The sequence below is a fragment of the Xanthobacter sp. AM11 genome (assembly GCF_047444035.1).
Taxonomy (GTDB): domain Bacteria; phylum Pseudomonadota; class Alphaproteobacteria; order Rhizobiales; family Xanthobacteraceae; genus Xanthobacter.
In genome coordinates, this window is the sequence record NZ_JBLAOA010000001.1 from 1,105,001 (window position 1) to 1,158,943 (window position 53,943).

Annotated in this window: 57 protein-coding genes (2 of these 57 only partly in view); 28 read left to right on the forward strand and 29 right to left on the reverse strand. The window is 69.8% G+C overall.

The window, feature by feature from the left end; genetic code table 11:
* From ACI7BZ_RS05205 to ACI7BZ_RS05215, 3 genes are all read right to left on the reverse strand, one after another.
* Positions 1-545: the 5' portion of a DMT family transporter gene (locus ACI7BZ_RS05205; protein ID WP_414116124.1), read on the reverse strand. It extends 367 nt beyond the left edge of the window; only the first 545 of its 912 coding nucleotides appear in the window; it begins with the start codon at positions 543-545; its stop codon lies beyond the left edge, outside the window.
* 8 nt (positions 546-553) lie between these two features.
* Positions 554-1,306 carry an SDR family NAD(P)-dependent oxidoreductase gene (locus tag ACI7BZ_RS05210; RefSeq protein ID WP_414116125.1) on the reverse strand — a complete coding sequence of 251 codons (753 nt, stop codon included), beginning with the start codon at positions 1,304-1,306 and terminating at the stop codon, positions 554-556.
* 213 nt (positions 1,307-1,519) lie between these two features.
* Complete coding sequence (locus ACI7BZ_RS05215; protein WP_414116126.1) at positions 1,520-2,011, reverse strand: MarR family winged helix-turn-helix transcriptional regulator; 492 nt, start codon at positions 2,009-2,011, stop codon at positions 1,520-1,522.
* A gap of 186 nt (positions 2,012-2,197) precedes the next feature.
* Here ACI7BZ_RS05215 and metX point away from each other — a divergent pair, with 186 nt between their 5' ends.
* Both metX and metW read left to right on the forward strand, forming a co-directional pair.
* On the forward strand, positions 2,198-3,418 hold the full coding sequence (metX, locus tag ACI7BZ_RS05220; RefSeq protein WP_414116127.1) for a homoserine O-acetyltransferase MetX: 1,221 nt from the start codon (positions 2,198-2,200) through the stop codon (positions 3,416-3,418).
* Between the two features lie 4 nt (positions 3,419-3,422).
* Positions 3,423-4,076: a methionine biosynthesis protein MetW gene (metW, locus tag ACI7BZ_RS05225; RefSeq protein WP_414116128.1), complete on the forward strand. Its 654-nt coding sequence runs from the start codon at positions 3,423-3,425 to the stop codon at positions 4,074-4,076.
* A 3-nt stretch (positions 4,077-4,079) separates the two neighbouring features.
* Here the strand turns inward: metW and ACI7BZ_RS05230 are convergent, their stop codons facing one another.
* Positions 4,080-4,817 carry a class I SAM-dependent methyltransferase gene (locus tag ACI7BZ_RS05230; RefSeq protein WP_414116129.1) on the reverse strand — a complete coding sequence of 246 codons (738 nt, stop codon included), beginning with the start codon at positions 4,815-4,817 and terminating at the stop codon, positions 4,080-4,082.
* 295 nt (positions 4,818-5,112) lie between these two features.
* Here ACI7BZ_RS05230 and gloB point away from each other — a divergent pair, with 295 nt between their 5' ends.
* Both gloB and ACI7BZ_RS05240 read left to right on the forward strand, forming a co-directional pair.
* Positions 5,113-5,886 (forward strand): hydroxyacylglutathione hydrolase, encoded by a 774-nt coding sequence (gene gloB, locus ACI7BZ_RS05235; protein WP_414116130.1) that lies wholly within the window; start codon positions 5,113-5,115, stop codon positions 5,884-5,886.
* On the forward strand, positions 5,883-6,308 hold the full coding sequence (locus tag ACI7BZ_RS05240; RefSeq protein ID WP_414116131.1) for a cupin domain-containing protein: 426 nt from the start codon (positions 5,883-5,885) through the stop codon (positions 6,306-6,308). The genes gloB and ACI7BZ_RS05240 overlap by 4 nt, the downstream gene beginning before the upstream one ends.
* Before the next feature lie 18 nt (positions 6,309-6,326).
* Here ACI7BZ_RS05240 and ACI7BZ_RS05245 read toward each other — a convergent pair whose 3' ends face one another.
* The 3 genes from ACI7BZ_RS05245 to ACI7BZ_RS05255 form a co-directional block, all read right to left on the reverse strand.
* Positions 6,327-6,854: a sigma-70 family RNA polymerase sigma factor gene (locus ACI7BZ_RS05245; protein ID WP_414116132.1), complete on the reverse strand. Its 528-nt coding sequence runs from the start codon at positions 6,852-6,854 to the stop codon at positions 6,327-6,329.
* Positions 6,855-7,106: 252 nt separating this feature from the next.
* Positions 7,107-7,394, reverse strand: a complete 288-nt coding sequence (locus ACI7BZ_RS05250; protein WP_414116133.1) for a con-10 family general stress protein — start codon at positions 7,392-7,394, stop codon at positions 7,107-7,109.
* A gap of 228 nt (positions 7,395-7,622) precedes the next feature.
* Entirely contained in the window at positions 7,623-9,371 is a 1,749-nt protein-coding gene (locus ACI7BZ_RS05255) for a sensor histidine kinase (protein WP_414116134.1), read from the reverse strand.
* Between the two features lie 395 nt (positions 9,372-9,766).
* On the opposite strand from ACI7BZ_RS05255, the gene ACI7BZ_RS05260 reads away from it, so the two are divergent.
* Together ACI7BZ_RS05260 and ACI7BZ_RS05265 are read left to right on the forward strand one after the other, a co-directional pair.
* Entirely contained in the window at positions 9,767-10,558 is a 792-nt protein-coding gene (locus ACI7BZ_RS05260) for a response regulator (protein ID WP_414116135.1), read from the forward strand.
* Between the two features lie 55 nt (positions 10,559-10,613).
* Positions 10,614-10,916 (forward strand): hypothetical protein, encoded by a 303-nt coding sequence (locus ACI7BZ_RS05265; RefSeq protein ID WP_414116136.1) that lies wholly within the window; start codon positions 10,614-10,616, stop codon positions 10,914-10,916.
* Positions 10,917-11,047: 131 nt separating this feature from the next.
* On the opposite strand, the gene ACI7BZ_RS05270 is transcribed toward ACI7BZ_RS05265, so the two are convergent.
* Complete coding sequence (locus ACI7BZ_RS05270; RefSeq protein WP_414116137.1) at positions 11,048-13,852, reverse strand: PAS domain-containing protein; 2,805 nt, start codon at positions 13,850-13,852, stop codon at positions 11,048-11,050.
* Between the two features lie 192 nt (positions 13,853-14,044).
* Positions 14,045-14,530 carry a PRC-barrel domain-containing protein gene (locus ACI7BZ_RS05275; protein ID WP_414116138.1) on the reverse strand — a complete coding sequence of 162 codons (486 nt, stop codon included), beginning with the start codon at positions 14,528-14,530 and terminating at the stop codon, positions 14,045-14,047.
* A gap of 268 nt (positions 14,531-14,798) precedes the next feature.
* On the opposite strand from ACI7BZ_RS05275, the gene ACI7BZ_RS05280 reads away from it, so the two are divergent.
* The 5 genes from ACI7BZ_RS05280 (at position 14,799) to ACI7BZ_RS05300 (ending at position 19,318) form a co-directional block, all read left to right on the forward strand.
* A complete protein-coding gene (locus ACI7BZ_RS05280; protein WP_414116139.1) occupies positions 14,799-15,320 on the forward strand; it encodes a tellurite resistance TerB family protein in 522 nt (173 codons plus the stop codon).
* Positions 15,321-15,671: 351 nt separating this feature from the next.
* Positions 15,672-16,592, forward strand: a complete 921-nt coding sequence (locus ACI7BZ_RS05285) for a sugar phosphate isomerase/epimerase family protein (protein ID WP_414116140.1) — start codon at positions 15,672-15,674, stop codon at positions 16,590-16,592.
* Positions 16,593-16,775: 183 nt separating this feature from the next.
* Complete coding sequence (locus ACI7BZ_RS05290) at positions 16,776-18,416, forward strand: FMN-binding glutamate synthase family protein (protein WP_414116141.1); 1,641 nt, start codon at positions 16,776-16,778, stop codon at positions 18,414-18,416.
* Between the two features lie 177 nt (positions 18,417-18,593).
* Positions 18,594-19,019 carry an Hsp20 family protein gene (locus tag ACI7BZ_RS05295; RefSeq protein ID WP_414116142.1) on the forward strand — a complete coding sequence of 142 codons (426 nt, stop codon included), beginning with the start codon at positions 18,594-18,596 and terminating at the stop codon, positions 19,017-19,019.
* 44 nt (positions 19,020-19,063) lie between these two features.
* Positions 19,064-19,318 (forward strand): BQ00720 family protein, encoded by a 255-nt coding sequence (locus tag ACI7BZ_RS05300; RefSeq protein ID WP_414116143.1) that lies wholly within the window; start codon positions 19,064-19,066, stop codon positions 19,316-19,318.
* Positions 19,319-19,408: 90 nt separating this feature from the next.
* On the opposite strand, the gene ptsN is transcribed toward ACI7BZ_RS05300, so the two are convergent.
* From ptsN to ACI7BZ_RS05320, 4 genes are all read right to left on the reverse strand, one after another.
* Positions 19,409-19,873: a PTS IIA-like nitrogen regulatory protein PtsN gene (gene ptsN / locus ACI7BZ_RS05305; protein ID WP_414116144.1), complete on the reverse strand. Its 465-nt coding sequence runs from the start codon at positions 19,871-19,873 to the stop codon at positions 19,409-19,411.
* Positions 19,874-20,092: 219 nt separating this feature from the next.
* Positions 20,093-20,671 carry a ribosome hibernation-promoting factor, HPF/YfiA family gene (gene hpf, locus ACI7BZ_RS05310; protein ID WP_414116145.1) on the reverse strand — a complete coding sequence of 193 codons (579 nt, stop codon included), beginning with the start codon at positions 20,669-20,671 and terminating at the stop codon, positions 20,093-20,095.
* 201 nt (positions 20,672-20,872) lie between these two features.
* Positions 20,873-21,373: a cytochrome b gene (locus ACI7BZ_RS05315; protein WP_414116146.1), complete on the reverse strand. Its 501-nt coding sequence runs from the start codon at positions 21,371-21,373 to the stop codon at positions 20,873-20,875.
* Between the two features lie 16 nt (positions 21,374-21,389).
* On the reverse strand, positions 21,390-22,112 hold the full coding sequence (locus tag ACI7BZ_RS05320; RefSeq protein ID WP_414116147.1) for a RibD family protein: 723 nt from the start codon (positions 22,110-22,112) through the stop codon (positions 21,390-21,392).
* A 254-nt stretch (positions 22,113-22,366) separates the two neighbouring features.
* On the opposite strand from ACI7BZ_RS05320, the gene ribA reads away from it, so the two are divergent.
* Both ribA and ACI7BZ_RS05330 read left to right on the forward strand, forming a co-directional pair.
* Complete coding sequence (gene ribA / locus ACI7BZ_RS05325; RefSeq protein WP_414116148.1) at positions 22,367-23,479, forward strand: GTP cyclohydrolase II RibA; 1,113 nt, start codon at positions 22,367-22,369, stop codon at positions 23,477-23,479.
* Between the two features lie 93 nt (positions 23,480-23,572).
* A complete protein-coding gene (locus ACI7BZ_RS05330; protein ID WP_414119094.1) occupies positions 23,573-24,325 on the forward strand; it encodes an SDR family oxidoreductase in 753 nt (250 codons plus the stop codon).
* Positions 24,326-24,364: 39 nt separating this feature from the next.
* Here the strand turns inward: ACI7BZ_RS05330 and ACI7BZ_RS05335 are convergent, their stop codons facing one another.
* The 3 genes from ACI7BZ_RS05335 to ACI7BZ_RS05345 all read right to left on the reverse strand — a co-directional run bounded on the left by ACI7BZ_RS05335 (position 24,365) and on the right by ACI7BZ_RS05345 (position 26,869).
* Complete coding sequence (locus ACI7BZ_RS05335; protein ID WP_414116149.1) at positions 24,365-24,907, reverse strand: 2,4'-dihydroxyacetophenone dioxygenase family protein; 543 nt, start codon at positions 24,905-24,907, stop codon at positions 24,365-24,367.
* 69 nt (positions 24,908-24,976) lie between these two features.
* Complete coding sequence (locus ACI7BZ_RS05340) at positions 24,977-25,969, reverse strand: transketolase family protein (protein WP_414116150.1); 993 nt, start codon at positions 25,967-25,969, stop codon at positions 24,977-24,979.
* 3 nt (positions 25,970-25,972) lie between these two features.
* A complete protein-coding gene (locus ACI7BZ_RS05345; protein WP_414116151.1) occupies positions 25,973-26,869 on the reverse strand; it encodes a transketolase in 897 nt (298 codons plus the stop codon).
* 321 nt (positions 26,870-27,190) lie between these two features.
* Between ACI7BZ_RS05345 and ACI7BZ_RS05350 the strand changes: the two genes are divergently transcribed.
* Entirely contained in the window at positions 27,191-28,309 is a 1,119-nt protein-coding gene (locus tag ACI7BZ_RS05350; protein ID WP_414116152.1) for a glycerol dehydrogenase, read from the forward strand.
* 42 nt (positions 28,310-28,351) lie between these two features.
* A complete protein-coding gene (locus tag ACI7BZ_RS05355; RefSeq protein WP_414116153.1) occupies positions 28,352-29,062 on the forward strand; it encodes a GntR family transcriptional regulator in 711 nt (236 codons plus the stop codon).
* A gap of 17 nt (positions 29,063-29,079) precedes the next feature.
* Here ACI7BZ_RS05355 and ACI7BZ_RS05360 read toward each other — a convergent pair whose 3' ends face one another.
* The 11 genes from ACI7BZ_RS05360 to rpsT form a co-directional block, all read right to left on the reverse strand.
* Positions 29,080-29,784 carry an SDR family NAD(P)-dependent oxidoreductase gene (locus ACI7BZ_RS05360; protein ID WP_414116154.1) on the reverse strand — a complete coding sequence of 235 codons (705 nt, stop codon included), beginning with the start codon at positions 29,782-29,784 and terminating at the stop codon, positions 29,080-29,082.
* A gap of 76 nt (positions 29,785-29,860) precedes the next feature.
* Positions 29,861-30,640, reverse strand: a complete 780-nt coding sequence (locus tag ACI7BZ_RS05365) for an ABC transporter ATP-binding protein (RefSeq protein ID WP_414116155.1) — start codon at positions 30,638-30,640, stop codon at positions 29,861-29,863.
* Positions 30,621-31,361: an ABC transporter ATP-binding protein gene (locus ACI7BZ_RS05370; RefSeq protein WP_414116156.1), complete on the reverse strand. Its 741-nt coding sequence runs from the start codon at positions 31,359-31,361 to the stop codon at positions 30,621-30,623. Before ACI7BZ_RS05370 ends, ACI7BZ_RS05365 begins: the two co-directional genes overlap by 20 nt.
* Complete coding sequence (locus tag ACI7BZ_RS05375) at positions 31,358-32,371, reverse strand: branched-chain amino acid ABC transporter permease (RefSeq protein WP_414116157.1); 1,014 nt, start codon at positions 32,369-32,371, stop codon at positions 31,358-31,360. The genes ACI7BZ_RS05370 and ACI7BZ_RS05375 overlap by 4 nt, the downstream gene beginning before the upstream one ends.
* 23 nt (positions 32,372-32,394) lie before the next feature.
* Positions 32,395-33,279 (reverse strand): branched-chain amino acid ABC transporter permease, encoded by an 885-nt coding sequence (locus tag ACI7BZ_RS05380; protein ID WP_414116158.1) that lies wholly within the window; start codon positions 33,277-33,279, stop codon positions 32,395-32,397.
* Positions 33,280-33,514: 235 nt separating this feature from the next.
* A complete protein-coding gene (locus ACI7BZ_RS05385) occupies positions 33,515-34,768 on the reverse strand; it encodes an ABC transporter substrate-binding protein (RefSeq protein WP_414116159.1) in 1,254 nt (417 codons plus the stop codon).
* A 121-nt stretch (positions 34,769-34,889) separates the two neighbouring features.
* Positions 34,890-36,020, reverse strand: coding sequence for a DNA replication/repair protein RecF (gene recF / locus ACI7BZ_RS05390; RefSeq protein WP_414116160.1), 1,131 nt, complete (start codon positions 36,018-36,020; stop codon positions 34,890-34,892).
* A 166-nt stretch (positions 36,021-36,186) separates the two neighbouring features.
* Positions 36,187-37,308: a DNA polymerase III subunit beta gene (dnaN, locus tag ACI7BZ_RS05395; protein ID WP_414116161.1), complete on the reverse strand. Its 1,122-nt coding sequence runs from the start codon at positions 37,306-37,308 to the stop codon at positions 36,187-36,189.
* A gap of 335 nt (positions 37,309-37,643) precedes the next feature.
* Complete coding sequence (gene dnaA / locus ACI7BZ_RS05400) at positions 37,644-39,173, reverse strand: chromosomal replication initiator protein DnaA (RefSeq protein ID WP_414116162.1); 1,530 nt, start codon at positions 39,171-39,173, stop codon at positions 37,644-37,646.
* Positions 39,174-39,904: 731 nt separating this feature from the next.
* Complete coding sequence (locus ACI7BZ_RS05405) at positions 39,905-40,105, reverse strand: hypothetical protein (RefSeq protein ID WP_414116163.1); 201 nt, start codon at positions 40,103-40,105, stop codon at positions 39,905-39,907.
* 174 nt (positions 40,106-40,279) lie between these two features.
* Positions 40,280-40,546: a 30S ribosomal protein S20 gene (gene rpsT / locus ACI7BZ_RS05410; RefSeq protein WP_414116164.1), complete on the reverse strand. Its 267-nt coding sequence runs from the start codon at positions 40,544-40,546 to the stop codon at positions 40,280-40,282.
* Positions 40,547-40,875: 329 nt separating this feature from the next.
* Between rpsT and ACI7BZ_RS05415 the strand changes: the two genes are divergently transcribed.
* From ACI7BZ_RS05415 to ACI7BZ_RS05445, 7 genes are all read left to right on the forward strand, one after another.
* On the forward strand, positions 40,876-41,862 hold the full coding sequence (locus ACI7BZ_RS05415) for a complex I NDUFA9 subunit family protein (RefSeq protein ID WP_414116165.1): 987 nt from the start codon (positions 40,876-40,878) through the stop codon (positions 41,860-41,862).
* Between the two features lie 73 nt (positions 41,863-41,935).
* Positions 41,936-42,670, forward strand: a complete 735-nt coding sequence (locus ACI7BZ_RS05420) for a phosphoribosylanthranilate isomerase (RefSeq protein WP_414116166.1) — start codon at positions 41,936-41,938, stop codon at positions 42,668-42,670.
* Entirely contained in the window at positions 42,667-43,878 is a 1,212-nt protein-coding gene (gene trpB / locus ACI7BZ_RS05425) for a tryptophan synthase subunit beta (protein WP_414116167.1), read from the forward strand. The genes ACI7BZ_RS05420 and trpB overlap by 4 nt, the downstream gene beginning before the upstream one ends.
* Positions 43,875-44,204, forward strand: a complete 330-nt coding sequence (locus ACI7BZ_RS05430) for a hypothetical protein (RefSeq protein ID WP_414116168.1) — start codon at positions 43,875-43,877, stop codon at positions 44,202-44,204. Before trpB ends, ACI7BZ_RS05430 begins: the two co-directional genes overlap by 4 nt.
* Positions 44,205-44,258: 54 nt before the next feature.
* Positions 44,259-45,086 carry a tryptophan synthase subunit alpha gene (trpA, locus tag ACI7BZ_RS05435; protein ID WP_414116169.1) on the forward strand — a complete coding sequence of 276 codons (828 nt, stop codon included), beginning with the start codon at positions 44,259-44,261 and terminating at the stop codon, positions 45,084-45,086.
* A gap of 192 nt (positions 45,087-45,278) precedes the next feature.
* Complete coding sequence (gene accD / locus ACI7BZ_RS05440; protein ID WP_414116170.1) at positions 45,279-46,187, forward strand: acetyl-CoA carboxylase, carboxyltransferase subunit beta; 909 nt, start codon at positions 45,279-45,281, stop codon at positions 46,185-46,187.
* A gap of 67 nt (positions 46,188-46,254) precedes the next feature.
* Positions 46,255-47,598, forward strand: coding sequence for a bifunctional folylpolyglutamate synthase/dihydrofolate synthase (locus ACI7BZ_RS05445; protein WP_414116171.1), 1,344 nt, complete (start codon positions 46,255-46,257; stop codon positions 47,596-47,598).
* Positions 47,599-47,603: 5 nt separating this feature from the next.
* On the opposite strand, the gene hpt is transcribed toward ACI7BZ_RS05445, so the two are convergent.
* The gene (gene hpt, locus ACI7BZ_RS05450) at positions 47,604-48,140 is read right to left on the reverse strand and encodes a hypoxanthine phosphoribosyltransferase (RefSeq protein ID WP_414116172.1); all 537 of its coding nucleotides are present in this window, start codon (positions 48,138-48,140) and stop codon (positions 47,604-47,606) included.
* A 220-nt stretch (positions 48,141-48,360) separates the two neighbouring features.
* Between hpt and ftsE the strand changes: the two genes are divergently transcribed.
* The 5 genes from ftsE (at position 48,361) to ACI7BZ_RS05475 (ending at position 52,190) form a co-directional block, all read left to right on the forward strand.
* Entirely contained in the window at positions 48,361-49,020 is a 660-nt protein-coding gene (gene ftsE / locus ACI7BZ_RS05455; RefSeq protein ID WP_414116173.1) for a cell division ATP-binding protein FtsE, read from the forward strand.
* Positions 49,007-50,062, forward strand: a complete 1,056-nt coding sequence (locus ACI7BZ_RS05460; RefSeq protein WP_414116175.1) for a cell division protein FtsX — start codon at positions 49,007-49,009, stop codon at positions 50,060-50,062. Before ftsE ends, ACI7BZ_RS05460 begins: the two co-directional genes overlap by 14 nt.
* A 70-nt stretch (positions 50,063-50,132) precedes the next feature.
* Entirely contained in the window at positions 50,133-50,882 is a 750-nt protein-coding gene (locus ACI7BZ_RS05465) for a YdcF family protein (protein ID WP_414116176.1), read from the forward strand.
* A gap of 27 nt (positions 50,883-50,909) precedes the next feature.
* Complete coding sequence (locus tag ACI7BZ_RS05470; RefSeq protein WP_414116177.1) at positions 50,910-51,731, forward strand: lysophospholipid acyltransferase family protein; 822 nt, start codon at positions 50,910-50,912, stop codon at positions 51,729-51,731.
* Positions 51,732-51,764: 33 nt separating this feature from the next.
* Positions 51,765-52,190, forward strand: a complete 426-nt coding sequence (locus ACI7BZ_RS05475) for a hypothetical protein (protein ID WP_414116178.1) — start codon at positions 51,765-51,767, stop codon at positions 52,188-52,190.
* Positions 52,191-52,227: 37 nt separating this feature from the next.
* Here ACI7BZ_RS05475 and ACI7BZ_RS05480 read toward each other — a convergent pair whose 3' ends face one another.
* On the reverse strand, positions 52,228-52,863 hold the full coding sequence (locus ACI7BZ_RS05480; RefSeq protein WP_414116179.1) for a gamma-glutamylcyclotransferase: 636 nt from the start codon (positions 52,861-52,863) through the stop codon (positions 52,228-52,230).
* A gap of 98 nt (positions 52,864-52,961) precedes the next feature.
* Between ACI7BZ_RS05480 and ACI7BZ_RS05485 the strand changes: the two genes are divergently transcribed.
* Positions 52,962-53,943: the 5' portion of a DUF2125 domain-containing protein gene (locus ACI7BZ_RS05485; RefSeq protein ID WP_414116180.1), read on the forward strand. Its footprint extends 104 nt past the window's final position; only the first 982 of its 1,086 coding nucleotides appear in the window; it begins with the start codon at positions 52,962-52,964; its stop codon lies off the right edge, out of view.

Below are 53,943 nucleotides of genomic sequence, written 5' to 3' on the forward strand. Positions count from 1 at the left end.
TTCGCCAGCATGCGGGTGGTGATGGCGTAAAGCGCGTAGGTCGCGGCCGCGCACAGGCACAGGATGGCCGCGGGGTGAATGCCCCCCGCGCCCGGCCGCACCACCAGCAGGATGCCGCTGAAGCCAACCAGGATGGCGATCCAGCGCCGCCGGCCCACCTGTTCCCCCAGGATCGGGCCGGCGAACAGGGCCACGAAGAAGGGGATGGAGAACATGATGGAGACGGTCTGGTCCAGCTGCAGGAACTGAAGCGCGGTGAAGTTCAAAGCCGTGGTGGCAAACAGCAGGGCGGAGCGGCCGATCTGCAGAAGCGGGCGGCTGGTGCGCAGCAGGCCCGGCACGCTCCAGGGGTTGAACACAAGCAGCGCCAGGGCGAAATGGCTCACATAGCGCGCCCACACCACCACGAAGACGTTGGTGTGGAAGGTGAGCCATTTCGCCGTGGTGTCGGTGATGGCGAAGCTCATGACCGCAAGGCACATGAGCGCGATCCCGAGGAAGGGGGCGTGCGCCGTTCCGGGCTTTGAACCTTCAGGCGCGCGCATGGCCAGCCTCAGTAGGTGGCGCGCCCGCCGGAAAGGTCGAAGACGGCGCCGGTGGTGAACGAGCAATCAGCGGAGGCCGCAAATGCGATGGTGGCCGCCACCTCCTCCACGGCGACGAATCGCCCGCGGGGAATCTTCGACAGCATGTAATCGATATGCTGCTGGCTCATCTGGTCAAAAATGGCCGTACGCGCGGCGGCGGGCGTCACGCAGTTCACTGCGATGTCGTATTCGGCCAGCTCCTTGCCCAGCGACTTGGTGAGAGCGATGACGCCGGCCTTGGAGGCCGAATAGGCGGACGCATTGGGGTTGCCCTCCTTGCCGGCGATGGAGGCCACATTGACGATGCGCCCGTAGCCCTGGGCGATCATGTGCGGCGCCACCGCGCGGCAGCAGAAGAAGGGGCCGTCCAGATTGATGGCCATCACCTGCCGCCAGGCATCCTCGGGATATTCCCAGAGCTTCATGTTGGGGCCTGAAATGCCCGCATTATTCACCAGAATGTCGAGGCGCCCGAAGGCCGAATGGGCCTCGGCGACGGCGCGCTCCACATCCGCGCGCAAGGTCACGTCCACTGTCACCGGCAGCACGCGCGCGCGGCCCAGCTCGTCGGCCGTACGGCGGGCCAGGGCCTCGTCGCGATCGAAGATGGCCACGGTGGCGCCGGAGGCGAGGAAGCGCTCCACCACGGCGCGGCCGATGCCCTGCGCGCCGCCGGTGACGATGGCGAAACGGTTCTGAAGGTCGATGGAGTTGGACATGTTTCCCCCGTGCGGGCCGGCGCGGCGACCGGCCTGTTTTTGGTGGCGTGGCGCGAAGCGGCGCCGACGCTGGCCGGACGCCTTTTTCGGTGCCGGACCTAATCGATTGAAATAGCCTTAACGCGCCCCCCGCTCAAGGAGAAGTGGCGCTCCTCGAATGCGTGGAGGCCGCTCCCATGCGCCGGGCGCATGCGGGTGGCCGAAAGGAGACCCTCAGGCCTCTTCTTCGTCGTCCCCCGCGTCCGGCTCGTCGTCGATGCCGCCGTCGGCGCCGAGGCGCAGGGCCAGGTTCTTCTCCACCTTGCGCAGCAGCTTGCGCAGGCGCTTGCGCTCCTTGTTGTCGAGCCCGGCCACCATCTCGCCTTCGAGCTGTTCCCACACCCCGTCGATGGCGGCGCCGCGCTCGCGCCCGGCATCGGAAAGGAACACCCGCACCAGCCGGCCGTCGCCGTCGGTGGCGCGCCGTTCCACCAGGCCCTGGGTGGTCAGGCGGGCAATGGTCTTGGAGGCCGTGGGGGGACGCACCCGCAGCGCGGCCGCAAGGTCGCCCATGGTGCGCCCGTCTTCCTCGCACAGCAGCTTCAGCACCGCCTCCTGCCCCGGGAACAGGCCGAGATTGTGCAGCAGCCGCGCCGAGAGCGCCTTTTGCAGGCGCGCCGTATGGGTCAGCCTGTAGCCGATGGTCTTTTGAACCGGATCTTTCATCTCATCCCCCGCCCCGGCCGGCCCGCGGCACTGGCGGTCCTGCTCTTGGCGAGCCTACTTATCCACGCGCCGGCTTACAATTTTGCGAAGGCCGGGCAAGGCTTGTGCGCGCAGGGCCGCCCGAAGCCCGATCGCGGCGCCGTGCCGGTGCTTGACAGCTGAGCCGGCGCGTCGCTTGGTTCGCCCATGACTTCTTCCGTCCCTTCGGACGTCGCCCCTGCGGCAGCCGCCGCAAGTTCATCTGCCGCACCAAAGCGGCGCGAGGCGGACGATCCGCATTCCCCCGTCGTGCGCTTCGGCGCCCATGCCCCGCTGAGGCTCGATGCCGGCGTCGCGCTGCCGCATCTGCAGATCGCCTATCAGACCTATGGCGAGCCCAACGCCGCGCGCACGAATGCCATTCTGGTGTGCCACGCGCTCACCGGCGACCAGCATGCGGCAAGCCTCAATCCCGTCACCGGCAAGCCCGGGTGGTGGGAAACCATGGTGGGGCCCGGCAAGCCCATAGACACGGAACGCTTCTACGTCATCTGCGCCAATGTCCTCGGCGGCTGCATGGGCACCACCGGCCCGTCGTCCGTCGATCCGGCCTCCGGCGAGCCCTACGGCCTCGACATGCCGGTGGTGACCATTCGCGACATGGTGAATGCGCAGGCCATGCTGCTCGACCATCTGGGCATCGAGAAGCTGTTGTGCGTGGCCGGCGGCTCCATGGGCGGCATGCAGGTGCTGCAATGGGCGGCGAGCTATCCCGAGCGGGTGTTCGCGGCCCTGCCCATCGCCACCGGCGCGCGCCATTCGGCGCAGAACATCGCCTTCCATGAAGTGGGCCGACAGGCGGTGATGGCCGATCCCGATTGGCGTGGCGGGCGCTATCTTGCGGAAGGGGTGACGCCCCACCGCGGCCTTGCGGTGGCGCGCATGGCCGCCCACATCACCTACATGTCGGATCAGGCGCTGCACCGAAAGTTCGGCCGCAGGCTGCAGAACCGGGAGATGCCCACCTTCGGCTTCGATGCCGATTTCCAGGTGGAAAGCTATCTGCGCCACCAGGGCGAAGCCTTCGTGCAGCGGTTCGATCCCAATTCCTATCTCTATGTCACGCGGGCCATGGATTATTTCGACCTTGCAGCCGAGCATGGTGGCGTGCTCGCCAATGCCTTTCGCGGCTCCAAGACGCGCTTCTGCGTGGTCTCCTTCACCTCCGACTGGCTGTTTCCCACGGAGGATTCCCGGGCCATCGTCCATGCCCTCAACGCATCGGGGGCCAGCGTGTCCTTTGCCGAGATCGAAAGCGACAAGGGCCACGACGCCTTCCTTCTGGACGAGCCGGAGCTGATCGCCATCGCCCGCGGCTTCCTCGACAGCGCGGCGCGGGCCATCGGCCTGCCGCCCGCCCGGACCTGACGCCATGGCCGTGCGCGAGCAGATCCTGGACGAAGGGGCGGTGCGCCAGCAGGGCGGGCGCGTCGATCTGGTGGTGGTGGCGGAGATGGTGGCGCCGGGCTCGCGGGTGCTCGACGTGGGCTCCGGCGGCGGCGAGTTCCTGGAGCTGCTTGCCACCACGCGCGGCTGCGATGCCCGCGGCATCGAGCTTTCCCGCGAGGGGGTGAATGCGGGGGTGGCGCGCGGCCTTGCGGTGGTGCAGGGCGATGCCGACGTGGACCTCGCCCATTACCCCGATGATTCGTTCGATTACGTCATCCTCTCCCAGACCCTGCAGGCGACGCGCCGGCCCCGCTGGGTGCTGGAGCAGATGCTGCGCATCGGCCGGCGCGCCATCGTCTCCTTCCCCAATTTCGGGCATTGGCGCTCGCGCCTCGACCTCATGGTCTACGGGCGGATGCCGGTGACCGACAATCTGCCCGCCGCCTGGTACGAGACGCCCAACATCCATTTCTGCACCATCCGCGACTTCGTGGCCCTGGCGGAGCTGCTGGATGCGCGGATCGAGAAGGCGGTGGCGCTGGATTCCTCCGGCCACCGGGTGCGGGTGAACATGCCCTGGTGGGTGTGGAACCTCTTGGGCGAGCAGGCGGTGTTCCTGCTCACCCGCAAGCGGTGAGGCTCACCCCGCCGGCGCCGCCCCGGGCACGAAGCCCGGCTCCAGCGCGGGTTCCAGCACTGGGGCGAGGCGGGTGCGGCGCACGGCGGCGGGGCGGTAGAGCTGCTTTGTCGCCTCCACCACCAGCACGCCGGAAAACGGCAGCGACAGCCGCGCGCCCACCCGTTCCCATGCCACCGCCGTGCGCAGGAACCAGCGGCTGGGCGGCGCATAGAGCGCCTCGCCCCAGCCCACGGGGGTGAACAGGGTTTCCCGCAGCAGCGTCACCACCTGCCCGCGGGAGAAGGGGCGGCCGTTGCCGAACGGCGTGGTGTCGAGCCGCGCCCACACCCCGCGCCGGTTCGGCACCACCGCCAGCAGCCGCCCACCCGGCGCCAGCACGCGCCACACCTCCCGCAGCATCTCCGCGGCATTGGGCGTCATCTCCAGCGCGTGGACGATCACCACCCGGTCCATGCTGGCGGTGGGAAAGGGCAGGAGAGTCTCGTCGGCGAGGGTGGCCAGCGTCGGTGCGGCGGAAGGCCAGCGCACCACCCCCTGCGCCGCCGGCATCACCGCCAGGCAGCGCTCGGCCTCCTCGCGGAACACGCCGAGATAGGGGGTGGCGTAGCCGAGGCCCAGCACCCGCAGGCCCGTCACGTCGTCGAACCGGGCCCGGATGGCGCGCCCCAGGAGGCGCCGCGTCATGATGCCGATGGGCTGGGCGTAGAAATTGCGCAGGTCCACCACGTCGAGAAACATGCATCCTCACTCATCCCGGCAGCGCCGGGTGCGCCCGATCCGCGCAGGCAGCCACGGCCTGCGCGCTGCTCTTCCGCTTCGGGCGCTAATAGACGATCATGTCGGCGGCTCCGCAACATGCGCGGTGTCCATAATGGCGTTCCAATCGGCGGCCGTCAGCCGGCGCTGTCTTCCTCGCCATCGGGCGCGGGAGCCTTGCCGCGGCGCAGGCCACGGTCAACGCTTCGAACAGAACGCTTCGCATTGCCCGTTCTCTCTGTCCGTCCCCTCTGCCCCCGCTTCGGAGAATGAGACCGTGCCGGCCGACATCCGCCTCGTTCCGTGCCTCAGCGACAATTACGCCGTGCTCCTGCACGACCCGGTGACGGACGCCACCGCCGTGGTGGACGTGCCCGAGCCCACGCCGGTGCTTGCGGCGCTGGAAAAGGAGGGGTGGACCCTCACCCACATCCTCGTCACCCATCATCATGCCGATCACGTGCAGGGCATTCCCGCGGTGAAGGCGCTCACCGGTGCCACCGTGGTGGGGCCGAAGGCGGAGGCGGCGGGCATTCCCGGCCTCGACGTGGCGGTGGTGGACGGCGACCCGGTGGCGGTGGGCTCCCTCATCGGCCGGGTGCTGGAGACGCCGGGCCACACCGCCGGCCATGTCTCCTACCTGTTCGAGGCAGAGGACCTGCTGTTCTCCGGCGATACGCTGTTCACCCTGGGCTGCGGCCGCCCGTTCGAGTGCGACCCGCCGGTGTTGTGGGCCTCGCTGCAGCGGCTGCGCGCGCTGCCGCAGCAGCTCAGCGTCTATAGCGGGCACGAATACACCCTTTCCAACGCCCGCTTTGCCCTTTCGGTGGACCCCGACAACGCCACGCTGATCCGCCTGCTGGCGGAAGCCGAGGCGAAGCGGGCCGCCGGGCAGCCCACCATTCCCTCGCGCCTTGCCGACGAATGCCTCGCCAATCCGTTCCTGCGCGCCGACGACCCGGCCATGGCCGAGCGCCTGGGCCTGACCGGCGCCGATTCCGCGGCGGTCTTCACCGAATTGCGGGCGCTGAAGAGCAGCTTCAAGGGATGAGCGCGGACCTCAGCGCCGAGGCGGTCATCGCGCTCCTCGGGCTCGTCCCGCACCCGGAAGGCGGGCATTTCCGCGAGACCTTCCGCGATGATGCTGGCGGCGGGCGCGGCGCCTCCACCGCCATCTATTTCCTGCTCCGCGCCGGCGAGCGCTCCCACTGGCACAAGGTGGATGCGGTGGAGGTCTGGCACTGGCATGCCGGCGCGCCGCTCGTCCTGTCCATCGCCGGGGATGGGAACAGGCGCGACCTGGTGCTGGGCGGCCGCCTGGCCTTGGGGGAACGGCCGCAGGGGGTGGTGCCGGCGGGCGCCTGGCAGGCGGCGGAATGCCGCGGCGCCTGGACGCTGGTGGGCTGCACCGTGGCCCCCGCCTTCGATTTCGCCGGGTTCGAACTGGCCCCGCCGGGCTGGGAGCCGGCCTGATTTCAGGGGCGCTGCCCCTCAGCTGCGTGTGGCGGACAGGGCCACCGCATCGCCTTCCACTACGTCGGCGGTTTCGTTGGCGCCCATCAGCACCAGCAGCTTGGCGCGGGCGCGGTTCACGCGGCTCTTGATGGTGCCGAGGGCGCAGCCGCAGACCTCGGCCGCCTCCTCATAGGAAAGGCCCGCCGCGCCCACCAGAACCAGCGCCTCGCGCTGGTCGTCGGGCAGCTTGGCGAGGGCGTCCTTGAGGGAGGAGAGGGTGGCGGACCATTCCTGGCTGGGGCCGATATTGGTGTCCTGCTGGGCCAGCGCCGACATACCGTCATTCTCGCGCCGCCGCCTGCGGATCTCGGTGTAATAAGTGTTGCGCAGAATGGTGAAGAGCCAGGCGCGCAGGTTCGTGCCCAGATCGAACTTCTCCATGTTGGACAAGGCCTTGAGAAGGGTCTCCTGAACCAGGTCGTCGGCTTCCGTCCGGTTGCGCGTCAAGGACCGGGCAAAGGCGCGCAGGGCCGGGAGGAATTCCAGCACCTGCGTGCGCAACACGGCGGCATCCGTTGCGGAGCGCTCTCCTTGGCTTTCCCGGGGAAGTTCCATCAAAGGCATCACTCTCGGGCGGGAGGTGGTCTCGGGCCGGACGCGCCGAGGCAACCGTCCGGCGGCACTGCTGCAGATCGCGGGGGCGCCCTGACGCGCAAAGCGGCGCCGGCAACCGGTCGGGAGAACATAGCCCCTGCCCGCGGTTACGCTCGGTAACGTTTCCGCGGGCAGAAGATTTCCCGTCTTGACCGGCGCCGGTCAGGAGTGTCCGTCGCTGCGCGCCCCGCCGGCGGGGCCGCTTTTCTGGCCCCCCTTCTGTCCGGCCTGCGAGGCCAGGGTCCGGTCGCGCGAAAAGCTGCGCTGCTCGTCGGCAACGCTCTGCCCGCCCTTGCGCCCCGCTTCCGCTGCAAGGGCCCGGTTCTGGAAGAAGCTCCTCTTCTCGGCGGGAACGCTTTCCCCTCCCTTGCGGGCGATGGCGCGCTGCTTTTCAGCATCCATCGCTGCAAACCCGCGCTGGGACGTGCCCTTGGATCGAGCCTTGTCCATCTGCTGTGCTCCTGCGAACTTCGGACGTCATTGCGTGTCGATACGCAGGGAGAACGAAGCAGGACGCCTCCGGTTCCGATCGAGATGACATTCGTTGTCCCGGCTCGGCGCGATCCGCTCACAGCGGGCCGCTGCGCGGCGCCCTGTGAGCGGTGGCTCGCCTGCTAAACGCGAGAAAGAGAACGCGTTGGCCAATCAGCCTGCGATGCAAGTCGATCGGCGCGTGCTCTAGGACACGGGGGTGGTCGGCCAGCTGGAACCGCCTGTGCGGCAAGGAAAATCGCCGGCGATCACAAAAGTCTCGGTGCCCGTCTGCCGGCGGGTGAGGGCGCCGCCCAGCTGGGCGGCGAAACCGGCGGCGAGGCTGGGCTCGGCGGCCGGATCGCTGCCGCCGGTGGCGGTGCTGCGCAGGGTGAGGCGCAGCCGGTCCGCGGCCACTTCGCCGGTCAGCGTCACCGGCGCCGCCGCGACCCCGGTCGGCAGGCCGAGGTTCAGCACCAGCTCCACCACCATCAGGGCGAGGGGCACCGCCATGTCGGTGGGCAGCCGCGTATCCTGCGCCTCGACGGTGATGCGCGCATTGCATTCGGCGCTGCCCTCCAGCAGCGAGGCCAGCTCGCGCAGCAACTCGCGCAGGCGGACCTGGGAGCCGTCGCTGGCCTCGTAGAGAATGCGGTGAACCAGGGCGAGGGTGTTCACCCGCATGCGCAGCTGGTCGAAGCGCCTGCGGTCCTCGCTGCGGTGGATGCCGGCGCCGTAGAGGCTGAGCAGGCTCACCACCACCTGCAGGCTGTTCTTGATGCGGTGGTGGATCTCGCGCACCAGCGCGGTCTTCTCCGCCAGGCTCTCGCGCAGCCGCGCATCGCGCAGGCGCACCGCCAGCGCCATGATCTCCACCGCATGGCCGAGGACGCGGAACTCGCTGGGCGCATTATCGAGGCGGCTGGGCCGGAAGCCGTAATGGCCCTGGGCATAGACCGCGGTAACGCGCCGCAGATACAGCAGCCAGCGCAGGATGATGCGGTCCACCGCCACCCACAGCACCCCGAGGCTCAGGATCATGATCAGGGCCGGCAGGGCGAAGGCGGCCGCCACCGTCAGGAAGGTCCAGCCGAACAGGGTGTCCGAGGGCATGGCGAAGGCCACCGAAAGGCCGTCGCGGTTCAGGTTGGCGGTGGCGAAGGTCCAGGCCACGCCGGAGGCGTCCTTGCTCTCGCGCAGCCGCGCGCCGCTGTGGATGTCCTGCGGATCGAACAGGGCGGCGCTCATGGGGCGGGAGTTGGACACCAGTTCCTCTCCCGAGGGGGAGAAGACGGCGGCGATGCCGATGGCGGGCGAGATCTGCCGCCGCAGGAGGGTATCGAGCCACCCCACCTCGATGCCGAGGGCAAAGGCGCCCTCAAGCTGTCCCGCGGCATTGCGCAGGGGCAGAACGCCCACCACCACCTGCGCGCCGGAGCCCTGGCCGGTGACGCGCCCGGACAGGCTGAAGCCCGCATGGGTCAGCGCGGCCTGCCACCAGGCCTCCTGCGAGACGTCGGGGTCCCGCACCGCCAGGGCGGCGCATACCACCTGTCCCGATGGGTCGATCACGCCGATATTGGCGGCGAAGGGCAGGCTGACGGTGGCGCCGCGCAGGGTGGCCGCGCAGGCGGGGCCGGCGGAGCGCACGTCCTCCACATTCTTCAAGGCGTGCAGCACGTTCTCTGCCGAGGCGAAGACGTTCTCCTGCGAGTTGGCGGCGGAAAGGGCGTGCTGGAGCAGTCGCTGGCGTGCCTCTTCCTCGGCGCCCTTCAGCTGCAGCAGGCCCTGCGCGAAATTGAGCGCGGCGATAGGCGCCATGGCAAGGACGACCACCAGGACAAGGCGACGGCGCACGCTGTCGAAGAGCGTGCGCGGCTGTCCCGCCGCAGAGGCCAGGATGGCGCTGCGCTCCCGGTTGCGCGCCCGCGCGGCCTCCGCCTGTCTTACATCCATGATCACTCCGCCCGATGGCCGACGCTCAACGCCCGACCCCGGCGCAAGGGCCCGCCGCCGCGGTCGCGCCCGCATGTCCCATGGAGGCGGGCTCCCCCTCTCCCCCTCTCCCACCGGCTCGCCGCCGGCGCTGCGGTGGGTATGGCGCCGGCCCGGGGCCCGTTTGCGTCGCGGGCTGCAGGTCCCTCTTGCCCGGCCGGCCGAAGGGATGGAAAGTCGCCGCTGCAGCCGGCCTCGGCAGCCACTATAATGCAAAGCACCGCGGCAGGTTCCCCGGTGGGGGGAACTTTCGGAAGATGCAGGCGTTACCGAGCTTTGGCTTAGCTCGGTGCGGTTTCGTTCGATCTGGCTTCGTTCGATCTGGCGTGGCCTGGTCGGCCTTCAGGGATTTTGGCATGGCTCCCAATGCGCTCGTCAAGCAGCTTCCGTTTCTGCGCCGCTACACGCGTGCGCTCGTGGGCTCGCAATCGGCGGGCGATCTCCTGGTGCAGGACACCCTTCGGGCGATCATCGACGGCAAGGTGGCGGTGGACGGGCAGGTTTCACCCCGCGTAGCGCTCTACAAGGCCTTCCATGAGGTCTGGAACCGCCGCCCCGTCGCCGGCGCGGCCGCCTCGCGCGCCGACGCCCGCCTGCAGGCCATGGACCCCGCCTCCCGCGTCGCCCTGCTGCTGACGGCGATGGAAGGCTTCTCCTATGCGGAGGCGGCCAGCATCCTCGGCGGCACCATCTCCGATATCGAAGGCCAGGTGGTGGCCGCCCAGCGCGAGATCGACCGGCAGATCGCCACCCGCGTGCTGATCATCGAGGATGAATGGGTCATCGCCCTCGACCTGAAGACCCTGGTAGCGGAGCTGGGGCACGAGGTGATCGGCGTGGCGCCCACCCATTCCAAGGCGGTGGAGCTGGCCAGCGCCGGCAATTTCGGCCTGGTGCTGGCGGACATCCAGCTCGCCGACGGATCGTCCGGCATCGAGGCGGTGACGGAGATCCTGTCGAGCTTCAATGTGCCGGTGGTCTTCATCACCGCCTTCCCGGACCGGCTGCTCACCGGCGAGCGGCCCGAGCCCACCTATCTCATCACCAAGCCGTTCCTGACGGAAACGGTGAAGGCGACCATCGCCCAGGCGCTGTTCTTCCACGAGGCCAAGGCCGCGCCGGAAGGTCTCGCGGCCCGCACCGCCTGATCCGCCGGACGGCGGCGCTCCCATTGCCCCGAGGCTTACCCACGGAGACTTTGTCATGGCCGAAAAGCCCGAACCGCTGAAGTCCGCCCCCGCCGAGCCCAGCCTTGCCGACGTGCGCGAGGATCTCGACCAGCTGCGCGCGGATTTCGCCCGCCTGCTGGACACGCTGGGCAAGACCGCCCGCCATGGGGTGAAGGGCGCGGCCGGGGAGGCGGAGACCGCCGCCGGCGATGTGCAGGACTGGGCGGAAGGCCAGTATCTCACCTTGCGCGAGACCATCCGCGAGCAGCCCGTCACCGCCTGCGCCATCGCGGCCGGGGTGGGGGTCATCCTCGGCCAGCTGCTGCTGCGCCGGTAGAACGCGATCCGCTCATATGGTGCCGCGCCGCGGCACCATATGAGCGGTGAAGCGCCCGCTAATTTATTGAAGAGAGCCGGATCTGCCCCTCGTTAAGAGGCTGGGGCGCAGCCGGGCGGCGCTCCGGCCGGTCACTCCTCCGCTATGTCGAAGCCGAGGCCCTGCAGGGCCCGGCGCAGGGTGGCGCCGTCATAGGGCTTGCCCATCAGGCGGATGCGCGCCGCGCCGCCGAACTCGCCTTCCAGCTCGGCGGTGCCGTAGCCGGTGGCGATGATCACCGGAAGCTGTGGCGCGATGCCGGCCAGCTCGCGCACCACGGCATCGCCGCTCATGTCGGGCAGGCCCACATCCACCACCGCCAGCGCCAGCGCGGCCGGACCGCGCTGGGCGAAGGCAGCGCGGGCGTGGGCCAGGGCCGCCGCGCCATGGGAGGCGACGGTGACATCGAAGCCGTGGTCTTCCAGGATCTGGCGCGCCACGAGGGCAACGAAGGGCTCGTCCTCCACCAGGAGGACAGTGCCACGGCTCGCCGGCTCCTCAAGGATGTCTTTCACCTTCTCGACGAGCTCCATCTGGCTGAAGGGCTTGGCGAGCAAACGGGCACGCGCGTCCAGCCATCCCGGGCGGACGGCGGCATTTTTCGCATATGCGGTGGTGAATAGCACCCGGATATTGGTACGGCGCCGCTTCACCTCTTCGGCAAGGGCCAGCCCGTCCATGCCCGTGCCGAGGATGATGTCGGTGAGCAGGAGGTCCGGGGCGGCGCCCGTGTCCAGCATGGCGAGGGCCGAGAGGGCGTCGCCGGCCTCCAGCACCTCGTGCCCGGCCTCGCGCAGGATGGCGGCGCCGAGGGCGCGCAGGTCGGCGTCCTCGTCCACCAGCAGCACGCGGGCGCGCCCGTCGCGGCCGCCGCGCTCGATGCCCGGCGCGCTCGCCTCCACGGTGGAGGGGTCATCCAGGCGGGGCAGGTAGAGCTTCACGGTGGTGCCCTGGTCCCGCTTGGAATGGATGATCACATGCCCGCCCGACTGCCGCACGAAGCCGTAGACCTGGCTGAGGCCCAGGCCGGTGCCGTCGCGCGGGCCCTTGGTGGTGAAGAAGGGCTCGAAGGCGCGGGCGCGCACCTCCTCGCTCATACCGGTGCCGGTGTCGCTCACGATCAGCGCCACATACTGGCCCGGCTCCAGGTCGTCGTGGCTGGCGCAATAGGCGGCGTCCAGATAGGCGTTTGCGGTCTCGATGGTGACCTTGCCGCCGCCGGGCATGGCGTCGCGGGCATTCACCGCGAGATTGAGGATGGCATTCTCCAGCTGGTTGTGGTCGATCTCGGTGTGCCACAGGCCGCCGGCCAGCACCGTCTCCACCGTCACCCGCTCGCCCAGGGCGCTCGCCAGCATGTGGGACATGGCGGAGACCAGGCGGTTCACGTCGGTGGGGCGCGGGTCCAGCGGCTGGCGGCGGGAGAAGGCGAGCAGGCGCTGGGTGAGGGTGGCGGCCCGCAGCGCGCCCTGCCGGCCATAGTCGAGGAAGCGGCGGATCTCGGTGGCCTCCGGCGCCACGCGCCGCTCGGCGGCTTCCAGATTGCCGATGATGATGGTGAGCAGATTGTTGAAATCGTGGGCGATGCCGCCGGTGAGCTGGCCCACAGCCTCCATCTTCTGCGCCTGCCGCAGCTGCGCCTCCGCCCGCAGCCGGTCCTCCATCTCCTGTTTCAGCAGGCTGTTGGCCCTGGCCAGCTCGGCGGTGCGCTCCACGGCAAGGCGTTCGAGGTGCTCGTTGGAATGCGCCAGCATCTCGCGGGCGGCGACGATTTCGGAAATGTCGGTGCAGCTCCCGTACCAGCGGTCGATGCGGCCGTCGTCGTCGCGCACCGGCACTGCACGGCACAGGAACCAGCGGAAGCCGCCGTCCGCCGCCCGCAGCCGGCATTCGCGGGAGAAGGGCGCGCCGCTGGCGAGGCAGGCGCGCCACGCATCCACCGCCGGCCGCTGGTCGTCGGGGTGCAGGAAGGTGTGCCATTCCAGCGTCTTGCCACCCTCGGGCCGGACCCCGGTGAACTCGCTCCAGCGGCGGTTGTAATAATCGCCGGTGCCGTCGCAGGTGCTGGTCCACACCATCTTGGGCAGCGCCTCCGCCAGCAGCCGGTAGCGCTGCTCGCTCGCGGCGACGGACTTTTCGGCTTTCTTGCGCTCGGTGATCTCCACCAGGATCATGCCCGCAAGGCCGATGGCGTCGCCATGGGTGCGCACCGGGAAATAGCTGACGAGGAAATGCCGCCATGCCCCCGGCAGGGCCGGGGTGGCGCCCTCCACCTCCACGTCGGCGATGACCGTCCCGGTGGCGAGCACCTGGGCGAGGCCGGGCGAGACCGCCTCGGCCAGCTGCGGCAGCATGTCCGCCAGCGAGCGGCCGGGGTGCTCGGCGGCGGGAATGCCCACCATGCGGGCGAGGGTGCCGTTGACGCGCACGAAGCGCATCCGGCGGTCGAAGAAGGCGAACCCCACCGGGGCGTGGTCCAGCAGCGCCTCCAGGGTGGCCACCACCGTCTGCTGCTCGTCCAGGGCTGCCACCATGCGCTCGCGAGCCGTGTCCTGCCGCCGCCAGGCGATGGAAAGGACGGCGCAGACGGCCCAGGCGACGGCGCCGTCGATGAGGACGGACAGGACGGCCGCGCGTGCCCCGCCGGGGTCCGCAACGCCCGGCTCGCTGCCGATGGCCGGGGCCAGGATGGCCGAGGCGGCGGCGAGGGCAGCCAGCCCCGCAAGGCCGATGGCCGGCCCGCAGGCCAGGGTGATGAGAACCACGGCGGGGACCCGGAAGATCATGGACGCATGGGCTGACCCGCCGGCAACCCGCGCCAGGACATGGCTGAGCGCGACCGCCGCCACCAGGACGGCCGCCGCAAAGGCCAGCCGCCAGGCGAGGGGCCGTTTCATGGAAATCATGCTGGCAAGGGGGCCGGCCGGTCCCCGGGGTGAAAAATCCATCCCTGCTCCTGCGACGCCGGGGCAAGACTCCCCCAAACGGGCGCAGGGTTCAACTTTCCGGCCAAGTCTCCGGTTCCCGGAAAAGTGAAGCGGGAGCTGCAGGGCCCCCGCTTACACGCTGTCGGCCCGGGGCGCGCCGGGTTACCTTGCGGTGGCGGGGGGCGTGGCCGGCCGCGCGCCCGAGCCCACGGAGCCGGTGGTGGCGGGCGCCGCCTCGTATTCGGCGAAGGTGGGCGCGGCCTTCAGCTCGTCCTTCGACTTGCGCAGCACAAGGCGCATCCCGTCGGCGTTGCGGACCTTCTCCACCAGCTGGAACGGGACGGCCACGTCCTTCTCCCCGACCCCGAGGAAGCCGCCCACGCCGATGACCGCGGCCATCACATTGCCGTTGGCGTCCACCAGCAGGTCATTGATTTCGCCGAGGGTCTCGTTGTTCGCCCCATGGACGCTCATGCCGATGAGGTCGGCGGCGAGGAACTGGTCCGCCCGCTGCTCGCCGATGAAGGTGGCAGGCGCGGCAGTGCTGCCGGCGGGCGGCGTCATCTGCGCGCCGGGGGTGGCCGGCGGCTGCTGGGCCATGGCGGTGGTGGAAAGAAGAGTGGCCAGGGTGACGGCGTAAATCGGCATAATTTTCATATCATCCTCCTGTTTGAAGCGTTTTCGTTCAGAGTTCCCATATTCATGACTGTCATAGTCAAGTCATGCATGGGAAAATAGATACGGAGCGACAGCGTATCAGGGTTAAATGCGTGCGCTGTGGCGCACATGTCGGCTTTCTTTCTGGAAAGCTCTGCGGGCTGCCTGAGGGTAAACTCGCCCGGCGGCGCACGGTTCCCAAAGTCCGGTGGTTCTGGTGGGCTTGCGCGCGGGGCGGACTTGCGCCCGGCAAGCCATCATGGCAACAGGCGATCAGCCCGAGCCCGAGAGTGCACAGCGCATGTTCCGCACCCTGTCCGATTTCATCTCCGACATCACCGGCGGCCATCGCGAGACCGAGGCCTTCGACGCGAATGACTATCGCCTCGCGGCGGCGGCGCTGCTGGTGCATGTGATCTCCATCGACGGGGCGGTGACCGACGACGAGCGCACCGTCCTGAAGCAGATCCTCGCCAGCCGGTTCGGCCTCGACGCCGCGGAAAGCGAGGCGCTGGTGGAGCTCGCCATCGCCCGGGATGCGGAGGCGGTGGACCTTTACGCCTTCACCAGCGTGCTGAACCGCGCCCTGGACGACGAGGGGCGCCGGCGTATCGTGGAGATGATGTTCGAGGTGGCCTATGCCGATGGCGGGCTGAGCGAGTTCGAGGACAATCTCGTGTGGCGCGCGGCCGAGCTTCTCAATGTGGGCTCGCGCGACCGCATCCGCATCCGCCGCGAGGTGCGCGACGAAACCGACGCCGGCGGCGACGGGCAGGACTGAGGGCGCCGCCGCGCCCGGCCCAGATCCAGATCCAGGCCCCCGGCCCGGGCGGAACGTGCCTCCCGCAACGCCCGCTGGCGTTCCTTCCGCGCTGCAAGAAAAATCCCGCAACGCGGCGCGGAAGTATTATCGTCACGGACATCAGGTAGAAGCCGTATCGGCCGCACCCCACCCGTGCGGCCGAAGACTCACAAGCGCGCCCATCGAACGCGCGTGCCAACCGCGTGCCACAACCGGGTCCTCCGGCCGCCGCGGCGGTCCCGCACTCCGGGTCGCGACGGTGCGGGGGCGTCACGGCGTCTGCTGCGCGCCGCCCGGGCCGGGCATCGCAGCCCCGAGGGAGGACCTTTCATGGACGCCCGCACGCCCGCACCGCTGATCCGCGGCATCGGCTATTCCATCCGCGCCACGTCGCCGGATTTCGACGACCTCGCCGGCAAGCTCGACGAGGCCGAGCGTCTCGGCGTCGATTTCGTGGAGCTGCCCATCTTCGCCTGGACCCTGGTGATGGACGGACGGGTGCTCGCCGATCGGCTGGAGCGCCTGGTGGCGGCCACCCGCGATCGCCCCTTCGGCTATACGGTGCATGGCCCCCTCGCCATCAACCTGATGGCCCCGAAGGCCGTGCTGCCCCGGCACGAGGCGGCGCTCGACGCAGCCATCACCGTCGCCGGCGCGGTCGGCGCGGCCAATCTGGTGATCCATGCCGGCTGCGTGCGCGGCGAGGACGACATCGCCGTGGCCTATTCCCGCCAGCGCGATGTGCTTTCCCGCGCCGGCGACAAGGCCGCGGCGGCGGACCTCACCTTGTGCGTGGAGAACATCTTCCGCTTCGAGCCCATGCGCGAGACGCCGCTGCCGTCGCGCCTCGCCGGCGAGCTGGATGCGGTGGACCACGCCCATGTGCGCGCCACCCTGGATGTGAGCCACGCCTTCCTGCGCTGCACCGACGCGCGGGCCGATTTCATGAGCGAGATCGCCGCCCTTGCCCCCTATGCCCGCCATGTGCATGTGCACGATAGCTTCGGCCGGCCGCAGGAGAGCTGGGCCATCGACGATGCGGAACGCGCCGCCCTCGGCGAAGGCGACCTGCATCTGCCCCTCGGCTGGGGCGGCATCGATTGGGACGGGGTGGCGCAGCGCTGCCGCTTCGATGCCGGCACGGTGGTGAACCTGGAGCTGCACCGGCGCTACTGGAGCGAGCTTTCCGCCCAGATCCCCGTGCTGCGGGCGCTGGCGGAAAAGTTCGCCGCCGCCTACGCCGCGCCCTGAAGGCAGTAGAGTGGCGCCGGGCTCCGTCCTGCCCCGGCGCCCGGTCGCCCTCCTGCCTGAAAACGCCCTAACTTATTGAATGGAGCACATGCCGATCAAATTGATTCAATTTGATCGGATCGCGCTCTAGCTTGGCTGCGGGAGGAAACCGCAATGCCAAGAGCCGATGCGCCAGGTGATCTTATGTCGCCCAGCACCCGCATGATGCTGCGCCGCTACAGCGTCTTCATCGCCATTGTCGTCGTCGCCGCCGCCAGCCTCGTCCTGTCGTTCACGGCGCACCAAGCGTGGCTGATCGTGTTCTGCGTGCTGTTCCCGCTGGTGCTGGTGGGGGTGTTCGACATCACCCAGCCGGACCACTCGCTGCTGCGCAACTATCCGGTCATCGGCTCGGTGCGCTGGCTGTTCGAGGCGGTGCGGCCCTATCTGCGCCAATACCTGATGGAGGACGACCTCTCCGAGCGCCCGTTCAACCGCGACGAGCGCTCCCTCGTCTATGCCCGGGCGAAGAACGAGGAGGACCGCCAGCCGTTCGGCACCGAGCTCGACACCTATGCCGCGGAATATGAGTGGATGACCCACTCCCTCGCCCCCGCCCCGGTGGCCGGCGAACCGTTCCGGGTGGAGGTGGGCGGACCGGCCTGCAGCAAGCCCTACAGCGCCTCGGTGCTCAACATCTCGGCCATGAGCTTCGGCTCGCTGGGGCGCAATGCCATCGAGGCGCTCAATCTCGGCGCCAGGACCGGTAGCTTCTATCATGACACGGGGGAGGGCGGCTTCTCGCCCTATCACCGCATCCATGGCGGCGACATCGTGTGGGAGCTGGGGTCGGGCTATTTCGGCTGCCGCAACCGCGACGGCACCTTCTCGCCGGAGCGGTTCGCCGAGCGCGCGGCCGACGCCCAGGTGAAGATGGTGGAGATCAAGCTGTCCCAGGGGGCCAAGCCCGGCCATGGCGGGGTGCTGCCCGCCGCCAAGGTGACGGCGGAGATTGCGCAGACCCGCGGCGTGCCCATGGGGGAGGACTGTATTTCCCCCGCCCGCCATTCCGCCTTTTCCACCCCGGCGCAGATGATGGAGTTCGTGGCGCAGCTGCGCGAGCTCAGCGGCGGCAAGCCGGTGGGCCTCAAGCTGTGCGTGGGCCATCCCAGCGAGGTGTTCGCCCTCGCCAAGGCCATGGTGAAGACCGGCATCTGCCCCGATTTCGTGGTGGTGGACGGGGCCGAGGGCGGCACCGGCGCGGCGCCCCACGAACTGGCCGACCATCTGGGCATGCCCCTGCGCGAAGGGCTGCTGCTGATGCGCAACGCGCTGGTGGGCACGGGACTGCGCCCGCAGGTGCGGCTTGCCGCCGCGGGCAAGGTCACCTCGGGCTTCTCCATGGCGGCCAACATGGCCATCGGCGCCGATTGGTGCAACGCCGCCCGGGCCTTCATGTTCTCCCTGGGCTGCGTCATGTCCATGCGCTGCCACACCGGCGCCTGCCCCACCGGGGTGACCACCAACGATCCCCACCTGCAGCGTGGCCTGGTGGTTTCGGAGAAGGCGGAGCGGGTGACGCGCTTTCACCACCACACCATCGCGGCCCTGGCCGAGCTGGTGGCGGCGGCCGGGCTTTACCACCCGAGCGAACTGCTGCCGCACCATGTGTGGCACCGCGTCAGCCCCATCGAGGTGAAGCCCCTGGACCGGCTCTATCCCTTCCTGCCCTCCGGCGCCCTCCTCGACGCGCCGGACGAGACGCCTTACGCCGCCGAGTGGCAGGCAGCGGATGCGGACAGCTTCGCCCCGCGGCAGGAGGTGGGCCCGCGCCGCGCGGCCTGACCGGGCTTTGCGCCCGCCGGCCCGTCATCGCCGGTCGAAGCTGCCCGGTGAAACCTTGCGGGGGAAAGCGCCCGCACCCATATGCCGTGATGTCGGGGTGCCGTAAGGGCCCCGGCGGGCGCGGCCGGATAGGTGCGCGCCCGGCAATGCAAAGTCGCTTGACGAGGGCTTTGACCGATGTCGCGGATGTCTTCGTTGTCGTCCCCCTTTCTCCTGGGGTTCGACGAGGTCGAGCGGGCGCTCGACCGGGTGGCCAAGAGCACGGACGGTTATCCTCCCTACAATGTGGAGAGGATCGAAGCCGCCGGAGAGCCGCTACGCCTCAGGATCACCCTGGCGGTGGCGGGCTTCACGGCGGACCAGCTCGAAGTCACCCTCGAAGAGAAGGAGCTGACCATCCGGGGCCGTCAGGCCGAGGATGGGCAGGGCCGCATCTTCCTGCACAGGGGCATCGCCGCACGGCAGTTCCAGCGCACCTTCGTTCTTGCTGAGGGCATGAACGTGATGGGCGCGGAGCTGACCAACGGCCTCCTGTCGGTGGATCTGGTTCGTCCCGAACCCGCTCGCCACGCCAAGCGCATCGACATCGTCTCGCGCCCGTAAGGGGCGGCGATGCCGGCGTTGCCAGGAGTGAGGAGTAGAAGCGAATGACACACGACACCGAACACACCATCAGCCCCGAAGCCCTCGCCATCCTGGGAGGCGGGCAGATCGCCTATGTGCGCTCGATCCGGTCCGAGGAGGTGCAGGCGCTCTTCCCGCAGGCGCCGGAAATCGCGCCGGGGATGACGCTGTTCACCCTGCACGCGGCCGATGGCACCCCCATCATGCTGACGGACAGCCGCGAGGCCGCGCTCGCCAACGCCATGGAACACCAGCTGGTGACGGTGAGCGTGCATTGAGCCAGGGCTGCGGGAGAGGGCGCAGGTCGGCGGCCGGTTTCGAATCGCCGCCGGCCCTGTGCGCACGCAGATCGGGGAGACGCGGCCGAATCAGGCCGCGTTGGAGGCGGAAGCTGCCGTGAGCAGTGAATGCATGGCGCCCGCATCCCGCGTCGCCCGCAGCTTTTCCACCACGTCGGGATCGCGCAGCATCCGCGCCACCCGGGCCAGGGCCTTCAGATGGTCCGCCCCGGCGGCTTCCGGCGCCAGCAGCAGGAACACGAGGTCCACCGGCGCCCCGTCGAGGGATTCGAAATCCACGGGCTTCTCCAGCCGCGCGAATAGCCCGAACAATTTGCCGAGGCCCGGCAGCTTGCCGTGGGGAATGGCAATGCCACTGCCCACGCCGGTGGAGCCCAGGCGCTCGCGCTGGAGCAGGGTTTCGAAGATTTCCCGCTGATCGCGGCACATCAGCAATCCGGCCTGTTGCGACAGTTCCTGGAGTGCCTGTTTCTTGCTGCTCGCCCGGAGCATGGGGAATACCGCGTTCGGGGCGAGAAGGTCGGCGAGAGGCATGGATCGGATCCCTGCGGCGAGCGGCCGAGGCTCGAAAAGCGGCGGACGCAAGAGCCGGATTCGTCGCGACGGGGCAGCCGGGCGGCCCCATCGCGACGTCGGATCCGTCTCCGTTCAACATACGGGAGGCATCCCCTGCCCGGAGGTCGAACACTCGGCCTCCATCTAAAGGGAATGCGCCCCAGTCTCAAGACGCGCCCGCGCGGGTGCTTCCACCCTTCAGTGGAGTTCTTCGGCCGCCGGGTCGATCCAGCCCACATGGCCGTCGGGCCGGCGGTACACGACGCTGACGCGGCCGTGCCCGGCATGGCGGAACACCACCACCGGCGCGCCGGTAATGTCCAGCTCCACCACGGCATCGGCGACCGAGAGCGAGCGCAGCCGCGTCACCTGCTCGGCGACGACGGTGGGGCTCCAGCCTTGGAGCTCTTCTTCCGTCTCGGTTTCCGGGGCGCTCAGCACATAGCTCTGGGCGGAGAAATCCGCGCCGTTGCCCATGTGGCCGTGGCGATCCTTCAGCCGCTGCTTGTAGCGTCGCAGGCGCTTCTCGATCTTCTCCACCGCCGAATCGGCGCATGAATTGGCATCCTGGGCACTGCCGTGCGCCTGGAGATTCACGCCCGAATCAAGATGGAGCATACATTCGGAGCGGTAACCGGAGCCATCACGAGAGACGGTGACGTGTCCCGACCATCCGCCATCGAAGTATTTGGCGAGAACTTCGGAAACCCGCTCGGTGAGACGCAGGCGAAGGGCTTCGCCCACGTCGATATTCTTTCCGGACACGCGTAGGGCCATGCGATTTGATCCCCTTTGAACGGGCCCTTGTCTGAACCCGTTCTGCATTACAAACCGGCCGGCCATACAAGTGGTAGGAGTGCTTCGCCGGCATGTCAACGGAGACGCGGGCCCTGCGTCACCGCTCCGGGGACGGCGCCCGCCGGCCCGCCGGCGGTGCAAGCACGGGCGTGGCCGCGGCCGGCCCGGCTGCGGTGCGCGTCAACCCGCCTTGCGGGACAGGCCGGGCAGCATGCGCGACAGCACCCCGTCACGCTGCACGATGCCGTGCCAGAGGCCGGCGCCCATGTGCAGCAGCAGCAGTGCGGTCATCAGAATTCCCAGCCGCTGGTGCCAGTCGCCCAGGAGGTCCGAGAGGGCCTCGTCCTTGCCCACGAGGTTCGGCAGGCTGAACAGGCCGAACACATTCACCGTGGCGCCATAGGCGGAGGAGGTGAGCCAGCCGAGCACGGGCATCACCAGGATCAGCACGTAAAGGGCGTAGTGCACCGCCTCCGCCACGCGCCACTGGATCAGGGGCAGGCCGTCGGGCCGGCCGGGCGGCGGAACCAGGATGCGCACCGCCACCCGCACCACGGCCAGGCACAGGATGAGGAAGCCGATGGAGCGGTGCAGGTCGAAGAAGCGGTCCTGCGCCGGCCCGGAGGGCAGGTTCATCATGATGAAGCCGGCGGGAATCACGCAGATCACGAGCAGGGCCATGATCCAGTGGAGCCACCTAGCCGGTGGCGCGTAGGGGTGTATCTCGGGGCTGGCTGGGCTGGGCGTCATCGGGCGTGGTCTCCCTTTCCCCCTGGAGCGCCTCCCTTTGCCGCACACCGGCGCGGCGGAGGTCGCATTCGAACAGCACGTCGCCATCCGGGAAGACATGCACCCGGGTGGGCGGCCGCAGGGCGTCGGCCAGATTTTCGCATTCTTTGCGCTCCAGGCCGATCCGGCCCGCCCCGAGGATGACCGGGGACACGAAAACGTGAAGCACGTCCACGCAGCCGGCATCCAGGAACGCCGCCAGCGTGCGCGGGCCGCCCTCCACCAGGATGCGGGCAAAGCCCTGCCCGGCAAGGGCGGAAAGGATCATCGACGGGGCGAAGGCGCCATCCGGGCCGAGGGGCAGCTCCTCCACCCCCTCCGCCAGGGGGCTGCGCGTGCCCTGCCGCCGCACCACCACGCGCCGGGCGCCGTCGGGCCGGAAGCAGCGGGCGGCCGGGTCCACCCGCCCGGAAGGGTCCAGCACCACCCGTGCCGGGCTGCGCCCGGGCACCCGGCGGACGCTGAGCCAGGGGTCGTCCGCCGCCACCGTGCCCGCCCCCACCACCACCGCATCCACCTCCGCGCGCAGCGCATGGAGATGGTCCAGGGCGTGCGGGCCATTGATATATTTGGATTCTCCCGAGGTGGTGGCGATCCGTCCGTCGAGGGATTGACCAAGCTGGGCGATCACGAATGGCCCGGCATCCTTGCAAGGACGCGCCGGCCTCTCCACCTGCCGGGAAGCGGGGGAGGTGGGCGTCCTGCGTCCTGCGCTCGTGTCATCCATCGGTCGGTGCCCGCCGTAAAGCCTGATGCATATGGTGCAGGAACGCTCAATACCCGCAGTTTGTTACGCACCGGCCACGCGTGCGGATCGCTTGTCCCCCCGGGGCCGGTTGCCGTCGCGCGCCGTTCTCCCGGCTCATCGCCCCTGAGAGGACCCTCATGTCGCTTCTGGTTGACGGCCTCGGCCTTGGACGCCCCTCCGGTGAAGTCGCGGTGGAACGGGCGTTGTCGGAAGTGCGCGCGGGCCGTGGCGTGCTCGTGGAAGGGGATGATGCGGCGGTCCTGGTGCTGGCCGCCGAGACCTTCGACGCCGGCGCCGGCGCCGCCCTGCAGGCCCTGGGGGCCCGCGCGGCGCGGCTCGTGCTGCCGGCGCCGCGTCTCATGAAGCTGGGCGCGCCGCGGCCCCATGCGGGCGTGGTGGCGCTGCCGCAGCTCGATGCCGCGCGCATCGCGGCCCTCGCCCTGCGCATGGATGCCAGCGTGGATGCCCCGGTGGCGCCGGCCGGCGCCCTCGATCTGGCGGCACTGGAGCTTCTGGGCCTCGCTTTGGCCCTGCCGGCGGCGGTGGTGGCGGTGCTGCCGGACGAGGCGCTGGCGGGGGTGATGCGGGTGCGGCAGGCGCAGGTGATGGGCTATCGCGCCTCGCAGGTGGCGCGGCTGCGCATCGTCGGCCGCGCCCCGGTGCCGCTGGAAGGCGCGGTGGAGACCGAATTCGTGGTGTTCCGCGGTGGCGAGGGCCTGCGCGACCAGGTGGCCATCGTGGTGGGCCGGCCCGATCTTGCCGCCCCGGTGGCCGTGCGCCTGCACTCCGCCTGCCTGACCGGCGATCTGTTCGGCTCGCTGAAATGCGATTGCGGCGACCAGCTGCGCGACACGGTGCGCCACATGGCCCAGGGGGAGGGCGGCATCCTGCTCTATCTGGACCAGGAAGGCCGGGGCAACGGCATTTCCAACAAGATGCGCGCCTATGCCCTGCAGGCCCAGGGCTTCGACACCTATGACGCCGATGCGGCGCTGGGCTTCGACCTGGACCAGCGCCGGTTCGATTTCGCCGCGGTGATGCTGCGCCAGCTCGGCGTCGGCGCGGTCAAGGTGCTCACCAACAATCCGCAGAAGATCGCAGCCCTGCGCGCCGGCGGGCTCGACGTGGTGTCCGACCAGCGGGTGCTGGGCCGGCCCACCGCGGAGAATGCGCGCTACCTCGCCTCCAAGCGCGACCGGGCGGGGCATTACATCGACTTCGAGGCCCTCGTTGCCAGCGCCCCGGACTGAGGCGGGCCGGCGCGGCGCAAGACACCGGTTGTGTCGTTGCATCGAAACGATTTAATACCCCACCGGAAACGCGCAAGACAGGGAGCGGGGATGATGAAGGCTGGAAGGAAGATCGCCATCGTCACGGGGGCGGGAACGGGCGTGGGGCGCGCGGTGGCGGTGGCCCTGGCCGAGGCCGGCTATGGGGTGGCCCTTGCCGGGCGGCGCCCGGAGGCGCTGGAGGAGACCGCCGCCGCCATGCCGGCCGCCGACACCCTGTGCCACCCCACCGACGTGACCGACCCGGATTCGGTCCGCGCCCTGTTCACGGCGACGGTGGAAAAGTTCGGCCGGCTCGACCTCCTGTTCAACAATGCCGGCACCGGCGCGCCGGCCATTCCCATGGAGGACCTCACCTTCGCCCAGTGGAAGCAGGTGGTGGACACCAACCTCACCGGCCCCTTCCTGTGCACGCAGGAGGCGTTCCGGGTGATGAAGGCGCAGACCCCGAAGGGCGGGCGCATCATCAACAACGGTTCCATCTCCGCCACCTCGCCGCGGCCCTTCTCCGCCCCCTACACGGCCACGAAGCACGCCATCACCGGCCTCACCAAGTCCACCTCCCTGGACGGGCGGGCCTATGACATCGCCTGCGGCCAGATCGACATCGGCAATGCCGACACCCCCATGGCGCAGAAGATGAAGGCGGGCGTGCCGCAGGCCGACCTGTCCATCAAGGTGGAGCCGGTGATGGATGTGGCCCATGTGGCCAGCGCGGTGGTCTACATGGCCAGCCTGCCGCTGGATGCCAACGTGCAGTTCATGACGGTGATGGCCACCAAGATGCCCTTCATCGGCCGGGGCTGAAGGGCGGCGGGCGCCGGTGCGCCCGCCCGCCGTGGCGCGTCAGCGGATGAACTGGTCCACATAGTCCGCGCCCAGCCCGCAGGCGGCATAATGGGCGCGGCACTTGTCGATGCGGGTGAAGACGTCGTCGAAGCCGGTGACGGCGCCGTCCGGGTCCACGTAGATCATGGTGCCGTTCACCTGGAACAGGGTGATCATCTCCTCCACGTGGGGGTCCACCACCAGCGTGTGGGTTTCGCCCGGCGCCTCATAGACATAGCCGCCCTCGCGCGCCTCCCAGTCATGCTCCAGATAGCGCCAGGAGCCCTTGATGACATAGCCGTGCACCGGCTGCGGGTGGCGGTGGCGGGAGAGCACGCCGGCGCGGCGCACCCTGAGCACGCTCATCCAGTAGCCCGAGGAGGCGGAGAGCAGCAGCGGGCGGAACCACACATTTTCCTCTATGGGCACGAACACCCGCTCGTCCTGCGGCACCGCCGCGGCGATCACCAGCTCCGGGTGGGCCTCGGCCGGCTGCGGCCTGCGATAGGGCTGCCAGCGTTCGTCGATGGTCGTGGCTGCGCGCGGCTCTGCGTTCGTCATGGTCGTTCCTCCCGTTTTGTCCGCCTCCGCCGCCTGCGCCGCGAAGGCCATTGTTCGTCCGCTGCCGCCTCACGCTGCCGCACGCACGCCCATGGCGCCGCGGGCCACCTGGGCGATGCCTGCCGCGTCCAGCCGGTAATGGGCGTAAAGATGGGTGGGCGGGGCGATCAGGCTGTATTCATCATAGATGCCATGGCGCACCAGGCGCACCCCCACACCCTCCTCGGTGAGCACTTCCGCAATGGCGCTGCCGAGGCCGCCCAGCACGTTGTGTTCCTCCACGCTCATCAGCACCCGGGAGCGCCCGGCCGCGGCGAGGATGGCGGCGCGGTCGATGGGCTTGATGGTATGCATGTCCATGACGCCCACGCTGTGGCCCTGCGCGTTCAGCGCCCGCGCCGCCTCCAGCGCCGGATGCACGGTCATGCCGCAGGCGATGATGGTGAGCTCGTCGCCCTGGAAATGCGCGATGGCCCGGCCGAAGGCGAATGGCGCGTCGGCGCCGTACACATCCGGCTCGCGGCCGCGGCCGATGCGGAAATAGATGGGCTCGGGATAGGCGGCGGAGGCCTTGATGGCGGCGGCGAGCTGCGGGCCGTCGGCCGGGGAGACCACGGTGAGGTCGGCGATGGCCCGCATGGCGGCGATGTCTTCGGTGGCGTGGTGCGAGGTGCCGTAGAAGCCTAGCGAAATGCCGGTGTGATGGCCGATGAGCCGCACCGGCTGGGCGCAATAGGCCACGTCCATGCGGATCTGCTCGCAGCACAACAGGCCGAGGAAGGAGGCGAACGTGGCCACATAAGGCTTCAGCCCAGTGGTGGCGAGGCCGGCGGCGGCGGTCACCATGTTCTGTTCGGAGATGCCGAACTGGATGTAGCGGTCCGGGTAGCGGCTCGCGAACTTGCTGAGGCCGTTGGAATATTGCAGGTCGGCGGAGCCGGCGACGACGGGCTCGCCCGCCTCTGCCAGCGCGATCAGGGCGTCGGAGAGGTGGCTGAGGCCGGGGGTGCGGGCGTTCAGCTCGCGATACTGCCAGGAATTGGGGGAGAGGGGCCGGTTCATGGTTCAGATCTCCCGGGTCATGATTTCTTCCACCGCGCGGGCGGCGTCGGACGGGTCGAGATAGCCGAGGTGCCAGCCGGGCTCGGTCTCCATGTAGGAGACGCCCTTGCCCTTCAGGGTGCGGGCGATGATGCAGCAGGGCCGGGTGCGCGCCTCGTCCGCCTTCACCTGCCGCAGCAGGGTGGTGAGGGCGTCGAGGTCGTGGCCGTCCACATTGTGCACCTCCCAGCCGAAGGCGCGCCATTTCTCGTCCAGCGGCTCGATGCCCATCACGTCGTCCACCGCGCCGTCCAGCTGGAAGCCGTTGCGGTCGATGATGGCCACCAGCCGGGAGGCGCGGTGGTGGGCGGCGGAAAGCGCGGCCTCCCACACCTGCCCCTCCTGCATCTCGCCGTCGCCCAGCATGACGAAGACATGGAAGGGATGGTTCAGCATCCGCCCGCCCAGGGCCATGCCGAGGCCGGCGGAGAGGGCATGGCCGATGGAGCCGGAGGAGAAGTCGATGCCCGGCACCTTGCGCATGTCCGGGTGGTCGCCCAGCGGATTGCCCAGGCGGGTGTAGTTGTCCAGCGTCTCGCGGTCGATGTAGCCGTATTCGGCGAGGATGGGGAACAGCCCCACGGCGGCGTGGCCCTTGCCCATCAGGAAGCGGTCGCGGTCGGCCCGGCGCGGGTCGCCCCGGGTGATGTCCATCACGTCGTAATAGAGCGCGGCGAAGATTTCGGCGGCGGAGAAGACGGAGCTGTAATGCCCCACCTTCGCCACCTCGATCAGCCGGATGGTTTCCAGCCGCACGAAGCGGGCCTTCTCCCGCAGCATGGCGAGGGTTTCCGGCGTTGGCCGGAAATTAGAGGCCCGGTGCGCGGGTTGCGGCGGCAGGGTCGGTTCGCGTGCGCTCATGAAGGCTCTCAGGTTTTCCGGCGTGGGGCCGGACGGGCCGGGACATCAGGCGGCCGGGGGCCGCTCCCTCTTCTGTCTAATAAAATATGATATATCATTTGTCCATGGCGTCCGGCCGGGGGTCGGTGATTCATCTGCCGGGCTTTTCCACCGCAGCGCAGCGGTGGACGGGGGTGTCGCCCCGGGGACCTATCAGCGATACTGCCGGCGGGGTTCCAAGTGTGCCTTGCCTCCCATCAGTCATACACGATATATCATATTATAATTGGACGCCGCAGGGGAGGGGCCCGAGCGCCCGCCGCGCGGATCAGGGAGACGGGAATGAAGGTCTTCGGTGCGCCGCGGCGCTATGTGCAGGGCCAGGGCGCCCTCGACCTCCTCGGCACGGAACTCGCGCGCCTCGCCGGCGACGCCGTGCTGGTGGTCGATCCGGTCATCGACGATCTCTATGGCGCGGGCATGGACGCCAGTTGCGCCGCGGCCGGCGTCCGCCTGCGCCGCCTGCGGTTCGGCGGGGAAACCTCGCCGGCCGAGATTGACCGGCTCGCCGCAGCCTGCGCCGACGCGCCCGTGCCTCTGGTGGCCGCTGCCGGGGGCGGCAAGTGCATCGATGCCGGCAAGGCGCTCGCCAACCGCCTGAAGGCGAAGGTGGCCACCATTCCCACCATCGCCTCCACCGATGCCCCCACGAGCCACAATTACGTGCTCTATGACGATGCCCACCGGCTGCTTGCGGTGGAGAAGCTGCCCGCCAATCCCGATCTCGTGCTGGTGGATACCCAGGTGATCGCGCAGGCGCCCCGCCAGCTGTTCCTGGCCGGCATCGGCGATGCGGTGGTGAAGGTGTTCGAGGTGGAGCGCTGCGTGGCGGCGAAGGGGCGCAACGTGTTCGGCGCCGATCCCGCCTATTGCGCCCTCGTCCTGGCCCGCGGCTGCTACGACATCCTGCGCAGCCACGCCGCCGCCGCTCTCGCTGCGGTGGATCGCCGGCAGGCGGACGACGCCCTCGACCTGGTGGTGGAGGCCACCGTCCTCATGAGCGGCCTCAGCTTCGAGAGCGGCGGCCTCTCCATCGCCCATTCCATGACCCGCGGCATTTCCGCCGTGCCGCGCTACGCCCGGCTGCTGCACGGGCTGGAAGTGGCCTATGGCGTCCTGGTGCAATTGGTGCTGGAGGAACGCGACCCCGCCTTCCTCGCCGACCTTGCCGGCTTCTACGACAGCATCGGCCTGCCCACGAGCCTTGCCGCCCTGGCCGGCGCCTCGCCCGATGCGGAGGAGGCGCGCCTGATCGCCGAGCTGACCCTTGCGGCGCCCCATGCCCGGCATTTCCCCCGGCCGCTCGATGCGGCGGAGGTGGTGCGCGCCATCTTCGCGGTGGAGCGCGGCCTTGCCCCGGCGCCGCGGCGGGGCGTCGCCATACGTGATTGCGCCGTATGATATATGCTGGATCCATGTGCTGGTGAAATGTCGATGGGAGCCATGGCGGAGCTGCGGCAGGTCGAGAAGGAAAATCTTTCGGCGCGGGTCTACGGCCGCATCCGAAGGGCGTTGATCGACGGGCAGTTCGAGCCCGGAGAGCGGTTGCGCATCTCCGCCCTCGCCGCCGACCTCGGCACCTCCATCACCCCGGTGCGCGAGGCCATCTTCCGGCTGGTGAGCGAGCAGGCGCTGGAGATGAAGGCCGCCACCGCCATCCACGTGCCCATGCTGGACAGCGCGCGGCTGCGCGAGATCCAGCTCGTGCGCGCCATGCTGGAAGGCGCTGCCGCCGAACGTGCGGCCCAGCGCATCACCGACCGGCAATTGCGCAGGCTGGAGACGATCCAGGAAGAATTCATCGAGGCCGCAGCCTCAAATCCCAAGAAAGCGAGCCTGAAGAACCGCGACTTCCATTTCGCTCTGCTGGAGATCGCCGATCTTCCGCTGGTGGAATCCATCGTGGAGAACATGTGGACGCTGATGGGTCCGCTCCTCAGCGTGTTCCACGCCACCATGCCGCCGCGCCAGATCGCCGGCGAGGACCACCGGCACTATGACGTGCTGGCGGCGCTGAAGGCCCGCGATCCCGCCGCCGCCCGCCGGGCCATCCAGCAGGATATCGAATGGGGGCTGGTGATGGCCGATTGGCTGGACCGGCAGGCCCAGGCGCCCGCCGGCAAGGGCAAGCTCGCCTCCCTGGTGGCGGAATAGAGCGTTCAGTCGGGGCCTCAGGCGATGCCGTAGCCGCCGTCCACGGGGATGATGGCGCCGGTTACATAGGCCGCCGCGGGCGACAGGAGGAACCCCGCCACATTCGCCACGTCCGCCGGTTTTCCCCATCTTTGCAGGGGGATGCGGGACATGATGGCGCCCGCGCGCTCGGGGTTCTGCAAAGCGCCAGCGGACAGGCGCGTCTCGATCCATCCCGGCGCCACCGCATTCACGCGGATGCCCTCGGCGGCAAAGGCCACCGCATGGGAGCGGGTGAGCTGGAGGATGGCGCCCTTGCTCGCCGCATAGGCCGGGTTCCGCCCGGAGCCGAAATAGCTCCACATGGAGGCGGTGTTCACCACCGCCCCGCCGCCGGCCGCCAGCGCGGCGCGCAGCGACAGGGTCATGAGGTTCGAGGCGTTCAAATTGACGTCGATGACGCGGGCGAAACCTTCCGGCGTCAGTTCCTGGCCTTCATGCAGGATGATGCCGGCGCAGTTCACGAGGCCCGACAGCTTCGGCAGGTTCGCGCTCAAGGCGGCGACGGCGGCGGTGTCGGTCACGTCCAGCTGCGTGAACCGGACGGCTTCCGGCAGGTCGTCGTCCCGGTCGCGCCCCACCGCCAGCACCGCCCATCCCTCGCCCGCCAGATGCTCGGCCACGGCCCGGCCGATGCCGGTGCCCCCGCCGGTGATGACGGCGAGCCGTTCGCGCGTGTCCATGTCGTCTCCTCAGGTGCTGCTGCGGGCCCGTTGCCGGGCCTGTTGATGGATCGGGCGGATGGGACCCGCCCCGGGCTCACAGCCCGAGATAGCTCGCCCTCAGGTGGTCGTCGGCGAGCAGCTCCTGCCCGGTCCCGGAGAGGGTGACCACCCCATTTTCCAGAACATAGCCGTGATCCGCCATCTCCAGAACCTGGAACACGTTCTGCTCGATGATGAGGATCGTCAGGTCGCGCTCGCGGATGCGGGCGATGCTCTCGAACAGGCGGTCCACCATGATGGGGGCAAGGCCCAGGGAGGGCTCGTCCAGCGCCAGCACCCGTGGCAGGGCCATGAGGGCGCGCCCCACCGCCACCATCTGCTGCTGCCCGCCGGAGAGGGTGCAGGCATTCAGCGCCTGCCGCTCGCGCAGGATGGGAAAGAGGTCGAACACCTCGTCCAGGGTTTCCTCCCGCCGCTCCCGGGCGCGGCGGTTCTGGGCGCCCACCAGGAGGTTTTCGCGGATGGACATGTCCAGGAACAGCTGCTTGCCCTCCGGCGACTGCACGAAGCCGCGCGCCACGATGCGGTGGGGCGGCAGGCCCGCCACGTCCTCGCCGTAAAGGCGCACCGCGCCGCGGCGGGGGCGGATGAGGCCGGAGATGGTGCGCAGCAGGGTGGACTTGCCGGCCCCGTTGGCGCCGATGAGGGCGACGATGGAGCGCGGGGCCAGCTTCAGATCAATGCCGCGCAGCACGTCCTGTTCACCATAGCCGGCCCACAGGTCGGTGATCTCCAGGGCGGGGGGCGCTGCGTGCCCAGGCGCGTCATGGGCGGGGGCTTCGCGCACCGCCGCATCATGTATGGGCTTGGGCATAGCGCTCTCCGAAATAGGCCTTCAGGACATCCGGCTGGTTCACCACCTCCCGCGGCGGGCCATCGGCGATGAGCTTGCCGTAGTCCAGCACGATCACCCGGTCCGACAGGCCCATGATCACCTTCATCACGTGCTCCACGATGAGGATGGTGATGCCGAGGTCGCGTACCCGGCGCACCAGGGCCACCATCTCCTGGGCCTCGGTGGGGGTGGCGCCGGCCACCACCTCGTCCATCAGCAGCAGGCGCGGGCGGGTGGCCAGGGCGCGTCCCAACTCCAGCTTGCGCCGGTCGAAGGCGGTCAGGTCCTCCGCATCGGTGGCGGCGCGCGGCCCGAGGCCGAGGAAGTCCACCACCTTCTCCGCCTCGGCGCGGGCCTCGTGGCCGGAGGCGGTGCGCACGAAGGCGCCCACCATCACGTTTTCCACCACCGAGAGCCCGCCGAACGGCTTGGAGAGCTGGAAGGTGCGGGCGATGCCCATGCGGCAGATGTCCCACGGCCGCCGCCCGGCGATGTTCTCGCCCCGGAAGCGGATGGCGCCGGTGTCGGTGCGGATGGCGCCGGCGATCATGTTGAAGGCGGTGGTCTTGCCGGCGCCGTTGGGGCCGAGCAGGCCGAGGATCTCGCCCTCCTCCATGTGGAAGGAGAGGGTGGAGACCGCCTGGACGCCGCCGAAGCGCTTGGAGATGCCTTCCACCTCGAGGATGCGGGGGCGCGTCATTGTCCGCGGGCCTCCTTGGCCTTCAGCGCCCGGGCGCGGCGGGCGGGGTCGGGGGTCAGCCAGCGGGTGAGCGGGGCGATGATGCCCTTGGGGAAATAGAGCACCGCCAGCATCAGCACGATGCCGTAGATGACCAGGTGGAGCCCCAGCACCTGGCCGCCGAGGGAGGAACGCACCAGTTCCCCCACCGGGTGCAGCACCAGGGCGCCCAGCGTGGGGCCGAGGATGGTGCCCTGACCGCCCACGATGGTCATCACCGCCATGTCGATGGACAGGTCGATGCCCATGTTCCGCTCCGGGTTGATGTAGCGGAAGAGCTGCGCGTAATAGGCGCCGCCGATGCCGGTGAGGAAGGCGGAGAGCGCCAGCGCGGCGAGGCTGTAGCGGGTGGGGTCGATGCCCAGCGCCTCGGCACCGTCGCGGTTGCCGCGGATCGCTTTCAGGTAGAAGCCCAGCCGCGAGCGCTCCATGAGCGCGGTGGCGGCCATCACCACCAGCAGCAGGGCGAGGATGATGTAGTAATAGGGCAGTTTTCCGTCGAACTGGAACGCCGCGAAGCTGGTTCCCCCCACCGGCGGCACGGTGAGGCCCTGCGCCCCCTTCAGCGGAATGCCGAGGACGTCGTCCGTATTCTCCAGCCAGATGCGCAGGATCTCGGCGAAGGCGATGGTGGTGAGGGTGAAGTAGGGCCCCTTCAGCCGGAAGGTGGCATAGCCGACGGGCACCGACACCGCCGCCGCCAGCACGCCGCCGAGAATCATCCCGACCCAGGGCGAGAGGCCGGCCTGGGTGAACAGCAGCACCGTGGCGTAGCCGGCGATGCCGGAGAAGGCCGCATGCCCGAGGGAGACCTGCCCCACATAGCCGCACACGAAGTTCCAGGACGACGCCATGTAGGCGAAGTAGAGCACCATGGCGGCCGAATGCACGACATAGCTGTCGGCCACCACGAAGGGCAGCACAAGGGCGCCCGCCAGGAGCGGCAGGCCGAGGGTGAGGGTTGCGCGCATGGATGGACCCGTGCCCCCGCTGCTCACGCCCGGCCCATGAGGCCCGCGGGCCGCATGAGCAGGATCACGATGAAGAGGCCGAAGGAGAAGATGGCCGCCGAGGTGGCGGTGACGAACTGGGAGGCGACCGATTCGAACACGCCCAGAAGCAGCCCGCCGAGGATGGAGCCCGGGATGGAGCCGATGCCCCCCAGCACCACCACCAGGAACGACTTGATGCCGAACGACAGGCCGATGGTGGGGGTGATGGAGAAGAACGGCACCAGCAGCGCTCCGAACAGGCCGAGCACGGCACAGCCGAGGCCGAAGGTGATGTTGTAGACGCGGGGCACGTTGATGCCCGACATGGCCGCCGCATCGCGGTTCTGCGCCGTGGCGCGGATGGCCCGTCCCATGTCCGAATGATTGAGCCAGAAGGACAGGGCGACGGCGACGAGGATGGCGGCGGCAAAGCCGATGAGCCGGGCAAGGTTGATGGGCAGGCCGGCCACGAAGAGGGATTCGTAGGTGATGTCCGTGGTCACCGAGCGCACGTCGGGGCCGAAGGCCATCAGCACCGCGTTATCCACCACCAGATAGACGCCGGCGGTGAGCAGCAGCGCGCTCGTGGGTTCCACCACCAGCGCCCGTTCACGCCGGATGAGGGGCGAGATGACCACCTGCTGCACCATGTAGCCCACGGCGAACAGGAACGGCACGGTGACGAGGATGCTGGCATAGGGATGCACGCCGAAGCTCGCCCAAAGAAGATACGAGCAATACATGGCCAGCATCAGGAAGGAGCCGTGCGCGAAATTGATGACGCGCATGACGCCGAAGATGAGGCTGAGGCCAAGGGCGACGCCTCCGTAGATTCCGCCCAGCAAGAGGCCGTTGATGACGGCGAACGAGAGGGTCAACGGGTCCATGGGTCCACCTCTGGGGCTGTGCTGAGGGGTCGGGACGGGAGCGCGACGGCGCGGCGGGGATGGCCGGCGGCGGGGCCGGCCATCCCGGTTGGGGCTCGTGCGCCGCGGGGCCGCGGACGGCTTAGAGCGCGATCCGATCAAATGGACTCAATTTGATCGGTGAATCGCCCGCTCACTTAAGGATAGAGAACGCGTTATCCGACCAGCTTGCGGTGCAAGCTGATCGGATCGTGCTCTAGCGCGCCGACCAGTCCGGCACCGGCCACACCGGCTTGGTGTCGTCCGCCCGGTTGGCCGCCGGCCACACCGTGCGGCGCTCGCCGCCGAGGTTTTCCGAGATCACCCCATGGGCGAAGGTGTTCTGCCCCTGGTCGTCGAACTTGATGCGCTGGTAGCCGATGATGAGCGGCATGCCGGCGCTGATGTCGGTGGCGGCCAGCGCGTCGCGGATCTTCTCGCGGTCGGCGGAGGCGGCGCGCTCCAGCACGTCCTTGATGATGTAGACGTTGGAGACCCCCTGCGCCCCGTAGGAATTGAGGTCGTATCCGGCCTGGGCCTTGAACCGGGTGTTGGCGTCCAGCACCAGGGGGTTCTTGTCGGTCTTCAGCCGGTCGATCTGCCAGTCTTCCTGCACGAACAGGTAGTCCACCGCCTTCTGCGGCACGGCCTTGTAGAAGGACGGGTCTTCCGAGCCGCCGCCTACCGAATGGAGGCCGTAGGGAATATTGATCTTGTTCTCGAAGAACTGGCGCGTGAACAGGAGGTGGTCCGGCGTATAGGCCACCACGATGAGCGCCTCGGGGCGGCTGGAGCGGATCTTCAGCAGCTGGGCGGTGAAATCCACCTGGTTCGGCGGGAAGCTTTCGTCGAGGGTGATCTTGTAGCCGCGCTCGGCGGCGATCTTCTTGATGTTGGCGGCGTGGGAGCGGCCCCAGTCGGTGCCTTCATAGAACAGGCCGATATTGACCGGTCCCTTGCCGGTCTCCTTCTTCAGGAGATCCATGGCGTCGAGCTGCTCGCGCGCATCGTAGGTGGCCTTGTTGTTGGGCCGGAACACATATTTGAAGCCGCGCTCGGTAATCTCGTCCTTCACCGCGCCGGTGACGATCCATGGGGTCTTGTAGCGCTCGGCCACTTCCGAGGCGGGAAAGGTGACGGCGCTGTTGTAGGCCCCCACCAGCAGCGACACGTTCTCACGCTGGATCAGGCGCTCGGTCTCGGAGGCGCCGATATCGGGCTTGGACTGGCTGTCGGCGAAGATGAGCTTCAGCTTCGCCCCGCCGAGGGCGGAGATGCCGCCGGCGGCATTGATCTGCTCCGCCGCCACCTGGGCGCCGAGCTTGGTCTGGTTGCCGATGGTGGCCGAGCCGCCCGACAGGGGCAGGACAAAGCCCACCACCACGTCCTGCGGCTGGGCCGCCGCCGGTGCGATGCCGAAGGTTGCCGCCGCCGCGAGCGCGAGCGTCCCGCCCAGAATATGCCGGATCATCATCCCTCCCATGGGTCGTCTTATTAGTATGTATGATATATGATGTTTAGTGACGGCAGAGTCAAGCCGGCTTCGCCGCCGGATTCCGGGGGGCTGGTGACGGGGGCAGCCCGCCCGGTGCTCAGTCGCGGATGAGGGTTCCCGGCGTCACCTGGAAGCGCTCGGCCTCGATGAGGCCGGCGAAGGCTGAGGGGTCGGCGCCGGTCATGAACACCTGTGCCCCCAGCCGGTCGAGGGCTTCGAACAGGCCCTGGCGGCGGGCGGCGTCGAGATAGGCGGCCACGTCGTCCAGCAGCAGCACCGGAGACAGGCCCTGCATGGCCGCCACCAGCCGGGCATGGGACAAGGTGAGGCCGATGAGCAGGGATTTCTGCTCGCCGGTGGAACAGCGCGCCGCCGGCAGGTCCTTCTCTCCATGGCTCACCGACAAATCGGTGAGGTGCGGCCCCTCCAGGGTGCGGCCGGCCGCCCGGTCGCGGGGGCGGTTGTCGCGCAGCAGGGCGCGGTAGCGGTCTTCCACCTCCAGCGCCGGATGGGCGGCCAGAAGCCGCTCCACCGCCCCGTCCAGGGCCACCTGGGCGAAGGGGAAGGGGGAGGCCTCGTCGCGGTGGGCGGCGATCTCGGCCGCAAGCCGCGCCACCGTCTCCAGCCGCGCCGCGGCCACCGCCACCGCCAATTCCGCCACCTCGTGCTCCACTGCGTCGAGGAAGCGGGCGGACCCGTTCTCCTCCAACAGCCGGTTGCGCGCCCGCAGCGCCCGTTCCAGCCCGTTCACCCGGGTGCCGTGGGCGCCGTCCACCGCCAGAACCAGCCGGTCCAGGTAGCGCCGCCGGTCGCCGGGCGGGCCGAGGAACAGGCCGTCCATCTCCGGCGTCAGCCACAGCACCTTCAGATGGTCGAGGAAGGCATTGGCGGAGGCCACGCCCTCGCCGTCGATGCGGCAGCGCCGCTGGGGCTCCTGGGCGGCATCGAAGCCGGTGCCGAGGCGCACCTCGCCCAGCGCGCCGCACACGAGGGCCGACACCGCCCACGGCGCCGCCTCTCCGCCGCCGGAGCGATGGCCCGCCTCGCCGAGCTGGGCCCGGCGCAGGCCGCGGCCGGGGGAGAGGAAGGAGAGGGCTTCAAGGACATTGGTCTTGCCCGCGCCGTTGGGCCCGGTGAGCACCACCGGCCCCTGGCCCACGCGGATCTGCGCCGCCCGGTAGGAGCGGAAGCCGGTGAGGGTGAGCTTCAGGACGGCGGCGTGCAGCATGGTTCCTGCGGCGAAGGTGTGGCCGGCGTCCGCGCCGGCGCTTCGGCGGGGGCGGGCGGGCCGCGGTTCTCGACCGGCGCCCGTCGGTTGCGCCCCGTGGGGCCACCCCGGCGCTGCGCGGGCCGGAGCCGGGACCCGCACAAGGCCGGCCCCCGGCCGCCGGGCCTTACACCCGCATGGGCATCAGCACGTAGAGCGCATCGGTCTTGGTGGAATCGCGCACCAGGGTAGGCGAGCCGGGATCGGCCAGCTTCAGCTCCGCGGTGTCGCCTTCCAGCTGCGAGGTGATGTCCAGGAGGTAGCGGGAATTGAAGCCGATATCGAGGGGCTCGGCGGCATAGTCCACCTCCAGCTCCTCGGTGGCGCTGCCCGAATCGGGATTGGTGACGGAGAGCGTCATCTTGCCCTCGGCCAGCGACAGCTTCACCGCCCGCCCGCGTTCGCTGGACACGGTGGACACGCGGTCCACCGCTGCGGCGAATTCGTCCTTGTCCACGTTCAGAATCTTGTCGTTGCCCTGGGGGATCACCCGGCCATAGTCGGGGAAGGTGCCGTCGATGAGCTTGGAGGTGAGCACGATGGCCCCCACCTGCACCCGGATCTTGGTGGCGGACAGGGAGATGGTGACTTCCGCCTCCTTGTCCTCCAGCAGCTTCTGGATCTCGGCCACGGTCTTGCGCGGCACGATGACGCCGGGCAGGCCGGCGGCGCCGGCCGGCGCCTCCAGCTCGGCCTGGGCGAGGCGGTGGCCGTCGGTGGCCACCGCCCGCAGCATGGACTTGCCGCCGGCGCCCTCGGTGACATGCAGGTAGATGCCGTTGAGATAGTAGCGCGTCTCCTCGGTGGAGATGGCGAACTGGGTCTTGTCCACCAGGCGGCGGAACTCGGCACCCTTCAGCTTGAAGGTATGGGAGAAGTCGCCGGCGGCGAGGTCCGGGAAGTCGGCCTCGGGCAGGGTCTGGAGCTGGAACCGCGCGCGGGAGGCGCGCACCGTCAGCGTGCCGCGCTCGCCGCCGGCCTCCAGCTGCACCTGGGCGCCCTCGGGCAGCTTGCGCACGATGTCGTAGAGCACGTGGGCGGGCACGGTGGTGGCCCCCGCCTGCCCGGTCTCCGCCGGCACGCTCTCCACCACCTCGAGGTCGAGGTCCGTGGCCTTGAGTTCGAGCCCGCTCTTGCCGGCCTTGATCAGCACGTTGGCGAGAATCGGGATGGTGTTGCGCCGTTCGACGACGCGGTGCACGTGGCTGAGCGACTTGAGAAGCTCGGCGCGCTCGACGGTGACCTTCATGGTCCTGGCCCGTTCACTCTCGCTCTGAAGCGGCCCGGCCGGCGGAGAAGGGTCCGGCCGGCTGGTCCGCCTCGAATTCAGGAATGGAGAGCGTGGACCCGCTCGCCCGCCGCTGCGGTTGAACGGAACGCGCTCCAGGGTGGCAAGTCGCGCGGCGACGCGAGGATCACCGCGCGGGCGCCCGCCGACACGGGCACCGGGCCGCCGACATTGCCGCCCAACCCACCCCAAGGCAAGGGTTGGATGCGATTTTGCCGGCGGAACGCCGCCCGAAAACGCGTGATGCCGCCCCGTGGGTGGGGCGGCATCACGCGGCGGCGGTGTTGGGCGGGGAGTCAGGCTTCGAGCACGAGCCGCTTCAGCACTTCGATTTCCTCCGCCAGCGCGCGATCGGTGGCCACCAGCCCGTCGATCTTGCGCACCGCGTGGAGCACGGTGGTATGGTCGCGCCCGCCGAACCGCCGGCCGATTTCCGGCAGCGAGCGCAGGGTGAGGGTCTTGGCCAGATACATGGCGATCTGCCGCGGCTTCACCACCGTGGCGGTGCGGCGCTGGGACAGCAGATCCGCCCGCGTCACGTTGTAATGCTTGGAGACGATGCGCAGGATGTCGTCCACCCGCACCCGCTTGGGATCGGACGGGCGGATGAGGTCCTTCACCGCGTTCTCGGCCATGTCCAGGGTCACCGGCTCGCCGGTGAGCTGGTTGAAGGCCAGAAGCTTGTTCAGCGCGCCGTCCAGGTCGCGGCCGCTCTGGCCGACGCTGCGGGCCAAAAATTCCAGCACCGGGGCGGGCACGGCGAAGCCGCGATGCTGCTCCGCCAGGGTCTGGTAGCGCGACTTGAGGATTTCCAGCCGCAGGTCTTCCTCCAGCGGGCCGACCTCCACCACGAGGCCGCCGGCCAGGCGCGAGCGCACCCGCTCGTCGAGATGCTCAAGGTCGCCGGGCACGCAATCGGCCGCCACCACCACCTGCCGCCCGCCGTCGAGCAAGGCATTGAGGGTGTGGCAGAACTCCTGCTGCAAATTGTTGCCCTTCAGGAATTGCAGGTCGTCGATCACCAGGGTGTCGATGGTGCGCAGGGTGTCCTTGAAGGCGATGGCCGAATGGGCCTTCAGCGCGGCGACGAAGCCGTACATGAAGCGTTCCGCCGTCAGATAGGTGGTGCGCCGGCCATGCGCCGCGCCGGCCCGCGCCACCGCCTGCAAAAGGTGGGTCTTGCCGAGGCCCACGGCGGCATGGAGATAGAGCGGGTTGAACACCGGGTTCGCCTCGCTGGAGGCTTCCGCCACCTGCCGCGCCGCCGCGTGGGCGAGGGAATTGGACTTGCCCACCACAAAGGTTTCAAAGGCCAGGCGCGGATCGAGCGGGGAGCCGGTGGAGACGTCGCCGGCGGTGCCGAGGGCGGTGGCGGACTGAATCTCCCGCTCGGTGCGGGTCTCCTGGGAGCGGGTCTCCTGGGCGCGCGCCTCCTGGGAACGGGTCTCCTGGGAACGGCCCTCATGGCTCCGGCCGTCCTGCTGGCGCGCCGCGGCCGCCTTCGCCGGGCCGGCCTCGGTGCGCTCGCTCACCACCTCGCGCGGGGCGTTCGCCTTCAGCGGCACGGGGCGGGCAAAGGCATTGCGCAGGGCAAGGTCGATCCGCCGGCGGGAGCCGGTTTCCTCGGCGAAGATCTCGGTGATGCGCGGCAGGTAATTGTCCTGGATCCACGCCTTCAGGAAGCGCGTGGGCACCGAGAGGCGCACCACGTCGGCGGTGAGGGAATCAAGGTCCATGCGGGCGAACCAGCTGGTGAACTTCTCCTCGCCGATCTCTTCGCGCAGACGCTGCCGCACGCGCTCCCACGGGGTGGTGGCGCAATCCATGCCGTTCGCCTCCGCAAGAGCAGGCTGAAAGGAGGCCGTCCCGGAGCGCGGGGCATCCGAGGAAAGGGGTTTGAGCATAGCGGGTTCGACCGCCCCAAAGGCGGTTCCCTGGTTGTGCTGCCAAAGCCGTTCGCGCCCGCGAGGGCTGCGCGGCCTTGTTGCTGGATGTGGGTTCGGGTCGGGCAGGGGATGGTCGGCAACGGCGCCGACGGCGTCAGCGCATCTTCATGCGCGGTCCCTGATGCCTCGGATCGGCGGGGCGAAGGGCTCGACCCGGGAGCCAAAGCTCCGGGCGGCCCGGACAAGGCACGGATAGGCCGGGGTGAAGCTCAAGAGCGCTGCGTCCACTGCCACATAAGTGCCTGAAGTCATAGCCGCCCCATTTCCGCCGACGAATGTCATCGACGGCGCATAGAATTAAGCAGGTTCTTGTTTGTTCTCAAACGCGCTCAGAGTCGGACCTGATGTCCACTCTCAGCATAGCTGCGCCAAATGCCAGTTACGCGTGCGCAGGGTGCGGCCGATCAGGAGAGTGTCATGAACAAAAACGGTCACGATACGTCCTCTCCTCATCCACGAAGGCCGTGAAATCTTCATTGTTTCGGTGGACCCCGGTGTCGCTCCCGGAGTGAGGTTGAACATACACAGCGCCTTTGGGGGGTGCAACGCCTTTCCCCCGGGGCGTGGGATAGCGGGGGCAAGCCGGATTTCGGCGGGCCCCCGACAGGGGTTTAGTTCAGCCGGCAAACCTCTGTCTCCACAACGAGATTCAGGGTGTCAAGGGGGCTCAATTCCGCGCCATCGGCGGTTCCCGCAGCAATATCAAAATACCGCCAGGAAGAGGCCGCCGTGATGCCTTCTAAAGCCTTTGCCCATAACCTCTTCAGGCTGATGTGCTTTTTCTGAGCGGTCAGCACCCCTGCAAAAGCCACGCTTCAGGACATCCGGGAAGGTCGGGGCTTGACGGCGGAGAGGAATCGCACAAGCCACGCGCCCGGCGCGCAGCCGGGTAAAACGCACAACATGGCACAAGGCCATGTGCACAAGAAAAAGGCCCGGAAACTGCCGGGCCTTTACATTCAGACAGTGATTGTGACTGATCTAGATCAAGCCGAGAGCGTCTTGACCCGGGCGGCGAGGCGGGAAACCTTCCGCGAAGCCGTGTTCTTGTGCAGCACGCCCTTGGTGACGGCGCGCATGATCTCGGGCTCCGCCGCCTTGAAGGCCGCCGAAGCTGCCGTGGCGTCGCCGGAGGCCAGGGCGTCTTCCAGCTTGCGCAGGTAGGTGCGCACGCGAGAGCGGCGGGACCGGTTCACTTCGGTGCGACGCGCGATCTTGCGCACCGCCTTTTTGGCGGAAGGCGTATTGGCCATCGGCCATCCTTGCTTGGTTTGCGTACTGCGGATCACAGCCCTGCGGCCGGTCCCAGCTGCGCATGAATGGGTGAACAAGCCGGCGGCATAAGCTGCCAGCGAAGTGCCGGGCTTATAGTGGCGCAGCGCCGCCGCGTCAATACATCCCTTCGCGCGGGCTCCGCTCCGGGGCGCCGGGGGAGTGCCACTGGGCCGGTCGCAGCCCCCCGCCCGCGACGCTTGCGCGCCACGAGGACGCTTTACGGATCGGGGCGCCATCGCGTATGTGCAGGCCACACTCTATATAGGGTCGAGGGCCGGCGCGGGTACCGGCGAGGCGGGGGTTCGGCATGAGCGAAGTGACGGTGACCGATCGTCCGGTGAACGACAGCCTGGTAACGGTGTTCGGCGGCTCCGGCTTCGTCGGGCGCCATGTGGTGCGCGCGCTGGCCATGCGCGGCTATCGCGTCCGCGTGGCGGTGCGCCGGCCCGAGCTGGCCGGCTTCCTCCAGCCCCTGGGCTTCGTCGGCCAGATCCAGCTCAGCCAGGCCAATGTGCGCTATCCCGACAGCGTCGTCCGCGCGGTGGACGGCGCCGAGGCGGTGGTGAACCTCGTGGGCGTGCTCGCCGAGAGCGGGCGCCAGGGCTTCGATGCGGTCCATGTCTTCGGCGCCCGCACCATCGCCGCCGCCGCCGCCGCGGAAGGCGCGCCGCTGGTGCACCTGTCGGCCATCGGCGCCGACGTGAAGGCCGCGGCCGCCTATGCCCGCAGCAAGGGCGAGGGCGAAGCCGCGGTGCGTGCCGCCGTGCCGGATGCGGTCATCTTCCGCCCCTCCATCGTGTTCGGCCCCGAGGACGATTTCTTCAACCGCTTCGCCGCCATGGCGCGCCTGTCGCCGGTCCTGCCGCTGATCGGCGGCGGCGCCACCCGGTTCGAGCCGGTGTTCGTCGGCGACGTGGCCGCCGCCGTGCTCAAGGCGGTGGACGGCAAGGCGCGCGCGGGCACCACCTATGAGCTGGGCGGGCCGGAGGTGCGCACCTTCCGCGAGCTGATGGAACTGATGCTGCGCGAGATCTGCGCCCATCGCCTGCTGGTGGACCTGCCGTTCGGCCTCGCCGACCTCATGGCCCGCCTCACCCAGTGGGCGCCCGGCGCGCCGCTGACCCGCGACCAAGTGGCCATGCTGCGCACCGACAACGTGGTGTCGGACGCCGCCAAGGCGGAACGCCGCACCCTGGCGGGGCTCGATCTCACCCCCTCGTCCCTGTCGGCGGTGCTGCCCACCTATCTCTGGCGCTTCCGCAAGGCGGGCCAGTTCACCCGCGTGGAGACGTGAGCGGGGCCGGTTGCCCCGCCTTCCCGAATTCCGGCCGGCCGCGGGGCACGCGGCGGCCGCAGGGTGCGATGCCATGACCACCGACGCCGCGACCGCCAACGTCAGGACCGCCGCGGACAGGCGCATCGAGGTCAAGATCTGCGGCCTGAGGACCGCCGACGCCCTCGAAGCGGCCCTTGAGGCCGGGGCCGATCTGGTGGGCTTCGTGCATTTTCCCCGCAGCCCCCGCCACCTCGCCCTCGCCGACGCGCCGGCCCTGGTCGCCCGCGCCGCCGGCCGGGCGCAGAAGGTGGCCCTGCTGGTGGACCCGGACGACGCGCTCATCGCCGCCGTGATCGCCGCCTTCGCCCCCGACATCCTCCAGCTGCACGGCGCCGAGCCGCCGGACCGCATCGCCGCGGTGCGCGCGCGCTTCGGCCTGCCGGTGATGAAGGCCATTGCCGTGGCGCGGCGGGAGGACCTTGCCCCGCTGCCGGCCTATGCCGCGGTGGCGGACCGCATCCTGTTCGACGCCAAGCCGGACCCCGGCGCCCTGCTGCCCGGCGGCAACGGGCGGGCGTTCGACTGGAGCCTGGTGGCCGGCCTTGACGTGGGCCGCCCGGTCATGCTTTCCGGTGGCCTGGATGCCGGCAATGTGTCGCAGGCCCTCGCCGCGGTCCGGGTGGACGGGGTGGACGTATCCTCAGGGGTGGAGGATGCGCCGGGCGTGAAGTCGCCGGCGAAGATCCGCACCTTCATCGCGGCGGTCCGCGCCGCCGCCCCGCCTGCGGGCCCCGCCGCCCTCTCACCGAAAGTCCGCGTGCCGTGACCGTTCCCAATTCCTTCCGCACCGGCCCCGACGAGCGGGGCCATTTCGGCATCCATGGCGGGCGCTTCGTCGCCGAGACGCTGATGCCGCTGATCCTGGAGCTGGAGCGGGCCTATGAGGCGGCCAAGGCGGACCCTGCCTATCACGCCGAAATGGCCGGCTACCTCGCCCATTATGTGGGCCGCCCCTCGCCGCTCTATTTCGCCGAGCGCCTCACCGCGCACCTGGGCGGCGCCAAGGTGTATCTGAAGCGCGAGGAGCTGAACCACACCGGCTCCCACAAGGTGAACAACGTGCTCGGCCAGATCATGCTGGCCCGCCGCATGGGCAAGGAGCGCATCATCGCCGAGACCGGCGCCGGCCAGCATGGCGTGGCCACGGCCACCCTGTGCGCCCGCTTCGGCCTGAAGTGCGTGGTCTACATGGGCGCGGTGGATGTGGAGCGGCAGGCGCCCAACGTGTTCCGCATGAAGATGCTGGGCGCGGACGTGGTGCCGGTGCAGTCCGGCTCGCGCACCCTGAAGGACGCCATGAACGAGGCGCTGCGCGACTGGGTGACCAACGTTTCCGACACCTTCTACTGCATCGGCACGGTGGCGGGGCCGCACCCCTACCCGGCGATGGTGCGCGACTTCCAGTCCATCATCGGCCGCGAGACCCGCGAGCAGCTGATGGAGATGGAGGGCCGCCTGCCGGACAGCCTCATCGCCTGCGTCGGCGGCGGTTCCAACGCCATGGGCCTGTTCCATCCGTTCCTGGACGATGCCTCCGTCGCCATCTACGGCGTGGAGGCGGCGGGCCGCGGCCTCGACACGCACGAGCATGCCGCCTCCATCGCCGGCGGTCGCCCCGGCGTGCTGCACGGCAACCGCACCTATCTCCTGATGGACGACGACGGCCAGATCACCGAGGCCCATTCCATCTCCGCCGGGCTCGATTACCCCGGCATCGGGCCGGAGCATTCCTGGCTCAACGACATCGGCCGCGCCACCTACCTCTCCTGCACCGACCAGGAGGCCCTGGATGCCTTCCAGCTCCTGTCCAAGCTGGAAGGCATCATCCCGGCGCTGGAATCGGCCCATGCCATCGCCAAGGTGATCGAGCTTGCGCCCAGGCTTCCGGCCGATCATCTCATGGTGGTCAATCTTTCCGGCCGCGGGGACAAGGATGTCCCGCAGGTGGCCGAGATTCTGGGGACGAGACTATGAAGCCCATCGCCACCGTTCTCGCCGGCCTCCTCCTGCTCGCCGCCGTGCCCGCGGTTGCGGACCCGGCCACGCTGCAGCTGACCCCGGGCAAGATCTTCACCGATGCGGCCGGCGCCTATGTTTCGGTCGCGGTGAAGAACAGCGGCCCGGCGACAGTGGCGGAGGTCTATGTGAGCTGCGAATTCTTCGCCGGCAACCGCTCCCTGGGCAAGGCCTCCACCACGGTCTTCTCCATCGTGAGCGGGGTCACCGGCACCGATCAGGTGCGCCTGCTGGGCGGCACCGGCGCCACCCGCGCCAGCTGCGCCATCACCGGCCAGAAATAGGGCATTCCGGCCGCCACCGGCCGGCCCGCTTTTCCCTCCCATCCAGGCAGCCCCATGACCACCCGCATCGCCGACCGCTTCGCCGCGCTGAAACAGGAAGGCCGCCCGGGCCTCGTCACCTTCGTGACCGCGGGCGACCCGGACGGGGAAACCTCCCTCGCCATCCTGAAGGCGCTGCCCGGGGCCGGCGCGGACGTGATCGAGCTGGGCATCCCCTTCACCGATCCCATGGCCGACGGACCCGCCATCCAGGCGGCCGGCCTGCGCGCGCTGAAGGGCGGGCAGACCCTGGCCAAAACCCTCGCCATGGTGCGGATCTTCCGCGCCGAGGACGACGCCACCCCGGTGGTGCTCATGGGCTATTTCAACCCCATCTACGTCTATGGCGTGGAGCGCTTCCTGGCCGATGCCCGGGCGGCCGGGGTGGACGGCCTCATCGTGGTGGACCTGCCGCCCGAGGAGGACGAGGAACTGTGCCTGCCGGCGCTGGCGGCGGGCATTGATTTCATCCGCCTCGCCACCCCCACCACCGACGACCGGCGCCTGCCGGCGGTGCTGAAGCACACGGCGGGCTTCGTCTATTACGTCTCCATCACCGGCATCACCGGCTCGGCCACGCCGGATGCGGGCGCGGTGGCGGCGGCGGTGGCGCGCATCAAGGGGCACACCGACCTGCCGGTGGCCGTGGGCTTCGGGGTGAAGACCCCGGAGCAGGCCGCGGCCATCGCCGCCGGCGCCGATGCGGTGGTGGTGGGCTCCGCCCTGGTGGAGGTGGTGCGCCGGACCCTGGATGCGCAGGGCAACGCCACCGCCAACACCGTGGCCGGCGTCGAGGCGCTGGCAAGCGAGCTGGCGGAGGCGGTGCGCGCCGTGCGGCGCTGACGCCTGAAGGCCGCGCAGCGGCGCCCGGCGGATGCCCGCAACCCGTGAAACCGCGGCATTTGCGGCGCAATGGGCCGGGCAAATGGGCGCGCGGTGCCGATTGCCGCACTTTCGCCGCGACCTCCTTGGCATTACATGGAGGCGCGCCGGTGTGCGCTGCAGCGCCGCCGTCTGCCGTCCGGAGATGATCCCGTGAACTGGATTTCCAACGTCGTCCGCCCGAAGATCCGCGATTTCCTGGCGCGCCGCGAGGTTCCCGAAAATCTCTGGGTGAAGTGCCCGGAGACCGGGCAGATGGTGTTTCACAAGGATCTTGAGGCGAACCTCTACGTCATTCCCGCCTCCGGCTACCACATGCGCATGGACGCGGTGCAGCGGCTGAAGGCAACCTTCGACGACGGCGCCTATGAGGAGGTGCCCCTTCCCGAGGTCGCCACCGACCCGCTGAAGTTCCGCGACGAGCGCCGCTACATCGACCGCCTGAAGGACGCCCGCACCAAGACCGGCTACCAGGACGCGGTGAAGGTGGCCACCGGCCTGCTGGAAGAGCTGCCCGTCACCGTCGCGGTGCAGGATTTCGGCTTCATGGGCGGCTCGCTCGGCATGGCGGCCGGCGAGGCGGTGGTGAAGGGGCTGCAGACCGCGGCGGAGAAGGGCACGCCCTTCATCATGTTCGCCGCCTCCGGCGGGGCGCGCATGCAGGAGGGCATCCTCTCCCTCATGCAGATGCCGCGCACCACCGCCGCCATCCAGGAATTGCGCGAGGCGAAGAAGCCCTACATCGTGGTGCTCACCAATCCCACCACCGGCGGGGTGACGGCCTCCTACGCCATGCTGGGGGACGTGCAGATCTCCGAGCCCGGCGCCCTCATCGGCTTCGCCGGCCCGCGGGTGATCGAGCAGACCATCCGCGAGAAGCTGCCGGACGGCTTCCAGCGCGCCGAATATCTGCGCGAGCACGGCATGATCGACATGGTGGTGCACCGCCACCAGATGCGCGAGACGCTGGGCCGCCTGTGCCGCCTGCTGGTGAAGGCGCCCGCTCTGCCGCCCAAGGGGCGGCTGCCCCGCCCGCAGCCGGCCGAACCCGCCGCCGCCTGATACCTGCGCCGCCCCCGGGCGGCCCCGACCGGGCGCGGCCGTGGCCCGCGCGGCGCCCGCAGCCGAGATGACCATGGCCCTGCCCCAGCCCGCCCGCGCCCCCGACGAGGTTCTCGCCCGGCTCGCCGCGCTCCATCCGAAGAAGATCGACCTGTCCCTGTCGCGCATGGAGCGGCTGCTGGAGGCCCTCGGCCACCCGGAGCGGCACCTGCCGCCGGTGATCCATGTGGCCGGCACCAACGGCAAGGGCTCCACCGTGGCCTTCATGCGCGCCATGCTGGAGGCGGCGGGGCGCTCGGTGCATGTCTATACCTCCCCCCATCTGGTGCGCTTCAACGAGCGCATCCGCCTGGGGCGGCCGGGCGGCGGCGCCCTGGTGTCGGACCTCGCCCTTGCCGATGCGCTGGACCGGGTGGAGGCCGCCAATGCGGGCGCGCCCGTCACCTTCTTCGAGATCACCACGGCGGCGGCCTTCCTGCTGTTCCGCGAGCAGCCGGCCGACGTGCTGCTGCTGGAGGTGGGCCTGGGCGGCCGGCTCGACGCCACCAATGTGGTGGACCAGCCGCTGGCCAGCGTCATCACCCCCGTGTCCATCGACCATGTGGATTTCCTCGGCGCCACGGTGGAGGCCATCGCCGCGGAGAAGGCCGGCATCATCAAGCCGCGCGTGCCGGTGGTGGTGGGCGCGCAGCTGCCCGAGGTGCTCGGCGTGATCGAGCGGGCGGCGGCGCGCCGGCTGGCCCCGGTGTTCGCGCGCGGCCAGCACTGGAACGTGCAGGAGGAGGCGGGGCGCCTCGTCTATGCCGACGAGGACGGCCTTTTGGACCTGCCGCGGCCGCGCCTCGTGGGGCCGCACCAGATCGACAATGCCGGACTTGCGGTGGCGACCCTGCGCGCCCTGCGCCTTCCCGCCGCGTTCGAGGCGGGCATCCTGCGGGCGGACTGGCCGGCGCGGCTGCAGCGCCTGCCGGCGGGGCCTCTGCTCGCCCGTGCGCCCGCGGGCGCCGAGGTGTGGCTGGACGGCGGCCACAATGCCGCCGGCGGCGCGGCCCTCGCCCATGCCCTGTGCGAGCTGGAAGAGCGCTATTCGCGCCCGCTGGTGCTTATTCTCGGCATGCTCGGCACCAAGGACGTGGCGGGCTTCCTGTCGCCCTTCGCCGGTCTGGTGCGGGAGGCGGTGGCGGTGCCGGTGCCCGGCGCCCATGCCGGGCTGCGGCCCGAGGAGGTTGCGGCGGCGGCGGCCGGGCTCGGCATCACCGCCCGCCTCGCCCGCGACGTGGGCGAGGCGCTGCAGTCGATCGCCCGCACGGACGCATCCGGCAGCGTGGCGGCGCCGCCACGTGTGCTCATCGCCGGCTCGCTCTATCTGGCCGGCGCTGTGCTGGCGGCCAACGGCGCGGACCTGACCTGAGGGGCCTATTCCAGGCCCTTGATATGCCCGATGAACGGCAATTGCCGGCAGGCATGGGCCACGTCCATGCCATAGCCCACCACGAACAGGTCGGGGCAGGGGAAGCCGACGAAATCGGCGTCGATGTGCACGGCCCGCTTGCCCGGCTTCTCCAGCAGCACGCACACCAGCACCCGGCGGGCGCCGCGGGCCATCAGCAGGTCCTTGGCGAAGGCGAGGGTGCGGCCGGATTCCAGGATGTCGTCGATCAGCAGCACGTCGCGGTCGCGCACGTCGCTTTCCACATCCTTCAGGATCTCCACCTGCCCCGAGGAGATGGTGGCCTCCCGGTAGGACGACAGGTGCATGAACTCCACTTCCGGGGAGAGGTTCGACGCATGCATGGCCCGCAGCAGATCGGCGGCGAAGATGAAGGACCCCTTCAGCACGGCGACGGCAAGGAGGCGCTCGGGCGCCAGAGCGGCGATCTCGGCGGCCAGGGCGCGGTTGCGGGCGGCGATCTGGTTCTCGTCGAAGAGAACGGCAATGTTCGGCAGGGGCATGGTTCCTCGTCGCAAGGGCGCGAGCATGAACGTTCAGGCGGTGCGCGTCCATAGCGCCCTTGTGCGGTCCGCGATGTGACAGCCGCTCCCCCCCATTCCAAGCGTGTTCCCCGCGGCCCGCCCACCGCGCCTTCGCCGCCGCGCGGGGCGGTTACGGCCCGGCGCGCTTGGTTTATGTTGAAGCGGCGCGGCTTTGCGCGATTCGGGCGAGGGTGGGGCGTTGGTCCGGTTCGAAAATGTGGGCCTGAGGTACGGGATGGGTCCCGAAGTGCTGAAGGACGTGTCCTTCGGCATCGAGCCCAATTCGTTCCAGTTCCTCACCGGACCCTCCGGCGCCGGCAAGACCACCTTGATGCGCCTGCTCTTCTTGTCGCTGAAGCCGACCCGCGGGCTCATCACCCTGTTCGGGCGCGACGTGTCCTCCCTCGACCCCGACGAAGTGGCGGTGCTGCGCCGGCGCATCGGCATCGTGTTCCAGGATTTCCGCCTCCTGGACCACCTCACCACCTATGAGAACGTGGCGCTGCCCCTGCGGGTGCTGGGCAAGGAAGAAGCCAGCTACCGCGCGGAGGTGAGCGAGCTGCTGCAGTGGGTGGGGCTGGGCGAGCGCATGCATGTGCTGCCGCCGGTGCTCTCCGGCGGCGAGAAGCAGCGCGCCGCCATCGCCCGCGCCCTCATCGGCCGGCCGGAATTCCTTTTGGCGGACGAGCCCACCGGCAATGTGGACCCCACGCTGGCGCGGCGGCTGCTGCGCCTGTTCATCGAGCTCAACAAATCGGGCACGTCGGTGCTGCTGGCCACCCATGACATCGCGCTCATGGACCAGTACGACGCCCGCCGCCTCGTGATCGCGGACGGTCGCCTCTATGTCTACGACTGACCCCACCGGCCACATCCCCCCGTCCGCCCCCGTCCCCGGGGGCACGGCGCATGCCGCGAAGGAGGCCGCCGGCAAGGGCGCGGGGAAGGAGGCCGGCAAGACCTCCGGCAAGGGCGCGGCCAAGGGCGCGGGGAAGGCGGCCGGCAAGGCGCGGGCGCAGGGTTCCATCGTGCCGTCCGCCACCATCGCCGGGCGGGCGCTGGTGGCGGTGGTGGCCATCATGACCTTCCTTGCCGCCATCACCATCGGCACTGCCCTTGCCGTGCGCACCACCGCCAGCCAGTGGCGCAGCGACGTGACCCGGGAGGTCACCATCCAGATCCGCGCCGGCGACGCCCAGGCCACCGACGCCCAGGTGCAGGCCGCGGCCGACATCGCCCGCCGCACTCCCGGCATTGCCGACGCCCATGTGCTGACCCCCGAGGAGACGGCGCGGCTGCTGGAGCCCTGGCTCGGCTCGGGCCTCGACCTCGGCGACCTGCCGGTGCCGCGCGTGGTGGTGCTGCGCCTCGACGGCAGCGGCACCGCGGACCTCGCCCGGCTGAAGCGCACCCTGACCGACAAGATCCCCACCGCCACCCTGGACGACCACCGCAGCTGGTCGCGCCGGCTGGTGGCGGTGACCGATGCGGTGATGCTCATCGGCATCGTGCTGGTGGGGCTGGTGGGGCTCGCCACCATCCTCTCGGTGGTGTTCGCCACCCGCGCGGCGGTGGCCACCAACCGCTCCGTGGTGGAGGTGCTGCATTTCGTCGGTGCCCGGGACGGCTTCATCGCCGCCCAGTTCCAGCGGCATTTCCTCAAGATCGGCACCCAGGGCGGGCTGATCGGCGGGCTTGCGGCGACGGCGGTGTTCGGGGCGGTGGCGGCCCTGCCGCAGTTCGGCCTTGGCGGCGACCCGGAGCTTCCCACCGTGCTCGGCTGGCTCCATCCCGGCGTGTGGGGCTTCCTCGGCATCGCGCTGGCGGTGGTGGTGGTGGCGCTGGCCACCGCGCTCACCTCGCGCCTGACGGTTTACCGGACGTTGAGGACGATTCAATGAAAGCCGCGCCGGGCCGGTGCGGCCGGCGGCGTCCTCGCCCCTGCCGCATTCCGCCGCCAAAGTCGCCAGCATGACCATGTCGAACACCGGGCGAAGAGCGGTGCGGCACCAGGAGGCTGCGTCGGGGGGCAAGGGCACGGACGGGGGCGTCCGGCGCCGCGTCCTGCTGCGGCGGCTGCTCATCGCCGCCATTCTCCTGGCCGGCGGCGGGGCGGTGGCCGCGGCCGCCGGCTTCCTCGCCTTCACCACCCAGATCGCCGCCCGCGAGCCCGGAGCCGTGCGCCCGGCCGATGCCATCGTGGTGCTCACCGGCGGCCCCTCCCGCATCGAGGATGCGGTGGGCCTGCTGGCGGACGGGCGGGGCGGGCGCCTGCTCATCAGCGGCGTCAACCCGTCCACCACCACCGACGAATTCCGCCGCGCGCTGCCGGGAAGCCTCCACCTGCTGAGCTGCTGCATCGACCTCGGCCACAAGGCGCTCAACACCCGCGGCAATGCGCTGGAGGTGGCGGAATGGGCCCGCAGCCGGCGCTTCCGCTCCCTGGTGGTGGTGACATCCGCCTGGCACATGCCGCGGGCCATGATGGAGCTGGGCCGCGCCCTGCCGGAGGTGGAGCTCGTATCCTACCCGGTGGTGACCACGCAGATGCGGGCCGAGCGCTGGTGGCGCGATCCCGCCGCGGTGCGGCTGCTGCTGAAGGAATATTTGAAGTACATCATGGCCACGGTGAAATTCCGCCCGGCCCAGGCCGTGGCAGGGGCGGTGGCGGAATTGCCGGACCCGGCGCGCAAGGGCCCCGCCCATGCCCGCGCGCCCTGATCCGGCCCCGGCAGGCCGGCGCGGGCCATGGAGAGTGCGGTGACGGTGCTGCGTTCGATTGCGTTCCAGATCGCCTTCTACCTGGCGACAACCCTTTATCTTCTCGCCTTCCTGCCGCTGCTGCCGCTGCTGCCGCGGCGCACCTTGTGGCGGCTGGGGGTGTTGTCGTGGGTGCGCACGAATGTCTTTCTGCTGCGGGTGCTGGTGGGCACGCGGGCGGAATTCCGCGGCGTAGAGAACATCCCGGACGGTCCGCTGCTCATCGCCGCCAAGCACCAGTCCGCGTGGGAAACCTTCGCTTTGCTGCCGCTGTTCGCCGATCCCGCCTTCATCCTGAAGCGCGAGCTGATGCATATTCCTGTCTTCGGCTGGTTCGCCGCCAAGGCGCGGATGATCCCGGTGGACCGCAAGGGCGGCTCCTCCGCCATGCGGGCCATGACCCGCCGGGCCATTGCCGACATCGGCGAGGGCCGGCAGATCCTGATCTTTCCCGAGGGCACGCGGCGCCCCGCCGGGGCCGCGCCGGACTACAAGTTCGGCGTCGCCCACCTCTATTCCAGCCTGGGGGCGCCGTGCCTGCCCATCGCCCTCAATTCCGGCCTCTATTGGCCGCGCCGGTCGCTGCGGCGGCGGGCCGGGACCATCCTGGTGGAGATCCTGCCGCCGATCCCGCCCGGGCTCGGCCGCGCCGCCTTCATGGCCCGCCTGTCCGGCGACATCGAGACCGCCAGCGACCGGCTGCTGGAGGAGGGGCTCGCCAGCCTCGGCGACGATGCCCCGCCGGAGCTGCGGGGGCGGGCGGCCGCGCCGGTGCGGTCCCCGTTGTCCACACCTGTGGAAAACTCTTGATCGGGGCGCGGCTATCGTTCTAGTTTCGTTCTCATGAACGTGACTGATTCGCTCCTGATTCCTCTTTTCGATGCCGGCAGCCTCACCGGGCTCAGGCACGGCGGGCTGGGTGCGCGTTACCGCTTCTGGCGGGATGAAGACGGCGCGCGCCATGTGTTTTCGGTCTATCCGGCCGACGCGGCTCCCGAATATCCCGACGCCATCGCGGTGGTGACCCGCCGGACTCCGGCCGGCCCCATCGCCATGTGGGCCGGCCCCACGGGGGAGGCGGCCCGCGCCGCCGCCGCACGCCTCAACGGGGAAGATATCCACATCCATGTGCTCGGGGACGAGCCCGCCCCGGCCCTGCGCCGCCTGCTGGTGCGCAGCGCCACGCGGCGGGAGCCCCGGCCCGAGGAGGGGCGCGCCGCTGCCCCGTGCGAAATGCCCCGCGGCTTCGGCCGCCGCCACGCCGCGTGAGGGGGGCTCCGGGAAGACGATGGGGCCGGGGGATGGGTCAGATCGGCCCGCTTCCGTCATCCGGCGCCGTCTCCGGCACCGGATGGGCGGGCACGAGGTGGCGGGCGATGAAGGCGAGGGCCGGATCGCTGAGGCCGAGATGCTCCAGCGCCGCCACCGTGGCCAGCACATAGTCCGCATTCGGCCCCGATTTGCCGTGGGAGCGCCGCACCAGGTGCAGCTGGTCCTCCAGCGACAGGCCCCGGGCATATTGCGGGTGGGCGCGGTTCACCAGATAGGCCACCGCGGCGGTGTCGCGCCCCGACCCGTCCATCAGCCGGATGCGCCGGTCCACCTCGCGGTAGACGCCGGAAATCTGCTCCCGCGCGGTGAGGTAGGCGTGGGTTTCGGGCCAGTCGGCCGCCGCCACGCGATAGGCGATGCCGCGGCACGAGCCGCCCAGATCAAGCCCCAGCACCAGGCCCGGCGCCTCCGGCGTGCCGCGGTGATGGAAGGAATAGACGCACAGCGTCCGATGGGCCCCCACGAGCCGCGCCTCGCAGCGCTCGGCGAAGGCGAAGCCCGGATTCCACATGAGCGAGCCGTAGGCGAACACCCACACGTCGCCCGCCGCCTGCCGGCCCGGCGCCCCCGCGCCCCCGGCCTTCTCCTGCGTGGCGCCATCATCGACCATGGCCGGCGTAACGCTCCCCGGCGTTGACAGATACACGTTCCCGTCGCCTAACAGCAGCGAAGGACCGCCGCAAGCGGGCCGCACCGCCAAGGACGCGCATGACCGCCGAAGAGACCCCCGACAGCAGCCCCCGGCCCGCCGGCGCCGGCTCCACCCGCGCCAAGCCCTGGCTGGTGATCATTCCCCTCGCCATCGTGGTGGTCCTTGCGGCGGGCTGGACCGGGCTGTGGTTCTTCGCCGCCAATCGCGCCGAGCGCGAGATCGACGCCTGGATTGGCCGCGAGGCCGCGTTCGGCCGGGCCTGGAGCTGTGGCGAACGCCGCCTGGCCGGCTTCCCCTTCCGCTTCGAGCTGCGCTGCCGGAAGCCGACGCTGGAAACCCGCGGCGGCGATCCCCTGCGCTTCACCGCCGTGACGGCGCAGGTGGTGGCGCAGGTGTGGGCGCCCAACCATATCGTGGCCGAATTCACCGGCCCCGCGCGGGTGGAGGACCTCGCCACCGGCGAGGCCTATGCGGCCAATTGGAAGCTGCTGCAGATGAGCGGCATCGGCGACCTGTCCGGGCGGCCGGAACGCTTCTCCCTTCATGTGAACGAGCCGCGCCTGGAATCGGCCGGGGCCGGCGGCCAGCCCCTGCTCTCGGCCCGCACCTTCGAGTTCCATGCGCGCCGCCGGCCCGCCACCCAGGCCGCGCCCGACGACGTGGACTACGCCTCCGGCCTCACCGCCGGCGAAAGCGCCCTGGCCACGGCGCTCGGCCTCAACGGCCCGGTGGACATGACCCTGCAGGGCACCATCACCGCTTCGGCAGACCTGCGGCCCATGCCGGTGCAGCAGCGGCTGAAGGCGTGGGCGGCGGCGGGCGGGGTGGCGCGGCTGGACCGCTTCGTCGTCTCCTCCCCGCGGGTGGTGATGACCGCGGCCGGCGCCGTCGCCCTGGACCCGCAGGCGCGGCTCAACGGCAAGCTCGACCTCGGCTTCTCCGGCCTCAACGAGCTGGTGAAGGGGCTGGACCGCAACGGGGTGATCCCGCGGGAGGTGGCCCCCATCGTCTCCGCCCTCGCCATGGTGGGCAAGCCGG

What these genes read in the sequence shown, in the direction of transcription:
- ACI7BZ_RS05210 (WP_414116125.1), bottom strand. Translation starts at nt 1,306, where the DNA reads ATGTCCAACTCCATCGACCTTCAGAACCGTTTCGCCATCGTCACCGGC.
- ACI7BZ_RS05215 (WP_414116126.1), bottom strand. Translation starts at nt 2,011, where the DNA reads ATGAAAGATCCGGTTCAAAAGACCATCGGCTACAGGCTGACCCATACG.
- metX (WP_414116127.1), top strand. Translation starts at nt 2,198, where the DNA reads ATGACTTCTTCCGTCCCTTCGGACGTCGCCCCTGCGGCAGCCGCCGCA.
- metW (WP_414116128.1), top strand. Translation starts at nt 3,423, where the DNA reads ATGGCCGTGCGCGAGCAGATCCTGGACGAAGGGGCGGTGCGCCAGCAG.
- ACI7BZ_RS05230 (WP_414116129.1), bottom strand. Translation starts at nt 4,817, where the DNA reads ATGTTTCTCGACGTGGTGGACCTGCGCAATTTCTACGCCCAGCCCATC.
- ACI7BZ_RS05240 (WP_414116131.1), top strand. Translation starts at nt 5,883, where the DNA reads ATGAGCGCGGACCTCAGCGCCGAGGCGGTCATCGCGCTCCTCGGGCTC.
- ACI7BZ_RS05250 (WP_414116133.1), bottom strand. Translation starts at nt 7,394, where the DNA reads ATGGACAAGGCTCGATCCAAGGGCACGTCCCAGCGCGGGTTTGCAGCG.
- ACI7BZ_RS05255 (WP_414116134.1), bottom strand. Translation starts at nt 9,371, where the DNA reads ATGGATGTAAGACAGGCGGAGGCCGCGCGGGCGCGCAACCGGGAGCGC.
- ACI7BZ_RS05260 (WP_414116135.1), top strand. Translation starts at nt 9,767, where the DNA reads ATGGCTCCCAATGCGCTCGTCAAGCAGCTTCCGTTTCTGCGCCGCTAC.
- ACI7BZ_RS05265 (WP_414116136.1), top strand. Translation starts at nt 10,614, where the DNA reads ATGGCCGAAAAGCCCGAACCGCTGAAGTCCGCCCCCGCCGAGCCCAGC.
- ACI7BZ_RS05270 (WP_414116137.1), bottom strand. Translation starts at nt 13,852, where the DNA reads ATGAAACGGCCCCTCGCCTGGCGGCTGGCCTTTGCGGCGGCCGTCCTG.
- ACI7BZ_RS05275 (WP_414116138.1), bottom strand. Translation starts at nt 14,530, where the DNA reads ATGCCGATTTACGCCGTCACCCTGGCCACTCTTCTTTCCACCACCGCC.
- ACI7BZ_RS05280 (WP_414116139.1), top strand. Translation starts at nt 14,799, where the DNA reads ATGGCAACAGGCGATCAGCCCGAGCCCGAGAGTGCACAGCGCATGTTC.
- ACI7BZ_RS05285 (WP_414116140.1), top strand. Translation starts at nt 15,672, where the DNA reads ATGGACGCCCGCACGCCCGCACCGCTGATCCGCGGCATCGGCTATTCC.
- ACI7BZ_RS05290 (WP_414116141.1), top strand. Translation starts at nt 16,776, where the DNA reads ATGTCGCCCAGCACCCGCATGATGCTGCGCCGCTACAGCGTCTTCATC.
- ACI7BZ_RS05295 (WP_414116142.1), top strand. Translation starts at nt 18,594, where the DNA reads ATGTCGCGGATGTCTTCGTTGTCGTCCCCCTTTCTCCTGGGGTTCGAC.
- ACI7BZ_RS05300 (WP_414116143.1), top strand. Translation starts at nt 19,064, where the DNA reads ATGACACACGACACCGAACACACCATCAGCCCCGAAGCCCTCGCCATC.
- ptsN (WP_414116144.1), bottom strand. Translation starts at nt 19,873, where the DNA reads ATGCCTCTCGCCGACCTTCTCGCCCCGAACGCGGTATTCCCCATGCTC.
- hpf (WP_414116145.1), bottom strand. Translation starts at nt 20,671, where the DNA reads ATGGCCCTACGCGTGTCCGGAAAGAATATCGACGTGGGCGAAGCCCTT.
- ACI7BZ_RS05315 (WP_414116146.1), bottom strand. Translation starts at nt 21,373, where the DNA reads ATGGCCCTGCTCGTGATCTGCGTGATTCCCGCCGGCTTCATCATGATG.
- ribA (WP_414116148.1), top strand. Translation starts at nt 22,367, where the DNA reads ATGTCGCTTCTGGTTGACGGCCTCGGCCTTGGACGCCCCTCCGGTGAA.
- ACI7BZ_RS05330 (WP_414119094.1), top strand. Translation starts at nt 23,573, where the DNA reads ATGAAGGCTGGAAGGAAGATCGCCATCGTCACGGGGGCGGGAACGGGC.
- ACI7BZ_RS05335 (WP_414116149.1), bottom strand. Translation starts at nt 24,907, where the DNA reads ATGACGAACGCAGAGCCGCGCGCAGCCACGACCATCGACGAACGCTGG.
- ACI7BZ_RS05340 (WP_414116150.1), bottom strand. Translation starts at nt 25,969, where the DNA reads ATGAACCGGCCCCTCTCCCCCAATTCCTGGCAGTATCGCGAGCTGAAC.
- ACI7BZ_RS05345 (WP_414116151.1), bottom strand. Translation starts at nt 26,869, where the DNA reads ATGAGCGCACGCGAACCGACCCTGCCGCCGCAACCCGCGCACCGGGCC.
- ACI7BZ_RS05350 (WP_414116152.1), top strand. Translation starts at nt 27,191, where the DNA reads ATGAAGGTCTTCGGTGCGCCGCGGCGCTATGTGCAGGGCCAGGGCGCC.
- ACI7BZ_RS05355 (WP_414116153.1), top strand. Translation starts at nt 28,352, where the DNA reads ATGGCGGAGCTGCGGCAGGTCGAGAAGGAAAATCTTTCGGCGCGGGTC.
- ACI7BZ_RS05360 (WP_414116154.1), bottom strand. Translation starts at nt 29,784, where the DNA reads ATGGACACGCGCGAACGGCTCGCCGTCATCACCGGCGGGGGCACCGGC.
- ACI7BZ_RS05365 (WP_414116155.1), bottom strand. Translation starts at nt 30,640, where the DNA reads ATGCCCAAGCCCATACATGATGCGGCGGTGCGCGAAGCCCCCGCCCAT.
- ACI7BZ_RS05370 (WP_414116156.1), bottom strand. Translation starts at nt 31,361, where the DNA reads ATGACGCGCCCCCGCATCCTCGAGGTGGAAGGCATCTCCAAGCGCTTC.
- ACI7BZ_RS05375 (WP_414116157.1), bottom strand. Translation starts at nt 32,371, where the DNA reads ATGCGCGCAACCCTCACCCTCGGCCTGCCGCTCCTGGCGGGCGCCCTT.
- ACI7BZ_RS05380 (WP_414116158.1), bottom strand. Translation starts at nt 33,279, where the DNA reads ATGGACCCGTTGACCCTCTCGTTCGCCGTCATCAACGGCCTCTTGCTG.
- ACI7BZ_RS05385 (WP_414116159.1), bottom strand. Translation starts at nt 34,768, where the DNA reads ATGATCCGGCATATTCTGGGCGGGACGCTCGCGCTCGCGGCGGCGGCA.
- recF (WP_414116160.1), bottom strand. Translation starts at nt 36,020, where the DNA reads ATGCTGCACGCCGCCGTCCTGAAGCTCACCCTCACCGGCTTCCGCTCC.
- dnaN (WP_414116161.1), bottom strand. Translation starts at nt 37,308, where the DNA reads ATGAAGGTCACCGTCGAGCGCGCCGAGCTTCTCAAGTCGCTCAGCCAC.
- dnaA (WP_414116162.1), bottom strand. Translation starts at nt 39,173, where the DNA reads ATGGATTGCGCCACCACCCCGTGGGAGCGCGTGCGGCAGCGTCTGCGC.
- rpsT (WP_414116164.1), bottom strand. Translation starts at nt 40,546, where the DNA reads ATGGCCAATACGCCTTCCGCCAAAAAGGCGGTGCGCAAGATCGCGCGT.
- ACI7BZ_RS05415 (WP_414116165.1), top strand. Translation starts at nt 40,876, where the DNA reads ATGAGCGAAGTGACGGTGACCGATCGTCCGGTGAACGACAGCCTGGTA.
- ACI7BZ_RS05420 (WP_414116166.1), top strand. Translation starts at nt 41,936, where the DNA reads ATGACCACCGACGCCGCGACCGCCAACGTCAGGACCGCCGCGGACAGG.
- ACI7BZ_RS05430 (WP_414116168.1), top strand. Translation starts at nt 43,875, where the DNA reads ATGAAGCCCATCGCCACCGTTCTCGCCGGCCTCCTCCTGCTCGCCGCC.
- trpA (WP_414116169.1), top strand. Translation starts at nt 44,259, where the DNA reads ATGACCACCCGCATCGCCGACCGCTTCGCCGCGCTGAAACAGGAAGGC.
- ACI7BZ_RS05445 (WP_414116171.1), top strand. Translation starts at nt 46,255, where the DNA reads ATGACCATGGCCCTGCCCCAGCCCGCCCGCGCCCCCGACGAGGTTCTC.
- hpt (WP_414116172.1), bottom strand. Translation starts at nt 48,140, where the DNA reads ATGCCCCTGCCGAACATTGCCGTTCTCTTCGACGAGAACCAGATCGCC.
- ACI7BZ_RS05460 (WP_414116175.1), top strand. Translation starts at nt 49,007, where the DNA reads ATGTCTACGACTGACCCCACCGGCCACATCCCCCCGTCCGCCCCCGTC.
- ACI7BZ_RS05465 (WP_414116176.1), top strand. Translation starts at nt 50,133, where the DNA reads ATGACCATGTCGAACACCGGGCGAAGAGCGGTGCGGCACCAGGAGGCT.
- ACI7BZ_RS05470 (WP_414116177.1), top strand. Translation starts at nt 50,910, where the DNA reads ATGGAGAGTGCGGTGACGGTGCTGCGTTCGATTGCGTTCCAGATCGCC.
- ACI7BZ_RS05475 (WP_414116178.1), top strand. Translation starts at nt 51,765, where the DNA reads ATGAACGTGACTGATTCGCTCCTGATTCCTCTTTTCGATGCCGGCAGC.
- ACI7BZ_RS05480 (WP_414116179.1), bottom strand. Translation starts at nt 52,863, where the DNA reads ATGGTCGATGATGGCGCCACGCAGGAGAAGGCCGGGGGCGCGGGGGCG.